At 68.2% G+C, this 55,111-nt stretch carries 56 protein-coding genes, 1 tRNA gene, 2 pseudogenes and 2 riboswitches; of the genes and pseudogenes, 18 read left to right on the top strand and 41 right to left on the bottom strand.

Annotated elements, in window-relative coordinates; translation table 11 throughout:
* Positions 1-71 precede the first annotated feature (71 nt).
* From JHD63_RS03395 to JHD63_RS03375, 5 genes are all read left to right on the top strand, one after another.
* Positions 72-1,391: an ABC transporter substrate-binding protein gene (locus JHD63_RS03395; protein WP_198969247.1), complete on the top strand. Its 1,320-nt coding sequence runs from the start codon at positions 72-74 to the stop codon at positions 1,389-1,391.
* Positions 1,392-1,482: 91 nt separating this feature from the next.
* Positions 1,483-2,322, top strand: a complete 840-nt coding sequence (locus tag JHD63_RS03390) for an ABC transporter ATP-binding protein (RefSeq protein ID WP_198969246.1) — start codon at positions 1,483-1,485, stop codon at positions 2,320-2,322.
* Positions 2,323-2,333: 11 nt separating this feature from the next.
* Positions 2,334-3,587: a phenylacetate--CoA ligase family protein gene (locus JHD63_RS03385; RefSeq protein WP_198969245.1), complete on the top strand. Its 1,254-nt coding sequence runs from the start codon at positions 2,334-2,336 to the stop codon at positions 3,585-3,587.
* A 108-nt stretch (positions 3,588-3,695) separates the two neighbouring features.
* Positions 3,696-4,682, top strand: coding sequence for a tripartite tricarboxylate transporter substrate-binding protein (locus JHD63_RS03380; RefSeq protein ID WP_198969244.1), 987 nt, complete (start codon positions 3,696-3,698; stop codon positions 4,680-4,682).
* A gap of 145 nt (positions 4,683-4,827) precedes the next feature.
* Positions 4,828-5,844 (top strand): Bug family tripartite tricarboxylate transporter substrate binding protein, encoded by a 1,017-nt coding sequence (locus tag JHD63_RS03375; RefSeq protein WP_198969243.1) that lies wholly within the window; start codon positions 4,828-4,830, stop codon positions 5,842-5,844.
* Positions 5,845-5,975: 131 nt separating this feature from the next.
* Here the strand turns inward: JHD63_RS03375 and JHD63_RS03370 are convergent, their stop codons facing one another.
* Positions 5,976-6,299: a DUF1840 domain-containing protein gene (locus tag JHD63_RS03370; RefSeq protein ID WP_198969242.1), complete on the bottom strand. Its 324-nt coding sequence runs from the start codon at positions 6,297-6,299 to the stop codon at positions 5,976-5,978.
* Complete coding sequence (locus JHD63_RS03365; protein ID WP_198969241.1) at positions 6,230-7,573, bottom strand: SAM-dependent methyltransferase; 1,344 nt, start codon at positions 7,571-7,573, stop codon at positions 6,230-6,232. The genes JHD63_RS03370 and JHD63_RS03365 overlap by 70 nt, the downstream gene beginning before the upstream one ends.
* Before the next feature lie 144 nt (positions 7,574-7,717).
* Here JHD63_RS03365 and JHD63_RS03360 point away from each other — a divergent pair, with 144 nt between their 5' ends.
* A complete protein-coding gene (locus tag JHD63_RS03360) occupies positions 7,718-8,893 on the top strand; it encodes an aminopeptidase (RefSeq protein WP_370590383.1) in 1,176 nt (391 codons plus the stop codon).
* Positions 8,894-8,895: 2 nt separating this feature from the next.
* On the opposite strand, the gene JHD63_RS03355 is transcribed toward JHD63_RS03360, so the two are convergent.
* Both JHD63_RS03355 and JHD63_RS03350 read right to left on the bottom strand, forming a co-directional pair.
* Complete coding sequence (locus JHD63_RS03355) at positions 8,896-9,156, bottom strand: acyl-CoA-binding protein (protein ID WP_198969239.1); 261 nt, start codon at positions 9,154-9,156, stop codon at positions 8,896-8,898.
* 80 nt (positions 9,157-9,236) lie between these two features.
* Positions 9,237-10,463, bottom strand: coding sequence for a M20 aminoacylase family protein (locus JHD63_RS03350; protein ID WP_198969238.1), 1,227 nt, complete (start codon positions 10,461-10,463; stop codon positions 9,237-9,239).
* Positions 10,464-10,574: 111 nt separating this feature from the next.
* Here JHD63_RS03350 and JHD63_RS03345 point away from each other — a divergent pair, with 111 nt between their 5' ends.
* The gene (locus JHD63_RS03345) at positions 10,575-12,623 is read left to right on the top strand and encodes a molybdopterin-containing oxidoreductase family protein (protein ID WP_198969237.1); all 2,049 of its coding nucleotides are present in this window, start codon (positions 10,575-10,577) and stop codon (positions 12,621-12,623) included.
* Between the two features lie 7 nt (positions 12,624-12,630).
* Here the strand turns inward: JHD63_RS03345 and JHD63_RS03340 are convergent, their stop codons facing one another.
* From JHD63_RS03340 to JHD63_RS03210, 27 genes are all read right to left on the bottom strand, one after another.
* Entirely contained in the window at positions 12,631-13,527 is an 897-nt protein-coding gene (locus JHD63_RS03340) for a DUF2272 domain-containing protein (RefSeq protein ID WP_198969236.1), read from the bottom strand.
* A gap of 208 nt (positions 13,528-13,735) precedes the next feature.
* Positions 13,736-13,812: transfer RNA gene (locus JHD63_RS03335), tRNA-Met, on the bottom strand.
* Positions 13,813-13,835: 23 nt separating this feature from the next.
* The gene (rplQ, locus tag JHD63_RS03330; RefSeq protein WP_198969235.1) at positions 13,836-14,234 is read right to left on the bottom strand and encodes a 50S ribosomal protein L17; all 399 of its coding nucleotides are present in this window, start codon (positions 14,232-14,234) and stop codon (positions 13,836-13,838) included.
* A 116-nt stretch (positions 14,235-14,350) separates the two neighbouring features.
* Complete coding sequence (locus JHD63_RS03325) at positions 14,351-15,343, bottom strand: DNA-directed RNA polymerase subunit alpha (protein ID WP_198969234.1); 993 nt, start codon at positions 15,341-15,343, stop codon at positions 14,351-14,353.
* Positions 15,344-15,479: 136 nt separating this feature from the next.
* Positions 15,480-16,103, bottom strand: a complete 624-nt coding sequence (rpsD, locus tag JHD63_RS03320; RefSeq protein WP_198969233.1) for a 30S ribosomal protein S4 — start codon at positions 16,101-16,103, stop codon at positions 15,480-15,482.
* A gap of 136 nt (positions 16,104-16,239) precedes the next feature.
* Positions 16,240-16,644: a 30S ribosomal protein S11 gene (gene rpsK / locus JHD63_RS03315; protein ID WP_198969232.1), complete on the bottom strand. Its 405-nt coding sequence runs from the start codon at positions 16,642-16,644 to the stop codon at positions 16,240-16,242.
* A gap of 19 nt (positions 16,645-16,663) precedes the next feature.
* Positions 16,664-17,029 carry a 30S ribosomal protein S13 gene (gene rpsM, locus JHD63_RS03310; protein WP_198969231.1) on the bottom strand — a complete coding sequence of 122 codons (366 nt, stop codon included), beginning with the start codon at positions 17,027-17,029 and terminating at the stop codon, positions 16,664-16,666.
* Between the two features lie 19 nt (positions 17,030-17,048).
* Entirely contained in the window at positions 17,049-17,162 is a 114-nt protein-coding gene (gene rpmJ, locus JHD63_RS03305) for a 50S ribosomal protein L36 (protein WP_005793651.1), read from the bottom strand.
* A 33-nt stretch (positions 17,163-17,195) separates the two neighbouring features.
* On the bottom strand, positions 17,196-17,414 hold the full coding sequence (infA, locus tag JHD63_RS03300; RefSeq protein ID WP_198969230.1) for a translation initiation factor IF-1: 219 nt from the start codon (positions 17,412-17,414) through the stop codon (positions 17,196-17,198).
* A 6-nt stretch (positions 17,415-17,420) separates the two neighbouring features.
* The gene (gene secY, locus JHD63_RS03295; protein ID WP_198969229.1) at positions 17,421-18,734 is read right to left on the bottom strand and encodes a preprotein translocase subunit SecY; all 1,314 of its coding nucleotides are present in this window, start codon (positions 18,732-18,734) and stop codon (positions 17,421-17,423) included.
* Positions 18,735-18,773: 39 nt separating this feature from the next.
* Positions 18,774-19,205, bottom strand: a complete 432-nt coding sequence (rplO, locus tag JHD63_RS03290) for a 50S ribosomal protein L15 (protein ID WP_198969228.1) — start codon at positions 19,203-19,205, stop codon at positions 18,774-18,776.
* Positions 19,206-19,217: 12 nt separating this feature from the next.
* Positions 19,218-19,400, bottom strand: a complete 183-nt coding sequence (rpmD, locus tag JHD63_RS03285; RefSeq protein WP_198969227.1) for a 50S ribosomal protein L30 — start codon at positions 19,398-19,400, stop codon at positions 19,218-19,220.
* A 13-nt stretch (positions 19,401-19,413) separates the two neighbouring features.
* Positions 19,414-19,935, bottom strand: a complete 522-nt coding sequence (rpsE, locus tag JHD63_RS03280; protein WP_198969226.1) for a 30S ribosomal protein S5 — start codon at positions 19,933-19,935, stop codon at positions 19,414-19,416.
* A 19-nt stretch (positions 19,936-19,954) separates the two neighbouring features.
* A complete protein-coding gene (gene rplR, locus JHD63_RS03275) occupies positions 19,955-20,323 on the bottom strand; it encodes a 50S ribosomal protein L18 (protein WP_198969225.1) in 369 nt (122 codons plus the stop codon).
* Between the two features lie 11 nt (positions 20,324-20,334).
* Positions 20,335-20,868, bottom strand: a complete 534-nt coding sequence (gene rplF / locus JHD63_RS03270; RefSeq protein WP_198969224.1) for a 50S ribosomal protein L6 — start codon at positions 20,866-20,868, stop codon at positions 20,335-20,337.
* Between the two features lie 24 nt (positions 20,869-20,892).
* Positions 20,893-21,288 carry a 30S ribosomal protein S8 gene (rpsH, locus tag JHD63_RS03265; RefSeq protein ID WP_198969223.1) on the bottom strand — a complete coding sequence of 132 codons (396 nt, stop codon included), beginning with the start codon at positions 21,286-21,288 and terminating at the stop codon, positions 20,893-20,895.
* A gap of 20 nt (positions 21,289-21,308) precedes the next feature.
* Entirely contained in the window at positions 21,309-21,614 is a 306-nt protein-coding gene (gene rpsN, locus JHD63_RS03260) for a 30S ribosomal protein S14 (RefSeq protein ID WP_198969222.1), read from the bottom strand.
* 8 nt (positions 21,615-21,622) lie between these two features.
* On the bottom strand, positions 21,623-22,162 hold the full coding sequence (gene rplE / locus JHD63_RS03255; RefSeq protein ID WP_198969221.1) for a 50S ribosomal protein L5: 540 nt from the start codon (positions 22,160-22,162) through the stop codon (positions 21,623-21,625).
* A gap of 11 nt (positions 22,163-22,173) precedes the next feature.
* The gene (gene rplX, locus JHD63_RS03250; protein WP_198969220.1) at positions 22,174-22,494 is read right to left on the bottom strand and encodes a 50S ribosomal protein L24; all 321 of its coding nucleotides are present in this window, start codon (positions 22,492-22,494) and stop codon (positions 22,174-22,176) included.
* 9 nt (positions 22,495-22,503) lie between these two features.
* Positions 22,504-22,872, bottom strand: a complete 369-nt coding sequence (gene rplN, locus JHD63_RS03245) for a 50S ribosomal protein L14 (protein ID WP_007861702.1) — start codon at positions 22,870-22,872, stop codon at positions 22,504-22,506.
* Between the two features lie 174 nt (positions 22,873-23,046).
* Positions 23,047-24,645: a glycerol-3-phosphate dehydrogenase/oxidase gene (locus tag JHD63_RS03240; protein WP_198969219.1), complete on the bottom strand. Its 1,599-nt coding sequence runs from the start codon at positions 24,643-24,645 to the stop codon at positions 23,047-23,049.
* 126 nt (positions 24,646-24,771) lie between these two features.
* The gene (locus JHD63_RS03235) at positions 24,772-26,505 is read right to left on the bottom strand and encodes an ABC transporter substrate-binding protein (protein WP_198969218.1); all 1,734 of its coding nucleotides are present in this window, start codon (positions 26,503-26,505) and stop codon (positions 24,772-24,774) included.
* A 78-nt stretch (positions 26,506-26,583) separates the two neighbouring features.
* Positions 26,584-26,892: a DUF2160 domain-containing protein gene (locus JHD63_RS03230; RefSeq protein ID WP_198969217.1), complete on the bottom strand. Its 309-nt coding sequence runs from the start codon at positions 26,890-26,892 to the stop codon at positions 26,584-26,586.
* Positions 26,893-27,033: 141 nt separating this feature from the next.
* Complete coding sequence (locus JHD63_RS03225) at positions 27,034-27,849, bottom strand: carbohydrate ABC transporter permease (RefSeq protein ID WP_198969216.1); 816 nt, start codon at positions 27,847-27,849, stop codon at positions 27,034-27,036.
* Positions 27,842-28,738: a carbohydrate ABC transporter permease gene (locus JHD63_RS03220; protein WP_198969215.1), complete on the bottom strand. Its 897-nt coding sequence runs from the start codon at positions 28,736-28,738 to the stop codon at positions 27,842-27,844. Before JHD63_RS03220 ends, JHD63_RS03225 begins: the two co-directional genes overlap by 8 nt.
* A complete protein-coding gene (locus JHD63_RS03215) occupies positions 28,735-29,805 on the bottom strand; it encodes an ABC transporter ATP-binding protein (protein ID WP_198969214.1) in 1,071 nt (356 codons plus the stop codon). The genes JHD63_RS03220 and JHD63_RS03215 overlap by 4 nt, the downstream gene beginning before the upstream one ends.
* Before the next feature lies 1 nt (position 29,806).
* Positions 29,807-30,880 carry an ABC transporter ATP-binding protein gene (locus JHD63_RS03210; RefSeq protein WP_198969260.1) on the bottom strand — a complete coding sequence of 358 codons (1,074 nt, stop codon included), beginning with the start codon at positions 30,878-30,880 and terminating at the stop codon, positions 29,807-29,809.
* 242 nt (positions 30,881-31,122) lie between these two features.
* Here JHD63_RS03210 and JHD63_RS03205 point away from each other — a divergent pair, with 242 nt between their 5' ends.
* From JHD63_RS03205 to proC, 3 genes are all read left to right on the top strand, one after another.
* The gene (locus JHD63_RS03205; RefSeq protein ID WP_198969259.1) at positions 31,123-31,890 is read left to right on the top strand and encodes a DeoR/GlpR family DNA-binding transcription regulator; all 768 of its coding nucleotides are present in this window, start codon (positions 31,123-31,125) and stop codon (positions 31,888-31,890) included.
* Positions 31,891-31,952: 62 nt separating this feature from the next.
* Positions 31,953-33,446: a glycerol kinase GlpK gene (gene glpK / locus JHD63_RS03200; protein WP_198969213.1), complete on the top strand. Its 1,494-nt coding sequence runs from the start codon at positions 31,953-31,955 to the stop codon at positions 33,444-33,446.
* Between the two features lie 145 nt (positions 33,447-33,591).
* The gene (gene proC, locus JHD63_RS03195; RefSeq protein WP_198969212.1) at positions 33,592-34,440 is read left to right on the top strand and encodes a pyrroline-5-carboxylate reductase; all 849 of its coding nucleotides are present in this window, start codon (positions 33,592-33,594) and stop codon (positions 34,438-34,440) included.
* Positions 34,441-34,601: 161 nt separating this feature from the next.
* Here the strand turns inward: proC and JHD63_RS03190 are convergent, their stop codons facing one another.
* The 4 genes and pseudogenes from JHD63_RS03190 to JHD63_RS03175 all read right to left on the bottom strand — a co-directional run.
* Positions 34,602-35,549, bottom strand: coding sequence for a 4-hydroxybenzoate octaprenyltransferase (locus tag JHD63_RS03190; protein WP_198969211.1), 948 nt, complete (start codon positions 35,547-35,549; stop codon positions 34,602-34,604).
* Positions 35,550-35,663: 114 nt separating this feature from the next.
* The gene (locus tag JHD63_RS03185; protein WP_198969210.1) at positions 35,664-36,284 is read right to left on the bottom strand and encodes a Dps family protein; all 621 of its coding nucleotides are present in this window, start codon (positions 36,282-36,284) and stop codon (positions 35,664-35,666) included.
* A gap of 122 nt (positions 36,285-36,406) precedes the next feature.
* Positions 36,407-37,021, bottom strand: a complete 615-nt coding sequence (locus JHD63_RS03180) for a hypothetical protein (RefSeq protein ID WP_198969209.1) — start codon at positions 37,019-37,021, stop codon at positions 36,407-36,409.
* Positions 37,022-37,049: 28 nt separating this feature from the next.
* Positions 37,050-37,213, bottom strand: a pseudogene (locus JHD63_RS03175) (IS481 family transposase); the annotation flags it as partial.
* 44 nt (positions 37,214-37,257) lie between these two features.
* Here JHD63_RS03175 and JHD63_RS03170 point away from each other — a divergent pair.
* On the top strand, positions 37,258-37,545 hold the full coding sequence (locus JHD63_RS03170; protein ID WP_198969208.1) for a hypothetical protein: 288 nt from the start codon (positions 37,258-37,260) through the stop codon (positions 37,543-37,545).
* Positions 37,546-37,602: 57 nt separating this feature from the next.
* Positions 37,603-38,181, top strand: coding sequence for a transposase (locus JHD63_RS25260; protein WP_445327096.1), 579 nt, complete (start codon positions 37,603-37,605; stop codon positions 38,179-38,181).
* A gap of 60 nt (positions 38,182-38,241) precedes the next feature.
* Here the strand turns inward: JHD63_RS25260 and JHD63_RS03160 are convergent, their stop codons facing one another.
* Complete coding sequence (locus JHD63_RS03160; protein WP_198969207.1) at positions 38,242-39,198, bottom strand: hydrogen peroxide-inducible genes activator; 957 nt, start codon at positions 39,196-39,198, stop codon at positions 38,242-38,244.
* 128 nt (positions 39,199-39,326) lie between these two features.
* On the bottom strand, positions 39,327-41,582 hold the full coding sequence (gene recG, locus JHD63_RS03155; protein ID WP_198969206.1) for an ATP-dependent DNA helicase RecG: 2,256 nt from the start codon (positions 41,580-41,582) through the stop codon (positions 39,327-39,329).
* A 55-nt stretch (positions 41,583-41,637) separates the two neighbouring features.
* On the opposite strand from recG, the gene queA reads away from it, so the two are divergent.
* From queA to tgt, 3 genes are all read left to right on the top strand, one after another.
* Positions 41,638-42,720 (top strand): tRNA preQ1(34) S-adenosylmethionine ribosyltransferase-isomerase QueA, encoded by a 1,083-nt coding sequence (queA, locus tag JHD63_RS03150; protein ID WP_198969205.1) that lies wholly within the window; start codon positions 41,638-41,640, stop codon positions 42,718-42,720.
* A gap of 88 nt (positions 42,721-42,808) precedes the next feature.
* A complete protein-coding gene (locus JHD63_RS03145) occupies positions 42,809-44,125 on the top strand; it encodes a methyltransferase domain-containing protein (protein ID WP_198969204.1) in 1,317 nt (438 codons plus the stop codon).
* 7 nt (positions 44,126-44,132) lie between these two features.
* On the top strand, positions 44,133-45,305 hold the full coding sequence (tgt, locus tag JHD63_RS03140; protein ID WP_198969203.1) for a tRNA guanosine(34) transglycosylase Tgt: 1,173 nt from the start codon (positions 44,133-44,135) through the stop codon (positions 45,303-45,305).
* Positions 45,306-45,519: 214 nt separating this feature from the next.
* Here the strand turns inward: tgt and JHD63_RS03135 are convergent, their stop codons facing one another.
* Together JHD63_RS03135 and JHD63_RS03130 are read right to left on the bottom strand one after the other, a co-directional pair.
* Positions 45,520-46,965, bottom strand: coding sequence for an NAD-dependent succinate-semialdehyde dehydrogenase (locus JHD63_RS03135; protein WP_198969202.1), 1,446 nt, complete (start codon positions 46,963-46,965; stop codon positions 45,520-45,522).
* Positions 46,966-47,108: 143 nt separating this feature from the next.
* Positions 47,109-48,203 (bottom strand): annotated as a pseudogene (locus JHD63_RS03130) (serine endopeptidase).
* A 230-nt stretch (positions 48,204-48,433) separates the two neighbouring features.
* Between JHD63_RS03130 and JHD63_RS03125 the strand changes: the two are divergent.
* Positions 48,434-49,393: a Bug family tripartite tricarboxylate transporter substrate binding protein gene (locus JHD63_RS03125; RefSeq protein ID WP_198969201.1), complete on the top strand. Its 960-nt coding sequence runs from the start codon at positions 48,434-48,436 to the stop codon at positions 49,391-49,393.
* On the opposite strand, the gene JHD63_RS03120 is transcribed toward JHD63_RS03125, so the two are convergent.
* Positions 49,394-51,343 carry an MFS transporter gene (locus tag JHD63_RS03120; protein ID WP_198969200.1) on the bottom strand — a complete coding sequence of 650 codons (1,950 nt, stop codon included), beginning with the start codon at positions 51,341-51,343 and terminating at the stop codon, positions 49,394-49,396.
* A 219-nt stretch (positions 51,344-51,562) separates the two neighbouring features.
* Between JHD63_RS03120 and JHD63_RS03115 the strand changes: the two genes are divergently transcribed.
* Both JHD63_RS03115 and JHD63_RS03110 read left to right on the top strand, forming a co-directional pair.
* On the top strand, positions 51,563-51,946 hold the full coding sequence (locus JHD63_RS03115) for a DUF4148 domain-containing protein (protein ID WP_198969199.1): 384 nt from the start codon (positions 51,563-51,565) through the stop codon (positions 51,944-51,946).
* 40 nt (positions 51,947-51,986) lie between these two features.
* A riboswitch (glycine riboswitch) is annotated at positions 51,987-52,091 on the top strand.
* Positions 52,092-52,097: 6 nt separating this feature from the next.
* A riboswitch (glycine riboswitch) is annotated at positions 52,098-52,227 on the top strand.
* Positions 52,228-52,312: 85 nt separating this feature from the next.
* On the top strand, positions 52,313-53,617 hold the full coding sequence (locus JHD63_RS03110; RefSeq protein WP_198969198.1) for a D-amino acid dehydrogenase: 1,305 nt from the start codon (positions 52,313-52,315) through the stop codon (positions 53,615-53,617).
* Between the two features lie 10 nt (positions 53,618-53,627).
* On the opposite strand, the gene JHD63_RS03105 is transcribed toward JHD63_RS03110, so the two are convergent.
* Entirely contained in the window at positions 53,628-54,905 is a 1,278-nt protein-coding gene (locus JHD63_RS03105; RefSeq protein ID WP_198969197.1) for an FIST signal transduction protein, read from the bottom strand.
* Positions 54,906-55,111: the final 206 nt, after the last annotated feature.

The raw sequence follows: 55,111 nt of genomic DNA, 5'->3' as shown, positions 1-55,111 counted from the left end.
TGAACAACCGCCCCTCTCTACCGTCGTTTCACCTCAACCACGCACTATGTGCCCATCAACAGGAGACAAGCATGCAACTCAAGAAGATCGCGCTCGCTGCGGCCGTCGCTGCCGCCGGACTCTCGGCGCTCGCCACCTCCACGCTGGCGCAGGCCCAGGCGGCCGAGCAGTTCATTCCGCTGCTGGTGTACCGCACCGGCCAGTTCGCGCCGCTGGGCATTCCGTGGGCCGACGGCAAGCAGGACTACCTGAAGCTGATCAACGCGCGCGACGGCGGGGTCAACGGCGTGAAGCTGGCCTACGAGGAGTGCGAGACCGCCTATGACGCGGCCAAGGGCGTGGAGTGCTACGAGCGCCTGAAGACCAAGGGCACCGGCGCCTCGGGCTTCGACCCGCAGTCCACCGGCATCACCTTCGCCGTGACCGACAAGGCCTATGCCGACAAGGTGTCGATCGAGACGCCGGGCTATGGCCTGTCGCAGTCGGTGGACGGCACGGTGTTCCAGTGGAACTTCCCGCTGCTGGGCACCTACTGGACCGCCGCCGACGTGATGCTGCAGGACATCGCCAAGAAGGAGAAGGGCAGCCTGAAGGGCAAGAAGATCGCGCTGGTCTACCACGACAGCCCTTACGGCAAGGAGCCGATCCCGCTGCTGCAGCGGCGCGCGGCGGCCGAGGGCTTCGAGGTGAGCCTGTTCCCGGTGACGCCGCCCGGCGTGGAGCAGAAGAGCACCTGGCTGCAGATCCGCCAGCAGAAGCCCGACTACGTGCTTTTCTGGTCGGCCGGCGTGATGACGCCCGCCGGCATCCGCGAGGCGCAGGCCAGCGGCTACCCGCGCGAGAAGATCTACGGCATCTGGTGGGCCGGCTCCGACCACGACGTGAAGGACATCGGCGCCGGCGCCAAGGGCTACAACGCGATCACCATCCACAACAGCGCCGCCAAGGACAAGGTCCACGACGAGCTGAAGAAGTACGTCTACGACAAGGGCCAGGGCACTGGCGCGCCCAGCAGCATCGGCTCGATCGCGCACACGCGCGGCATGATGATCTCCATGCTCCAGGTCGAGGCGATCCGCGCCGCGCAGGAGAAGTACGGCAAGGGCAAGGCGCTCGCGTCCGAGCAGGTGCGCTGGGGCTACGAACACCTCGACCTGACCGCCGACAAGCTCAAGGCCCTGGGCTTTGGCGAGCTGATGCGGCCGGTGAAGACCTCCTGCCAGAACCACATGGGCGACGACTGGGCGCGCATCGTGCAGTGGGACGGCGGCAAGTGGGAGATCAAGTCCGACTGGTACCAGTCGGACAAGACCCACATCACCCCGCTGGTGCAGGAGTACGCGGCCAAGTACGCCAAGGACAAGAACGTGACCGTGCGCAGCTGCATGTAAAAATCGAGCCAAAAGTGCCTGAAGCCCAGGAATCACCTGGGCTTCTAGCTATTTATTCGATAGCAAATCCAGTCTTCGACCGAAAGCGCCCATGAACGCTCCGCTCCCCGCCGCCACGGCCGCCGCCGCGCCGCCCCCGCTGCTCGACGTCAACGGCATCGAGGTCATCTACCACCATGTGATCCTGGTGCTCAAGGGCGTCTCCCTGGCCGTGCCCGAAGGCGCCATCGTCGCGCTGCTCGGCGGCAACGGCGCGGGCAAGACCACCACGCTGCGCGCCATCTCCAACCTGCTGGCCGGCGAACGCGGCGAGGTCACCAAGGGCAGCATCCAGCTGCGCGGCGAGCGCATCGAAAAGCTCTCGCCCGCCGCGCTGGTGGAGCGCGGCGTGGTGCAGGTGATGGAAGGCCGACACTGCTTCGCCCACCTCAGCATCGAGGAAAACCTGCTGACCGGCGCCTACACCCGCCACGACAAGGGCGAGGTGGCGGCCAACCTGGAGAAGGTCTACGCCTACTTTCCGCGGCTCAAGACGCGGCGCGGCAGCCAGGCCGCCTACACCTCGGGCGGCGAGCAGCAGATGTGCGCCATCGGCCGCGCGCTCATGGCCAACCCGCGCATGGTGCTGCTCGACGAGCCCTCCATGGGCCTGGCGCCGCAGATCGTCGAGGAAGTATTCGGCATCGTGAAGGACCTCAACGACAAGGAAAAGGTCACCTTCCTGCTGGCCGAGCAGAACACCGCCATGGCGCTGCGCTATGCCGACTACGGCTACATCCTGGAAAGCGGCCGCGTGGTGATGGACGGCAGCGCCGCCACGCTCGCCGGCAACGAGGACGTCAAGGAGTTCTACCTGGGCATGGGCGGCGCCGCGCGCAAGAACTTTCGCGACGTCAAGAGCTACAAGCGCCGCAAGCGCTGGCTGGCCTGAGGGAGCCGCCCATGACCGAGCACTACGACGCGCTGGAAACGCGCGACCCAGAGGCGCGCGAGGCCGCCCTGTTCGCCGCGCTGCCGGCGCAGATCGCCTACGCCCAGGCCCGGGCGCCGGCCTTCGCGCGCATCCTGCACGGCATCGACGCCGCCGCGGTGCGCAGCCGCGCCGCGCTGGCGCGGCTGCCGGTGACGCGCAAGCACGAACTGCTGGAGCAGCAGCAGGCCGCGCGCGCGCAGGGCGGCGACGCCATGGGCGGCTTCGGCGCATTCGGCTACGGGCCCGGCATGCCGCGCATCTTCGCCAGCCCCGGCACGCTCTACGAGCCCGACGCGCAGCGCGGCGACCACTGGCGCATGGCGCGCGCCTTCTTCGCCGCGGGCTTTCGCAGCGGCGACCTGCTGCACAACAGCTTCAGCTACCACTTCGTGCCCGCCGGCGCCATGATGGAGAGCGGCGCGCAGGCGCTGGGCTGCACCGTCTTCCCCGGCGGCACCGGCCAGACCGAGCAGCAAGTGCAGGCGCTGGCCGAACTGCGCGCCAGCGGCTACGTCGGCACCCCGAGCTTCCTGCGCATCCTGCTGGAGAAGGCCGCCGAGCGCGGCACCGCGCTGCCGCAGCTGCGCCGCGCGCTGGTCTCGGGCGAGGCGTTTCCGCCCTCGCTGCGCGACTGGGTGCGCGCGCGCGGCGTGGAGGCCTACCAGTGCTACGCCACCGCCGACCTCGGCCTGATCGCCTACGAGACCGCCGCGCGCGAAGGCCTGGTGCTGGACGAGGGCGTGATCGTCGAGATCGTCACTCCCGGCACCGGCGACCCGGTGGCCGAGGGCGAGGTCGGCGAACTGGTCGTCACCAGCTTCAACCCGGCCTACCCGCTGGTGCGCTTCGGCACCGGCGACCTCTCGGCCGTGCTGCCGGGCCGCTGCCCCACGGGCCGCAGCAACACCCGCATCCGCGGCTGGATGGGCCGCGCCGACCAGACCACCAAGGTGCGCGGCATGTTCGTGCACCCGGCCCAGGTGGCCGAGATCGGCCGCCGCTTCCCCGACCTGGGCCGGCTGCGCCTCGTGGTCTCCGGCGCAATGGCCGACGACCGCCTGCTGCTGCTGGCCGAATGCGCCGCCCCGGACACCGGCCTGGCGCAGCACCTGGGCCAGGCGATCCGCGAAGTCACCAAGCTGCGCGGCGAGGTCGAACTGCGCCCGCCGGGCAGCCTGCCGAACGACGGCAAGCTCATCGAGGACGCGCGCAGCTACCAGTGAGCGGGCCCGGGGCCGGGCGTTTTAAGTGTTTGCCCTCTGGCCGGCTTCCCCCCGGTGTGCGAGGATCGCGCGATTTCATCCTGTTACTTTTCTGAGGATTCTTCTTCCATGCGTAAACTGCTCTCCCTCTCCGTGCTGGCGGCCGCCGCGCTCGGCGCATTCGGTGTGCAGGCCGAGGAATTCCCCGCCGGCAAGCCGATCACCATCGTGGTGCCGTTCACCGCCGGCGGCCCGACCGACCGCGTGGCGCGCGACCTGGGCGAGGCACTGCGCAAGCCGCTGGGCGGAGTGAGCGTGATCATCGACAACGCCGCCGGCGCCGGCAGCTCCATCGGCACCGCCAAGGTCGCCCGCGCCAACCCGGACGGCTACACCCTGCTGCTCAACCACATCGGCATGGCCACCATGCCCGGCCTGTACCGCAAGCTGCCGTTCAAGGTCGAGAGCGACTTCGAATACCTGGGCATCATCAACGACGTGCCCATGACGCTGGTCGGCAAGCCCACGCTGCCGGCCAACAACTACAAGGAGCTCACCGGCTGGATCGCGGCCAACAAGGGCAAGATCAACCTGGCCAATGCCGGCGTCGGCTCGGCCTCGCACCTGTGCGGCCTGCTGTTCCAGAGCGCCCTCAAGACGGAAATGACGCCCGTGCCCTACAAGGGCGCGGCGCCGGCCATCGCCGACCTGATGGGCAACCAGGTCGACCTGCTGTGCGACCAGACCACCAACACCACGCAGCAGATCGAGGCCAAGAAGGTCAAGGCCTATGCCGTGACCACGCCCCAGCGCCTGACCACGCCGGCCCTGAAGGACCTGCCGACGATGCAGGAAGTGGGCGTGCCCAACTTCCAGGTCACGATCTGGCACGGCCTGTACGCCCCCAAGGGCACGCCGCCGGCCGTGCTGAAGAAGCTCAACGACGCGCTGAAGGTCGCCCTGAAGGACCCTGAATTCATCAAGAAGGAAGAGGCCCTGGGCGCCGTGATCGCGCACGACAAGCGCATCGAGCCGGCCGGCCACAAGGAGTTCGTGCTGGCCGAGATCGCCAAGTGGACCCCGATCATCAAGGAAGCCGGCGCCTACGCCGACTGATCGGCACGCGCGGCCCAGGCCGCAGGTTTCGTTCGGCCGCCTCCGGGCGGCTTTTTTGCGCCGGTGCCATGGCTGCGGGTTTTCACGTGCTGCCAAGGCCATGGGCCGCTGCCAAGCTCGCGCCATCTGCACCAAGGAGAACCGCATGCATTTCCCCCGGAGACGCGCCCTGCGCACCCTGCTGTCCGCCGCCACGCTGGCCGTGGGCGCGCTGTGCTCGGCCACGGCGCTGGCACAGGCCGCCTGGCCGGGCAAGCCGGTGCGCATCGTCGTGCCCTTTGCGCCGGGCGGCACCACCGACATCCTCGCGCGCGCCGTGGCGCCCGAGCTGTCCAGGGCCTTCGGCCAGCAGTTCATCGTGGACAACCGGCCGGGCGCGGGCGGCAACATCGGCGCCGAGGCGGTGGCCAAGGCCGCGCCGGACGGCTACACGCTGCTGATGGGCACGGTGGGCACGCACGGCATCAACCGCGCGCTCTACGGCAAGCTGCCCTACGACCCGATCAAGGACTTCGCCCCGGTCACGCTGGTGGCCGCCGTGCCCAACGTGATGGAAATGAACGCCGAGAAGGCCAGGGCCATGGGCATCCACAACGTCCAGGACTTCATCCGCGTGGCCAAGGAGCGGCCGGGCAGGCTCAACATGGCCTCCAGCGGCAACGGCACCTCGATCCACCTGGCCGGCGAGCTGTTCAAGTCGATGACCGGCATCTACATGGTCCACTTCCCGTACCGCGGCTCGGGCCCGGCGCTGCTGGACCTGGTGGGCGGCAACATGGACGTGATGTTCGACAACCTGCCCTCCTCCATGCAGCAGATCAAGGCCGGCAAGCTGGTGGCGCTGGCAGTGACCAGCGCGCAGCGCTCGCCCGCCCTGCCCGACGTGCCCACGGTGGAAGAGGCCGGCGGCCCGGCGCTCAAGGGCTTCGAGGCCAGTTCGTGGTTCGGGCTGCTGGCGCCGGCGGGCACCGCGCCGGAGATCGTCAACCGCCTCCAGCAGGAGCTGGCCAAGGCGCTGAAGTCGCCGGCCCTGAAGGAGAAAATGCAAGCTCAGGGCGCCATTCCCGGTGGCAATACGCCGCAGGAATTCGCCGCGCTGATCGACAGCGAACACCGCAAGTGGGCCAAGGTGGTGAAGACCTCGGGCGCTACGGTGGATTGAGGATAGCCACAAAAAATATAGCATGAAGCCCTGGTTGAAAAAGGACTTCAGACACTTCGAGCACTGAAGCACTGATGCTTCCAGGGCTACATGCTACTTCTTACATAGCACCGACCGGACTGCCGGGCGCTTCACACGCCCCAGACCACGTCCTTCTTCTCGGCGGCGCTGCGCCGGAGCATGTCGATGAAGGGCGCCACGCGCTGGCGCAGGGTGACGCTGTTCTCGCCGTGCGCATGGTGGCCTGCGCCGTCGGCGTTCTCGTCGGCGAGCTGGTGCGGCTGTTCTTCGTCATGCCGCACCGCGGCTTCCAGCGCGGCGATGGCCGCGGGGATCTGCGCGACGGTGACGATGCCCTGCGGCAACGCTTCCTTGCCGATGATCTTCAGCACCTGCTGGGCGCTGGCTTCGAGGAGGATGACTTCTGCGGTGGCTTGGGATTTGAATTTGAACATGGTGTGCTTTTTTCTCCGTAAATGTAATCGCGCCGGAACGGATAGTCCGATTGGGCCGCGCGGATGGCGCCGCCTTCCAATTGGTGGTTGGGCCGGGTCGCCAGGATCTGGTGCAGCGAGATCCAGCCCTGCTCGAAGGACATGGCGCAGCCCGACAGGTAGAGCCGGTAGGCGCGCAGCACCTTCTCGGCGCGCGTGGCGTCGCCGGTGGCGGCCAGAATCTCGCGCGCGGTGTCGAGCCGGGACTCCAGCGCGTCCGACCAGGCCCAGAGCGTGCGCGCGTAGTGCGGCCGCAGGTTCTCGGTATCGACCATCTCCAGCCCGACCTCGGCCAGGTCGTGCATGACCTGGCTCACGTGCAGCAGTTCGCCGCCGGGGAAGATGTACTTCTCGATGAAGTCGCCCATGCCGGCGCCGAGCTGCGCGTTGGTGAGCCCGCCGGCGGTGATGCCGTGGTTCATGATCAGCCCGCCCGGGCGCAGCAGTTTCTGCACGGTGCGGAAGTAGCGCACCATGTTGACCCGGCCCACGTGCTCGAACATGCCGACCGAGGCGATCTTGTCGAACGGCTGCCCGGTGTCCATGTCGCGGTAGTCGCGCAGTTCCATCCGCACCCGGCCGGACAGGCCGCGCTCCTCGATCAGGCGGTTGACGTAGGCATGCTGGTTGCGCGAGAGCGTGATGCCGGTGGCGTCCACGCCGTAGTGCTCGGCGGCCCAGAGCAGCAGGCCGCCCCAGCCCGCGCCGATGTCCAGGAAGCGCTCGCCCGCGCGCAGGTCGAGCTTGCGGCAGATCAGGTCGAGCTTGGCCTCCTGCGCCTGGGCCAGGGTCATGCCCTCGTCGCGGTAGTAGGCGCAGGAGTACACGCGGCGCGGGTCCAGCCAGAGGGCGTAGAAGTCGTCGGAAATGTCGTAGTGGAACTGGATCTGCGCGGCGTCGCGCTCGCGCGTGTGCTGGGTCAGCGACTTGGCCCGGCGCAGCATGTGGGTCCACCAGGAGGTGTTGCTGGCGGTCGGGTTGCCGGGCAGCAGGCCGGCCACGGCGGCCATCAGGTCGGACATGCGGCCCTGCACGTCGACCCGGCCTTCGACGATGGCCTCGCCCACCGCCCCGATCTGACGGTTGGCGAGCTGGGCCAGGGCGATGGCGTCATGGAAGCTCAGCAGCACCGAGGCCGGGTCCGGGCCGACGCGCTGGCCCGACGGAAGCCGCAATGCCACGGGCACGGGCAATTGACGGAGTTCGCGTTCGATCTTGCCGGTGAGGGAATCCATGGGTTGGGAGTTTTCTGCCACTGATGCCGGGCGTCAACCATGCGGGTGTCGGACAAGAGCGCAATCGCTGGCACCGCCGATGACCGCACGCCCTGGGAACTCTACACTTCCAGCCGAAACTTCGCTGACGCCGCTCTGCTGACCGTGCCCCCTTCCCCGCCTCCCCGCCGCGCCCGGCGAGCGCAGCTTGCGCGCGGCCTGAGCGCCCTGCTGCTGGGCGCGGCGCTGTCGGGCTGCGCCGACACGCGCAGCACCGCCGGCTACTACTGGCAGTCGGTCAGCGGCCACCTGCGCCTGATGCAGGCGGCCCGGCCGGTCGACCAATGGCTGGCCGACGCCAGCACGCCCGCCGCGCTCAAGCAGCGGCTGCGGCTGGCCCAGCGCATCCGCGGCTACGCCTCGCGCGAACTGGGGCTGCCCGACAACGCCAGCTACCGGCGCTACGCCGACCTGCACCGCAGTGCCGCGCTGTGGAACGTGGTGGCCGCGCCGCCGCTGTCGCTGACGCTGCACACCTGGTGCTTCCCGGTGGCCGGCTGCATCGGCTACCGCGGCTACTACGACGAAGCGCAGGCGCGGGCCGAGGCCGCGCGCATGCGGGCCGAGGACTTCGAGACCACCGTGTACGGCGTGCCGGCCTATTCCACCCTGGGCTGGACCAACTGGCTGGGCGGCGACCCGCTGCTCAACACCTTCATCGGCTACCCCGAGGGCGAGCTGGCGCGCATCATCTTTCACGAGCTGGCGCACCAGGTGGCCTACGCCAAGGACGACACCACCTTCAACGAGTCCTTCGCCACCGCGGTGGAACGCATGGGCCAGCAGCGCTGGCTCGCCAGCGAGGCCTCGGACGCGGCGCGCGCCGAATACGCCCGCTTTGCCGGCGCGCGCAGCGCCTTCCGCGCCCTGGTGCAGCAGACGCGCGCGCGCCTGACCGCCATTTATGCACAGAATACGCCTGAAGCCCAGGACATATCTGGGCTTCTAGCTATGAAAAAAGAAGCAATGGACGACTTCCGGGCGCGCTATGCGCGCCTGCGCGCGGGCTGGGGCGGTGACCCGCGCCAGTACGCGGGCTACGACGACTGGGTGGCGCGCGCCAACAATGCCGCCTTCGGCGCGCAAGCCGCCTACGACGCGCTGGTGCCGGCCTTCGAGGCGCTGTTCGCCCGCCTCGCCCGCCAGCCGGGCGACCCGTGGCCGCGCTTCTACGCCGAGGTGCGGCGCCTGGCGGCCCTGCCCCCACCCGAGCGCCGCGCGGCGCTGGAGACCGAGCTGCCGCAGCAGCAGGCCACGGCGCCGGCGGCTCCGAGCGACTAAGGCTAGGCGGCCTTCAGCGCCTCCACCAGGTCGATGTACTGCTGCCGCGCCGCGTCCGGTGCGGTGCCCTTGAGCTTGCTCCAGGCGTCCCACTTGGCGCGCTCGACGATCTCGCTGAAGGCGGGCTTCTTCCCGGTGTTGTCGCCCTCGGTGGCCTGCTTGTAGAGCGCGTAGAGCTTGAGCAGGGTCGGGTTGTCAGGGCGCGCCGGCAGGGTCTTGGACTGGGCGACGGCGGTTTCGAAGGCGGCGGTGAGGTCGGTCATGGTGGCAATCCTTTTTTGCTATTGAAAGTAGAGCTAATGGCCCAGGCGGAATCTGGGATTGGAGCATTTTCCGCTGTGGATCAAGGGGCCGCGTGGCGCCGTGGCGCGGCGAACCACTCGTGCACCAGCCGCACCCACAGATTGGCGCCCGGCGTTATCAGCGCGTCGTTGAAGTCGTAGCTCGGGTTGTGCAGCATGCAGGGCCCCATGCCGTGGCCGGCGTCGCGGTGGGCGCCGTCGCCGCTGGCCAGGAAGGCGTAGGCGCCGGGGCGCGCCTGCAGCATGAAGGAGAAGTCCTCCGCGGCCATGACCGGCTCCTGCTCCAGCACGTTCTCCGCGCCCAGCACCTCGCAGGCCACGCGGCGCAGGAACTCGGCCTCGTGGGCGTGGTTGATGGTGGGCGGGTAGTTGCGCTCGAAGACGAAGTCGCAGCGGGCGTCGAAGGCGGCGCAGGTGTGCTCGGCCACCTGGCGCATGCGGCGCTCGAACAGGTCCAGCAGCTTGAGCGAGAAGGTGCGCACCGTGCCTTCGAGCACGCACTGGTCGGGCACGATGTTGGTGGCGTCGCCGGCATGGATCATGGTGACCGAGATCACGCCCGCGTCCAGCGGCTTCTTGTTGCGGCTGACGATGCTCTGGAAGGCCTGCACCATCTGGCAGGCGATCGGCACCGGGTCGATGCCCAGGTGCGGCAGGGCCGCATGCGCGCCCTTGCCGTGGATGGTGATCCTGAATTCGCTGGACGAGGCCATCACCGGCCCGGCGCTGACGGCGAGCTGGCCGGCGCGCAGGCCCGGCCAGTTGTGCAGGCCGAACACGGCCTCGGCCGGGAACTGCTCGAACAGGCCCTCCTCCACCATCACCCGGCCGCCGCCGCCGCCCTCCTCGGCCGGCTGGAAGATCAGGTAGACGGTGCCGTCGAAGTCGCGGTGCCGCGCCAGGTGCTGCGCCGCGGCCAGCAGGATGGCGGTGTGGCCGTCGTGGCCGCAGGCATGCATGCGGCCGGGGTGGCGGCTGGCGTGGGCGAAGGTGTTGGACTCCTGCAGCGGCAGCGCATCCATGTCGGCGCGCAGGCCGAGCGTGCGGCCGCTGCTGTCGCGCGCTCCGCGCAGCACGCCGACCACGCCGGTGCGGCCCAGGCCGCGGTGCACGGGGATGCCCCATTCGGTGAGCTTCTGCGCGACCAGATCGGCGGTGCGCACCTCCTCGAAACCGAGTTCGGGATGGGCATGGATGTCGCGTCGGATGCCGACGATGGCGGCGATCTCGGGCGAGTCGGCGGCGATGGGTTCAACGAGGCTTGGCATGTGGAGCTCCTGCGGCGCGCCCGCGCGGAGGCTGCGCGCCGGTGGTGCGGCACAGTCTAACCCCGCAGCTCGGTGGACAATGCGGCACAGCCCCTACAGGAAAGCCAGGCCATGTCCCAGCCAGCCCCCTCCACCCCCCCGGTGCGCGGCGCCTGCCCGCACGATTGTCCCGACACCTGCGCCCTGCTGACCACGGTGCAGGACGGCGTGGCCGTGCGCGTGCAGGGCAACCCGGCGCACCCCATGACCGCCGGCGTGCTGTGCGCCAAGGTGGCCAAGTACCCCGAGCGCACCTACCACCCGGAGCGCCTGCTGCAGCCGATGCGCCGCGCCGGCCCCAAGGGCGCCGGCCTCTTCGAGCCGGTCGGATGGGACGAGGCGCTGGACGACATCGCGGCGCGGCTGTCGGCCATCGCCGCGCGCGACCCGCAGGCCATCCTGCCCTACAGCTACGCCGGCACCATGGGGCTGGTGCAGGCAGAGAGCATGGACCGGCGCTTCTTCCACCGACTGGGCGCCTCGCTGCTGGACCGCACCATCTGCTCCTCGGCCGGCGGCGAAGGCCTGGTGCAGACGCTCGGCGGCAAGCTCGGCATGCGGGTGCAGCACTTCGCCGAGGCGCGGTTGATCCTGATCTGGGGCAGCAACTCCATCGGCAGCAACCTGCATTTCTGGCGCCTGGCGCTGGAGGCCAAGCGCAATGGCGCGCGACTGGTCTGCATCGACCCGCGCCGCACCGAGACCGCCGACAAATGCCACGAGCACGTGGCGCTGCTGCCCGGCACCGACGCGGCGCTGGCCTTTGCGCTGATGCACGAATGCATCGTGCACGACTGGCTGGACCACGACTACCTGGAGCGCTACACGCTCGGCTGGCCCGCGCTGCGCGAGCGCGCCCTGCAATGGCCGCCGGCGCGCGCCGCCGCCGTCTGCGGCGTGCCCGAGGCGCAGATCCGCGAACTGGCGCGCGCCTACGGCACCACCCGCCCGGCCGCGATCCGCCTGAACTACGGCATGCAGCGGGTGCGCGGCGGCGGCAACGCCACGCGCGCCATCGCCAGCCTGCCGGCGCTGGTCGGCGCCTGGCGGAACCGGGCCGGCGGCATGCTGCTGAGCAGCTCCGGCGCCTTCCCGGTGCAGCGCGCCGTGCTGCAGCGGCCCGATCTGCTGGCCGGGCGCCGGCCGCGCACCCTCAACATGTCGACCATCGGCGACGAACTGCTGCGCGAAGCCTCCCCCGGCTTCGGCCCGCGCGTCGAGGCGCTGGTGGTCTACAACAGCAACCCGGTGGCAGTGGCGCCGGAATCGGCCAAGGTGGCCGCCGGCTTCGCGCGCGAGGACCTGTTCACCGTGGTGCTGGAGCAGTTCCAGACCGATACCGCCGACTACGCCGACTACCTGCTGCCCGCCACCACCCAGCTCGAACACTGGGACATACAGATCGCCTACGGCCACACCGACGTGCTGCTGAACCGCCCGGCCATCGCGCCGCTGGGCCAGGCACGGCCCAACACCGCCGTGTTCCGCGCGCTGGCCCAGCGCATGGGCTTCGACGAGGACTGCTTTCGCGACGACGACGAGGCGCTGTGCCGGCAGGCGTATGGCCCGCAGGTCGATTTCGAGCGCCTGCTGCAGGACGGCTTCGCGCCGCTGGACCTGCCCGAGGCGCCGTTCGCCCAGGGCGGCTTCCCCACGCCATCGGGCCGCTGCGAATTCTTCAGCGAGCGCCTGGCCGCGCAGGGCCAGGACGGCCTGCCCGACCACCTGCCCAATTACGAGGTGGCCGAAGCCGGTTCGCCCTACCCGCTGGCCATGATCTCGCCGCCGGCCCGCAATTTCCTCAATTCGACCTTCGTCAACGTAAAGAGCCTGCGCGACATGGAGCGCGAACCGCTGCTGGAGATCAACGCCGCCGACGCCGCCGCGCGCGGCATCGCCACCGGGGCCGTGGTGCGCGTCTTCAACGCGCGCGGCGAATACCGCTGCAAGGCCGAGGTCAGCGCGCGCGCCCGGGCCGGCGTGGTGCACGGCCTGGGCATCTGGTGGCGCAAGTCGGGCCTGGATGGCACCAACGTCAACGAGCTGACCAGCCAGCGCCTGACCGACCTGGGCCGGGCGCCAACCTTCTACGACTGCCTGGTCGAGGTGGCGCCGGTGTGACGGCCTCCTAGTTGCGCCATTGCAGCAGCACGGCCCACGGCTGGCGGTTGAAGTTGCCGGCCGGCGCGCAGGCGCTGCCGCCGGTGCAGGATGCGGCGTCGTCCTCGGGCAGGCGGGTGAAGTAGCGCTGGCTCACGGCGGACACAGGGGCGGGGTCCAGCGCCATCTGCCGCAGCGTGACCGACTGCAGCACGTTGCCCCCGATGCTCTCCAGCAGACCGTGTTCGCGGTCGACCGCCACCACCAGATCGCAATGCATCGGCAGGCCCGGCAGCGGCGGCAGACGCCGCGCCGCCAGAGCGCTGCGCAGCGACTCGAAGCCGTCGAGGCCGGCGCTCGCGCCGCGCGTGTGGCAGATCAGGTCGCCAGCACGGGGCGTGGTCGTCGCGATGTCGCAGGCGCGGTAGGCGCCGGCCACGGCACCGGCAGCCGACGGCTCGGCGGCTGCGGTGCGGAAGGCCTGCTCCACGTAGACGTGGTGGGCGTCGGAGAACGCGAATTCCTGCTCGTCCAGGCCGGCGGTCTTCTCCAGGTAGCTGATGAAGGCGGCCGACCAGGGGTTGTCGACCAGGGCCACGCGCAGCACGGAGTTCGCCAACGCCGCGCGCTGCGGCTCGTCGAGCGCGCCGGAGTCCTCCTGCGCCTGCAGCGCTTCCAGCAAGGGAGCGACAGGGGTGAAGCGGCCGTTCTCGCCGCGCACCTCGCGCGGCTTGCCGGGATCGAGAGACTGCCAGAAACCCAGTACGCGACGCCAGGTGGGCGTTGACTCACCCGGCGGCCGATCGGTCTCGGCCTCGTAGAAACCGGCCTGCACCAGATGCCCCTGGGGATCGATGGTCTGCCCACCGAACAGCCGGTGCTGCAGCCGGGCCTCGGCCACCAAGGTCGCGACGCGCGGATCCATGGGCGGCCATTGCGACGCCTGCGCGCATGGCGGCGGTGTCCGCGGAACCGGCGCCCGCGCCACCGGCGCGCATGCCGACAGCGACAGGACCAGGCACCACGACAGCGCACGTAGCGAGGAAGAAAGCTGCATGCGGAAAGGCCAAAAAAAAGCCCACCGGAGAGTGGGCTTTTTGAACAGTGGCTCCCAAAAGGAATCACTGATTGTGTGGTTGCGCGAGCAAGATTTGAACTTGCGACCTTTGGGTTATGAGCCCAACGAGCTACCAGGCTGCTCCATCGCGCGACAAGAAGTAGATTATAGCCTGTTTATTCGGCCGCTGCGGTTTCGGCGGAAGTTTCTTCTGCGGCAGAACGCTCGACCAGTTCGACCAGCGCCATGGGAGCATTGTCGCCCACGCGGAAACCCATCTTGAGGATACGGGTGTAGCCGCCCGGACGCGCCTTGAACAGCGGGCCGAGCACGGTGAACAGCTTGGTGACGCTGTCGCGGTCACGCAGGCGGTTGAAGGCCAGGCGGCGGTTGGCCAGCGTGTCTTCCTTGGCGAGCGTGATCATCGGCTCGATGACGCGGCGCAGTTCCTTGGCCTTGGGGACCGTGGTCTTGATGGCTTCGTGCTCGATGAGCGAATTCATCATGTTCTGCAGCATCGCAAGGCGGTGCGAGCTGGTGCGGTTGAGTTTACGGAGACCGTGTCCGTGGCGCATGGTGCTTTCCTTTCGTTATAAAAACAGGCAGCCGTATCAGGTACTGCCCGTGGCACTCGATCCAGAGGGGACCGAAATTCTCGAGAACGCCCTCGCAAGCGGGGGCGCAAATTCTATCAGCGCTTGTCGAGCCCTGCCGGCGGCCAGCTTTCGAGCTTCATGCCGAGCGTGAGGCCGCGGGATGCCAGCACTTCCTTGATTTCGTTGAGCGACTTGCGGCCCAGGTTCGGGGTCTTGAGCAGCTCGTTCTCGGTGCGCTGGATCAGGTCGCCGATGTAATAGATGTTCTCGGCCTTCAGGCAGTTGGCCGAACGCACCGTCAATTCCAGCTCATCCACGGGACGCAGCAGGATCGGGTCGAACGGCGTGTTGCCACCGCGCGGTGCAGGAGCGTCGAACGCGGCGAGTTCGCCGCCTTCGAGCTGGGCAAACACCGCCAGTTGCTCCACCAGGATCTTGGCCGATGCGCGCACGGCGTCCTCAGCCGAGATGGCACCGTTGGTTTCGATCTCGACCACCAGCTTGTCCAGGTCGGTACGCTGCTCGACACGGGCGCTTTCGACCGTGTAGCTCACGCGCTTGACCGGCGAGAACGACGCATCCAGCACGATGCGGCCAATCGACTTGGTCGCTTCGTCGGCGTAGCGGCGCATCGTGCCCGGCACATAGCCGCGGCCCTTCTCCACCTTGATCTGCATGTCGAGCTTGCCGCCTTGCGACAGGTGCGCGATGACATGATCGGGATTGATGATCTCGACGTCGTGCGGCGTCTGGATGTCGCCGGCGGTGACCACGCCTTCGCCATCCTTGCGCAGCGACAGCGTCACTTCATCGCGGTTGTGGAGCTTGAACACCACGCCCTTCAAGTTCAAGAGGATGTTGACGACATCTTCCTGCACGCCGTCGATCGACGAGTACTCGTGCAGAACGCCTGCAATCGTGACCTCGGTCGCTGCGTAACCCACCATGGACGACAGCAGCACGCGACGGATCGCGTTGCCCAGCGTGTGGCCGTAGCCGCGCTCGAAGGGCTCCAGAGCCACCTTGGCGCGATTGGGACCAAGTTGCTCGACGTTGATGGCTTTGGGTTTCAGCAGATTGGTTTGCATGCGGACTTCCTCTCAATACCCCCAGCTCGTTACACCGGTAAGGCTGTGAAGCCCTGGCAGGCGGTGCCCCGCGCGCCAAGGAGTGAAACAAGAGGCGCCCCGAAGGCGCCTCGCGCTGGAGCAGCGCAGAAATGAATTAGCGCGAATACAGTTCGACGATCAACGATTCGTTGATGTCGGCACCGAACTCGTCACGGTCGGGCACCTTCTTGAAGACGCCTTCGGCCTTGTCGATCTGGACTTCCACCCAGGCCGGCAGACCGACTTGCTGGGCCAGCTGCAGGGCCTCGACGACGCGGTTCTGCTTCTTGGACTTCTCGCGCACGGCCACCACGTCGCCGGTCTTGACCATGTAGGACGCGATGTTGACCGATTGGCCGTTCACCGTGATCGCCTTGTGCGACACCAGTTGGCGTGCTTCCGCGCGGGTGGAGCCGAAGCCCATGCGGTAGACCACGTTGTCCAGGCGCGACTCGAGCAGGAACAGCAGGTTGGCGCCGGTGTTGCCCTTACGGCGATCGGCCTGCTCGAAGTAGCGGCGGAACTGCTTCTCGAGCACGCCGTACATGCGCTTGACCTTCTGCTTCTCGCGCAACTGCAGGCCGTAGTCGGACGTGCGCTGACCGGAAGTGCGGCCATGCTGGCCGGGCTTGGAGTCGAACTTGGCCTTGTCCGCGATGGAGCGGCGTGCGCTCTTGAGGAACAGGTCGGTGCCTTCACGGCGGGAAAGTTTGGCCTTGGGGCCGAGATAGCGTGCCACTTGAGCGTCCTTTGTGTCATCTTCCGCATGCAGGATGCGGGAGCTAGCCGTCAGTTGCGGCTAGCGGTGGGCTTATGGAAAAAAGCGGAAAAAAGCCTGCGATTGTAGCCGCAGGCTCATCATCGAGCGCGAACGCTCAGATACGGCGGCGTTTCTGGGGACGGCAACCGTTGTGCGGCACCGGCGTCACGTCGGAGATCGAGGTGATGCGGATGCCCAGCGCGCCGAGGGCCCGCACCGAGGATTCGCGACCTGGGCCCGGGCCCTTGATCTCGACGTCCAGGTTCTTGATGCCTTGTTCGATCGCGGCACGGCCGGCGACTTCCGAAGCGACCTGAGCGGCGAACGGAGTCGACTTGCGCGAACCCTTGAAGCCCTGGCCACCCGACGAAGCCCACGACAGGGCATTGCCCTGGCGGTCGGTGATCGTGATGATGGTGTTGTTGAACGAAGCGTGCACGTGTGCAACGCCGTCCGAAACGTTCTTCCGGACCTTCTTGCGAACGCGCTGCGCGGCGTTATTGGCAGGAGACTTGGCCATGTTTCTCTTTCAGTCCCGGTTATTTCTTCAGAGCCGCCGCGCCCTTGCGCGGACCCTTGCGGGTGCGGGCATTGGTACGGGTACGCTGACCGCGCATCGGCAGGCCGCGACGGTGACGGAAACCGCGGTAGCAGCCGATGTCCATCAGGCGCTTGATGTTCATCGTCGTTTCACGACGCAGGTCGCCTTCGATCGTGAAGAGCGCGATCTGGTCACGGATCTTCTCGAGATCGGCGTCGGTCAGATCCTTGATCTTCTTCGAGTAAGCGATGCCGCTCGCTTCGCAGATCTTGCGGGCGCGGGTGCGACCGATACCGAAAATGGCGGTCAGGCCAATCTCAGCGTGCTTGTGCGGCGGGATGTTGATGCCAGCAATACGTGCCATGTTCGTCCTCTAAAACTCTTCAACCCTGACGCTGCTTGTGGCGCAGGTCGGTGCAGATCACGCGTACCACACCCTTGCGGCGGATGATCTTGCAGTTGCGGCAGATTTTCTTGACCGAAGCCGAAACTCTCATTGCATTCTCCTAAAACTCATGGTTCGTTCCGGCTTACTTGGCGCGGAACACAATACGGGCCCGCGACAAGTCGTAGGGCGTCAACTCCACCGTCACCTTGTCGCCGGGCAGGATGCGTATGTAGTGCATGCGCATCTTTCCCGAGATGTGACCCAACACGATGTGGCCATTTTCCAGCTTCACGCGAAAAGTTGCGTTTGGCAGATTTTCGACCACTTCCCCTTGCATCTGAATGACATCGTCTTTCGCCATGCAAAATCAACCGCCAGTCTTGAAATTTGCCTTCTTCAGTAGCGATTCATATTGCTGGGACATCAGATAGTTCTGAACCTGGGCCATGAAGTCCATGGTCACCACGACGATGATCAGCAGTGAGGTGCCGCCGAAATAGAACGGCACGTTGTACTTCAGGATCAGGAACTCGGGCAGCAGACAGACAAAGGTGATGTACACCGCACCGGCCAGCGTCAGCCGGACCAGGATCTTGTCGATATAGCGTGCGGTCTGGTCTCCAGGGCGGATGCCCGGGATGAACGCACCGCTCTTCTTCAGGTTGTCCGCGGTCTCCCGGCTGTTGAACACCAGGGCCGTGTAGAAGAAGCAGAAGAAAACAATCGCCGTCGCATAGAGCAGCACGTAGATCGGCTGACCAGGCGTCAGGGCACCGGAGATGTCCTTGAGCCAGCGCATGGAGTCACCCGTGCTGAACCAGTTCGCCACGGTGGCGGGCAGAAGGATGATCGACGATGCGAAGATCGGCGGAATCACGCCAGCCATGTTCAGCTTGAGCGGCAGATGCGAAGATTGGCCACCGTACACCTTGTTGCCTACTTGGCGCCGCGCGTAGTTCACCAGGATCTTGCGCTGGCCCCGCTCCACGAACACCACGAAGTAGGTGACCAGCGCCACGACCAGCACGATGAAGATCGCCACGATCGCGCTCATCGCACCGGTGCGCACCAGTTCCAGCAGCCCGCCTACGGCATTGGGCAGGCCCGCCGCGATACCTGCAAAGATCAGGATCGAGATGCCATTGCCCAGGCCACGCTCGGTGATCTGCTCACCCAGCCACATCAGGAACATCGTGCCCGCCGTCAGGCTGAAGACCGCGGTCAGGCGGAAGCCGAAGCCCGGGTTCAGCACCAGACCGGCAGAGCTTTCCAGCGCCACGGCGATGCTGAAGGACTGGAACAGCGCGAGGCCCAGAGTACCGTAGCGGGTGTACTGCGTGATCTTGCGCCGGCCGGCCTCGCCCTCCTTCTTCAACTGCTCGAAGCTGGGCAGTACATAGCCCAGCAGCTGCATGATGATGGAGGCCGAGATATACGGCATGATGCCGAGGGCGAACACGGTGAAGCGCGACAGCGCACCGCCGGAGAACATGTTGAACAGGTTCAGGATGCCGCCCTGCTGGCCCTGGAACAACTGCTGGAGTTGCGCCGGGTCGATGCCGGGAACCGGAATGTGCGCGCCGACACGGTAGACGACCAGCGCAAGCAGCAGAAACACCAGCCGACGACGCAGGTCGCCGAACTTGCCGGTCTTTGCGAGAGTTGCTGCGCTAGTAGCCACTGCGGATGTCTTTCAACGGTTGCTAAAGGGAAGGAAGGCTCAGGCCAGGCTACCGCCGGCTGCCTCGATGGCAGCCTTGGCACCTGCGGTAGCGCCGACGCCGGTCAGCTTCACCGCCTTGGTCAGTTCGCCGGTCTTGATGATCTTCACCACCTTGACCAGTTGACCCACCAGGCCGGCTTGCTTGAGGGCGAGCATGTCCACCTCGGCCAGGCCGAGCTGTTCGAGAGCCGTCAGCGTCACTTCGGCGTTGAACTTCAGCGTCTGCGACTTGAAGCCCCGCTTGGGCAGGCGGCGCTGCAGCGGCATTTGACCGCCTTCGAAGCCGACCTTGTGGTAGCCGCCCGCACGGGACTTCTGACCCTTGTGACCACGACCAGCGGTCTTGCCGAGGCCGGAGCCTATGCCGCGGCCGACGCGACGCTTCGCGTGCTTGGCGCCTTCGGCCGGCTTGATGCCATTGAGTTCCATGTCTTGCCTCTGTTAGAGCACTTTGACCAGATAGCTGATCTTGTTGATCATGCCGCGCACTGCGGGCGTGTCCTGCAGCTCGCTCACGCTGTTGAGCTTGCGCAGGCCCAGGCCACGGACGGTGGCGCGGTGCGATTCCTTGGTGCCGATGGGGCTGCGCACCAGCTGCACCTTGACGGTTTGTTGCGTCGTCATCTCGATACTCCGGTCAGGCGGCGAAGATGTCTTCGACCGACTTGCCGCGCTTGGCCGCCACTTCCGAGGCAGTCGTTGCCTTGGTAAGAGCGTCGAAGGTCGCGCGGACCATGTTGTAAGGGTTGGAAGAGCCATGGCTCTTCGCAACGACGTCGGTCACGCCCAGCACCTCGAACACGGCGCGCATCGGGCCGCCGGCGATGATGCCGGTACCCTTGGGGGCCGGCGCCAGGAACACGTTGGCAGCACCGTGGTGTCCCGTCACCTGATGGTGCAGGGTGCCGTTCTTGAGCGCGACCTTCTTCAGGTTGCGGCGAGCTTCTTCCATCGCCTTCTGCACGGCAGCGGGCACTTCCTTGGACTTGCCCTTGCCGAAGCCGACGCGGCCATCGCCGTCGCCGACCACGGTCAGTGCAGCGAAACCGAGGATACGGCCGCCCTTGACGACCTTGGTCACGCGGTTGACCGCGATCATCTTCTCGCGCAAACCGTCGTCTTGGCCTTCGGTTTGCACCTTGGGTTGAAATTTAGCCATGATGTATTCCGTCCTGCGCTTAGAACTGCAGACCCGCTTCGCGGGCGGCATCGGCAAGCGCTTTCACGCGGCCGTGGTAGGCGAAACCGGCGCGGTCGAAAGCGACCTTCTCGACACCGGCAGCCTTCGCCTTTTCAGCGATGCGCTTGCCAATGACGGTGGCAGCAGCGGCGTTGCCGCCCTTGCCCGCACCGCCGAGCGACTTGCGCACATCGGCCTCGGCCGTGGACGCGCTTGCCAGCACCTTGGTGCCGTCGCCGGAGATCACGCTGGCGTAGATGTGCAGATTGGTACGGTTCACCGTCAGGCGAGCCACACCCTGCGTCGCGATGCGGATGCGGGTCTGGCGCGAACGACGAAGACGCTGCTCTTTTTTGGTCAAAGACATGGTGCAGCTCCTTACTTCTTCTTGGTTTCCTTGATCGTGACCTTTTCATCCGCATAGCGGATGCCCTTGCCCTTGTAGGGCTCGGGCGGGCGGATCGCGCGGATTTCCGCTGCGATCTGGCCGACGCGCTGGCGGTCGGCGCCCTTGATCACGACTTCGGTCGGGGTCGGCGTGGCAACGGTGATGCCGGCAGGCATGTCCACGTTGACCGGGTGCGAGTAGCCGACCTGAAGGTTCAGCTTGGCGCCCTGGGCCTGGGCCTTGTAGCCCACACCGATCAGCGACAGCTTCTTCTCGAAGCCCTTGCTCACGCCCACCACCATGTTGTTCACGAGCTGGCGCAGCGTGCCGCTCATGGCATTGGCTTCGCGCGACTCGTTGGCCGGGACGAAGCTGAGCTTGCCGTCCTGGTTCGAGACCTTGACCAGTGCATGGGACGCGAGCGACAGCGAGCCGCCCGTACCCTTGACGTGGATCTGGTCATCCTTGATCGACACATCCACGCCTTGCGGGATGGCGACTGGCATTTTTCCTACGCGGGACATTTCAGTTTCTCCTCAATGCCTGCTTTAAGCCACGTAGCAAAGCACTTCGCCGCCGACACCGGTAGCGCGCGCCTTGCGATCGGTCATCACGCCTTGCGGAGTGGTGACGATGGCGACGCCCAGGCCGTTCTGGACCTGGGGAATGGAATCACGGCCCTTGTACACGCGCAGGCCGGGGCGGCTCACGCGCTCGATGCGCTCGATCACAGGGCGACCGGCGTAGTACTTGAGGGCGATCTCGATCTCGGACTTGTTGCCCTCGGTCTTGACCTGGAAGCCGTCGATGTAACCCTCATCCTTGAGCACTTGCGCGATGGCGATCTTCACCTTGGAAGACGGCACGGAAACGGTGGCCTTGGCCACCATTTGCGCATTGCGGATACGGGTCAGCAGGTCGGCGATGGGATCACTCATGCTCATGTCGAATCTCTCCTGCCTGCTTACCAGCTGGCCTTGGTGACACCGGGGATGTCGCCGGCGAAAGCCAGTTCACGGATCTTGGCGCGTGCCAAGCCGAATTGACGGAAGGTGCCACGCGGGCGGCCGGTCAGTTCGCAACGGTTGCGCTGACGGGTCGGATTGGCGTTGCGCGGGAGCTTCTGCAGGCCCAGGCGGGCTGCGTGACGCTCTTCGTCGCTGCGCTTGGCATCGCCGGCGATGGCCTTCAGTTCGGCGTACTTGGTCGCGTACTTGGCTGCCAGTTTTTCGCGCTTGAGTTCGCGCTGGATCAAAGCTACTTTAGCCACACGACACCTCAGTTCTTGAACGGGAAACGGAAGCCGGCGAGAAGCGCCTTGGCTTCTTCGTCGGTCTTGGCCGTCGTGGTGATGCTGATGTTGAGACCGCGCAGGGCATCGACCTTGTCGTACTCGATCTCGGGGAAGATGATCTGTTCCTTGACGCCGACGTTGTAGTTGCCGCGGCCGTCGAAGGCACGACCGGAGATACCACGGAAGTCACGCACACGCGGCAGGGCCACGGTGACGAAACGGTCCAGGAATTCATACATCTGCACGCCGCGCAGGGTGACCATGCAGCCGATGGCCTGGCCTTCGCGGATCTTGAAACCGGCGATGGCCTTCTTGGCCTTCGTCACGACCGGCTTCTGGCCGGCGATCTTGGTCAGATCGGCCACGGCGTTGTCCATGACCTTCTTGTCGGACACCGCCTCGGACACGCCCATGTTGAGTGTGATCTTGGTGAGACGGGGAACCTGCATCGGGGATGTGTAGCCGAACTTCTCGGTGAGTTCGGGAACGACCTTCTCGCGGTAGTGTTGTTGGAGACGTGCCATTTGTATACCCCTCAGGCGGCCTTGATTTCTTCGCCGCTGGACTTGAAGACGCGCACGCGCTTGCCGTCAGCCTGCAGCTTGATGCCGACGCGGTCAGCCTTGCCGGTGGCGGCATTGAAGATCGCCACGTTGGACTGGTGGATGGGCATGGCCTTCTCGACGATGCCGCCGGTGGTGCCCTTCATGGGGTTCGGCTTGGTGTGCTTCTTCACCAGGTTGATGCCGTCGACGATCACGTGCGAATCATCCTTGCGCAGCGACACCGTGCCGCGCTTGCCCTTGTCGCGCCCCGTGAGCACGATGACTTGGTCGCCCTTGCGAATCTTGTTCATGGCGTGTCCTTAGAGAACTTCGGGAGCCAGGGACACGATCTTCATGAACTTCTCGGTGCGCAGTTCGCGCGTCACCGGTCCGAAGATGCGGGTGCCAATGGGCTCCAGCTTTGCATTGAGCAGCACGGCGGCATTGCCGTCGAACTTGACGAGGGAGCCGTCGCCGCGACGGATGCCCTTGGCGGTACGCACCACCACTGCACTGTAGACCTCGCCCTTCTTGACGCGGCCGCGCGGAGCAGCTTCCTTGATGCTCACCTTGATGATGTCGCCCACGCTCGCGTAGCGACGCTTGGAGCCGCCGAGCACCTTGATGCACAGCACGGACTTCGCGCCGGTGTTGTCGGCGACTTCCAACCGGGATTCTGTCTGGATCATTTCAATATTCCCAACTTGTACAGGAAGCCCGGCACCACGAAGGCACGCCGAAAATCCGGTCAGTCTTGGGCCCGTCGTCCACGCCGAAAAACCATTTTCGCGGCGCTTGAGCTGGGCAGATACTTCACCCTTTTAGAGCGAAGCCAGCGATTCTTGCAAAAAGATCAGGGTCTGTCAAGCAGACGGTTGCGGATGGGCGTACTGTTGCGCCAATGCCTCGAAGGCGGCCACGCCCGGATCGCCGATGCCCTCCTCCTGCAGCAGCGCCCCCACGCGCGGCGCCAGGCCTTGGGCCAGCGCCGCGTCGAGGAACAGCAGCCGCGAGCGCCGCGCCAGCACGTCCTCCACGGTGCGCGCGTACTCGTGCCGCACGGCAAATCGCACCATCGCCTCGCTCAGGCCGGGCGCCAGCTCGGTCTCGCCTCCAGGCAGGGCCGCCACTGCGGCCGCCTCGGCGCCATAGCTGTGCAGGCCGGGAGCATCGCTGATCCGTTGGCGGACCTGCGCCGCCGCAGGGGCTCCCACCAAGGGCAGATGCACCGTGGCACCTGCCGGCCGCGCCGCCAGCAGCCGGGCGTCGAAGCAGCGCTGCAGCACGTCTTCGGCCATGGCACGGTAGGTGGTCCACTTGCCGCCGGTGACCGTCACCAGGCCGCTGGGGCTGACCAGCACGGTGTGCTCGCGGCTGATGGCCTTGGTGTTCTCGCCGTCGTCGCCCTGCGGCTTGACCAGCGGACGCAGCCCGACCCAGCAACTGCGCACGTCGCCCCGGGTCGGGGCTCGCCGCAGGTAGCGCGCCGACTCGCCGAGGATGAAGGCGATCTCTTCTTCGAACGGACGCGGCTCGAGCGCCAGGTCCTCGCGGGGGGTGTCGGTGGTGCCGAGGATGACCTTGCCGAGCCAGGGCACGGCGAACAGCACACGGCCATCGGTGGTCTTGGGTACCAGCAGTGCGTGGTCACCCGGCAGAAAGCTCCGGTCCACGACCAGGTGCACGCCCTGGCTGGGCGCCACCAGGGGCCTGACCGGGCGGCCGGTGTCGGCGCCGTCCTGCTGGCGCAGGGTATCGACCCAGACGCCGGTGGCGTTCACCACGCAGCCGGCGCGCACGGTGAAAACGCGCCCGGTTTCCCGGTCCTCGCAGGCCACGCCGACCACCTTGCCGCCTTCATGGACCAGCGACTTGACGGCGCAATAGTTGACCACCAGCGCGCCGCGCGCGGCGGCGGTGCGCGCCAGCGCCAGCGCCAGACGGGCGTCGTCGAACTGGCCGTCCCAGTATTGCACGCCGCCCTTGAGGCCGGCGGGCTGGGCGCCCGGCACCCGCGTCAAGGTGGCGTCGCGGCCCAGGAATTCGGTTGCGCCGAGACCGCTCCTGCCGGCCAGCGCGTCATAGAGCTTGAGGCCAATGCCGTAGAACGGCGCCTCCCACAGCCTGTAGGAAGGCATCACGAATGGCAGCGGCTGCGCCAGATGGGGCGCGTTGGCCAGCAGGGTGGCGCGCTCGTGCAGCGCCTCGCGCACCAGGGCCACGTTGCCCTGGGCCAGGTAGCGCACACCGCCATGGACCAGCTTGGTGGCACGCGAGGACGTGCCCTTGGCGAAATCATGCGACTCCAGCAGCACGACGGAGAAGCCGCGCGCAGCCGCGTCCAGCGCCACCCCCAGGCCGGTGGCGCCGCCGCCGACCACGGCCAGGTCATAGCGCCGGTCCTCGGCGAGTTGCGCCAGCAAGGGCGCGCGCGGGGTGGGGAGAGGTGAAGCGTCGGTCATCTTGGGCTTGTCGCATCCTGGCGCCGCGGCTCGGGCGGGCCCCCTGGGCTCGCCGCGCGCGGTCAGGCGCCATTGTTCCGGCCGCGGCGCCGTCCACGGGAGGGACGGCGCCGCGAGCAAGTGGTATTACCGGACCTTGCCATCCTTCCAGGCCTGGAGCAGCTTGTCATAGGCGACCGTCTCGCCCTTGGGCTTCTCGTTGGCCAGCTTCTTCCAGGGGGCATGCTGGTCGCTGAGCCACTTGGCCGGGTCGCTCTTGGGGTTGAGCTTGGGGGCGCAGTGGGCCATGCCGGCACGCTCCAGACGGGCCATGACCTGGTCCATTTCGTCGGCCAGGTTGTCCATGGCGGCCTGCGGCGTCTTCTCGCCGGTCACGGCGGTGGCCACATTCTTCCACCAGAGCTGCGCGAGCTTGGGGTAGTCGGGCACGTTGTTGCCGGTGGGCGTCCAGGCCACGCGCGCCGGGCTGCGGTAGAACTCAACCAGGCCGCCGAGCTTGGGCGCCATGTCGGTCATGGCCTTGGAGCGGATGTCGCTTTCGCGGATCGGCGTCAGGCCGACGACGGTCTTCTTGAGGCTGGTGGTCTTGGCCGTGACGAACTGGGCGTAGAGCCAGGCGGCGGCCGTGCGGTTCGGATCATGGTCCTTGAAGAAGGTCCAGGAGCCCACGTCCTGGTAGCCGTTCTGCATGCCGTCCTTCCAGTAGGGGCCGTTGGGGCCGGGCGCCATGCGCCACTTGGGCGTGCCGTCGGCATTGACCACCGGCAGGCCGGCCTTGGTCATGTCGGCCGTGAATCCGGTGTACCAGAAGATCTGCTGGGCGATATGACCCTGGGCCGGCACCGGGCCGGACTCGCCGAAGGTCATGCCCATGGCTTCCTTGGGCGCGTACTTCTTCATCCAGTCGATGTACTTGGTGAGCGCATAGACGGCGGCGGGCGAATTGGTGGCGCCCCCGCGCGCGACGCTGGCGCCGACCGGCGTGCACTTGTCGTCGGCCACGCGGATGCCCCATTCGTCCACCGGCATGCCGTTGGGAATGCCCTTGTCGGCGGCGCCGGCCATGGACAGCCAGGCGTCGGTGAAGCGCCAGCCCAGCGACGGGTCCTTCTTGCCGTAGTCCATGTGGCCGTAGATCGGCTTGCCGTCGATCTGTTTCACGTCGTTGGTGAAGAATTCGGCGATGTCCTCGTAGGCGCTCCAGTTTTGCGGCACGCCCAGGTCGTAGCCGTACTTGGCCTTGAACTTGTCCTTCAAGTCCTGGCGCGCGAACAGGTCGGCGCGGAACCAGTACAGGTTTGCGAACTGCTGGTCCGGCAACTGATACATCTTGCCGTCGGGCGCGGTGGTGAAGCTGGTGCCGATGAAGTCCTTCAGATCCAGGCCCGGGTTGGTCCATTCCTTGCCCGCGCCGGCCATGTAGTCGGTCAGGGACATGATCTTGCCGTAGCGGTAGTGGGTGCCGATCAGGTCCGAGTCGCTGATCCAGCCGTCGTAGATCGACTTGCCCGACTGCATCGAGGTCTGCAGCTTCTCGACCACGTCGCCTTCCTGGATCAGGTCGTGCTTGACCTTGATGCCGGTGATTTCCTCGAAGGCCTTGGCCAGCGTCTTGGATTCGTACTCGTGCGTGGTCAGGGTTTCGGAGACGACCGATATTTCCTTCACGCCCTTGCCCTGCAGTTTCCTGGCCGCCTCGATGAACCACTTCATCTCGGCCATCTGCTGGTCCTTGCTGAGGGTCGACGGCTGGAACTCGCTGTCGATCCACTTCTTCGCTTCGGGCTCACCGGCCCAGGCCGCCTGGCCCGCCACGATCGCCGCCGCGGCAAACGCCAGGGCTGTGTAACGCATCTTCATCACGAATCTCCTTGTTGGTGGACGTCCCCTCACGACTTTGCGCAGCCGAAGGCCCCGGGGAGCGGGGGGCCAAGAAAACTAGCCTTTGCGCATCACGACGACCAGCAGCAGCATCGATGCCACGAAGCTGATCCAGATCGACGGCGGCTCTGCCATTCCGAGCCACCCCTCGATGTTCGGGGCCAGCCCGACGAAGGCGAGGTTGAGATAGGCAGCGGCCAGCAGGCCGATGAAGAGGCGGTCGCCGCGCGTGGTGGCGATCGGCAGGAAGCCGCGGCGCAGCGTGGTGGGCGACTTGATCTCCCAGACCGTCATGCCCGCCAGCATCAGCACGATGCAGGTAAAAAACACCGCCACCGGAGTGGTCCAGGCCATCCAATCAAACATCTGTCTTCTCCCAGGGTACGGGCCGCAGCCGCGGTGTGTGCGCGCAAGAGGCATATGCGCGGGCCACCCCGGAACCGGCTTTGCCGGGCCGCTGGTGGCGCCCCCTTGAGGGGAAGGCGCCGAAAGCGCTTCGGGGGTGTTTCATACGCGCCCCATGGCAAAGCCCTTGGCGATGTAGTGGCGCACGAACCAGATCACGATGGCGCCTGGCACGATGGTCAGCACGCCGGCGGCGGCCAGCGTGGCCCAGTCCATGCCCGAGGCGCTCACGGTGCGCGTCATGGTCGCGACGATCGGCTTGGCATTGACGCTGGTCAGCGTGCGCGCCAGCAGCAGCTCGACCCAGCTGAACATGAAGCAGAAGAAGGCCGCCACGCCCACGCCGGCCTTGATCAGCGGCAGGAAGATCGTGAGAAAGAAGCGCGGGAAGGAGTAGCCGTCGATGTAGGCCGTCTCGTCGATCTCGCGCGGGATGCCGCTCATGAAGCCTTCCAGGATCCACACCGCCAGCGGCACGTTGAACAGCAGGTGCGCCAGCGCCACGGCGATGTGCGTGTCCATCAGCCCCACGGTGGTGTAGAGCTGGAAGAAGGGCAGCAGGAACACCGCCGGCGGCGTCATGCGGTTGGTCAGCAGCCAGAAGAACACGTGCTTGTCGCCGAAGAAGCTGTAGCGCGAGAACGCATAGGCCGCCGGCAGCGCCACCGACACCGAGATCACGGTGTTGATGGCCACGTAGATCATCGAGTTGATGTAGCCCGAATACCAGGACTCGTCGGTGAAGATGGTCCTGTAGTTGTCCCAGGTGAAATGCTGGGGAAAGAACGAGAAGCTCGCCAGGATCTCGGTATTGGTCTTGAAGCTCATGTTGACCATCCAGTAGATGGGCAGCAGGGCGAACACCAGGTAGGCGATCAGGAACAGGGTGCGCTTGCGAAAGCGGCGCGTGTCATTCATGGCCGGCTCCTTCCTGGCTGGCGGTGCCCACGCGCTGCATCCAGTTGTAGAGGATGAAGCACAGCAGCAGGATGATGAGGAAGTAGATCAGCGAGAACGCCGCCGCAGGCCCCAGGTCGAACTGGCCGACCGCCTTCTGCGTGAGGTACTGGCTCAGGAACGTGGTGGCATTGCCCGGACCGCCGCCAGTGAGCACGAAGGGCTCGGTGTAGATCATGAAGCTGTCCATGAAGCGCAGCAGCACCGCGATCATCAGCACCCCGCGCATCTTGGGCAGTTGGATGTAGCGGAACACCGCGAACTTGCTCGCGCCGTCGATGCGCGCGGCCTGGTAGTACGCGTCCGGAATGGAACGCAGGCCGGCGAAGGCCAGCAGCGCCACCAGCGGCGTCCAGTGCCAGACGTCCATCAGCAGCACCGTGAGCCACGCCTGCGCGGCGTTGCCGGTATAGCTGTAGTCGATTCCCAGCCACACCATGGCACGGCCGAACAGCCCGATGTCCGAGCGCCCGAAGATCTGCCAGATGGTGCCCACGACGTTCCATGGGATCAGCAGCGACAGCGCCACCAGCACCAGCACGGCCGAGGACTTCCAGCCCTGCGCCGGCATGGCCAGCGCCAGGCAGATGCCCAGCGGAATCTCCACCAGCAGCACCGACAGCGAGAACAGCAGTTGCCGCAGCAGCGCCTCGTGCAGCTCGCTGTCGCGCATGACGGAGGCGAACCATTCGGTGCCGACGAACACCCGCCGCTCGGGCGAGATGATGTCCTGCACCGAGTAGTTGACCACCGTCATCAGCGGCAGGATGGCCGAGAAGGCCACGCAGACGATGACCGGCAGGATCAGGAACCAGGCCTTCTGGTTGACAGGTTTGGTGGTGGCACTCACGGCACCAACTCCTCATTCTTGTAGAAGCAGGTATGCGCGCCCAGCACCTGCAGTCCGACCGTGTCGCCCGCCCGCGGCGCGGCGCTGCCCGCCGGCAGGCGCGCCTTGACCGCATGCTCGCCGATGCGCGCGCTCAGCAGCGTGTAGGTGCCGACGTCCTGCACCCGCTCGACGACGGCCGGCATGCCGCCTTCGGCGTCGGGCGCCACCAGCGCCAGGTACTCGGGACGGATGCCCAGCAGCAGCGGGCCTTCCGGCAGGCTGCGCGCCAGCGGCAGGCGGCGCCCGGCCAGGGCCAGGCCTTGCGCGTCGGCCGTGACGGGCAGGAAGTTCATGCCCGGCGAGCCGATGAAGTGCCCGACGAAGCGGTGCGCGGGCCGCTCGAACAGCGCGTCGGCGGTGCCGACCTGCACGGCGCGGCCGCGCGTCATCACCACCACCTCGTCGGCGAAGGTCAGCGCCTCGACCTGGTCGTGGGTGACGTAGATCAGCGTGAGCTTGAGCTCATGGTGGATCTGCTTGAGCTTGCGCCGCAGCTGCCACTTCAGGTGCGGGTCGATCACGGTCAGCGGCTCGTCGAACAGCACGGCCGAGACGTCGGGCCGCACCAGGCCACGGCCGAGCGAGATCTTCTGTTTCTGGTCGGCCGACAGGCCGGCGGCGCGCTGGTCGAGCTGGTGGCTCATCTCCAGCATCTCGGCGATCTGGCCGACGCGCGCCTTGATCTGCGCCTCGGGCACCTTGCGGTTGCGCAGCGGAAAGGCCAGGTTCTGCGCCACCGTCATGGTGTCGTAGATCACCGGAAACTGGAACACCTGGGCGATGTTGCGCTGCTGCGGGCTCAGCCGCGTGACGTCGCGCCCGTCGAACTTCACCGTGCCGTGCGAGGGCACGAGCAAGCCCGACATCAGGTTGAGCATTGTGGTCTTGCCGCAGCCCGAAGGCCCCAGCAGCGCATAGGCGCCGCCGTCGCGGAACGCCATCTTGAGTGGCAGCAGCGCGTAGTCGCTGTCCTGCTGCGGGTTGTCCTGGTAGGCATGCGCCAGGTCGAGGTCGATACGGGCCATGTCAGTGCTCCATGGCGCGGCGCGGAGCTGCCAGCCGGCGACCGGAATCGGAATCGAACAGGTAGACCTGCGCCGGGTCGAGCTGCAGCGTGATCGTCTCGCCCAGCGCGAAATGGTGCACGCCGGTGAACTGCGCCACCAGCTCGCCGGCCGGCGTGGCCACGTGCACGAAGGTGTCGGAGCCGGAGATTTCCGCCAGCTCGACCTTGCCCGCGAGCGCCACGTCGCCCGGGCACGCCGTCAGCCGCAGGGCGCCGGCGCGCAGGCCGATGGTGACCCGGTCCGCCGCCAGCGGCTCGGCGCGCGGCAGCAGCAGGCCGCCCGGGCCCTGCACGCCGGCCGCGGTGACCCGGGCATCGATCAGGTTCATGGGCGGATCGCTGAAGGCGCGCGCCACGCGCAGCGAATCGGGCAGGTGGAACACCTCGGGCGTGGGGCCGTACTGCAGCACCTCGCCAGCGTCCATCACCACCGTATGGCCGCCCAGCAGCAGCGCCTCGGCCGGCTCGGTGGTGGCGTAGATGACGGTGGAGTCGCCCGCTGCGAACAGTTGCGAGAGTTCTTCGCGCAGTTCCTCGCGCAGCTTGTAGTCGAGGTTGACCAGCGGCTCGTCCAGCAGCATCAGCGGCGCGCCCTTGGCCAGCGCGCGCGCCAGCGCCACGCGCTGCTGCTGGCCACCCGACAGGGCCGAGGGCAGGCGGTCCAGGAACATGCCGATGTGCAGCTTGTCGGCCAGGGCGCGCACGCGCGCGTCGATGTCCTTGTCGCCGCGCAGCCTGAGCGGCGAGGCGATGTTGTCGGCCACCGTCAGCGTCGGGTAGTTGATGAACTGCTGGTAGACCATGGCCACGTTGCGCTCGCGCACCGGCATGCCGGTGACGTCCTGGCCATCGACCCGCACACGGCCGCTGCTGGGCGCATCAAGCCCGGCCATGATGCGCATCAGGCTGGTCTTGCCGGCCTGGGTGGCGCCCAGCAGCACCGTGACGGCGCCCGGCACCGGCGCCAGCGTGATGCCGCGCAGCCAGGTTTCGGCGCCGACGGTCTTGCCCACGCCCTCCAGGCTCAGTTGCACGGCCTGCCCCCCCGCCACCGCACGGCATTTGCCATGCGTGCGCTTTCTTTTTCCACCAAGCACTGTGTGTTCGCCCATGCCCATCTGGCCGCGTTCCTCGCAGCCCGGGGCTGCTTGTGATGAAGTGTTGCGATTCTTGTTCGTTTATTTTCGTTTAGACCTAGAGTTTTCCCTTAATTCGCTCGCTTTGGTTCGATTTAGAGTCAAGCACCTTGTCCGACAGCACCATGGCCACTCCCCACGTGAACACCAATCCGCGCCAGATCCGCCTGCTGGACGCCGTGCGCGCACGCGGCTCCATGACGGTGGAGCAACTGGCCGAAATGCTCGGCGTCACCCTGCAGACGGTGCGGCGCGACGTGCAGCGCCTGGCCGAGGCGCAACTGCTGGCGCGCTTCCACGGCGGCGTGCGCATGCCGGGCTCGACCATCGAGAACATCGCCCACCGCCAGCGCGAGGCGCTGAACGCCGAGGGCAAGGCGCGCATCGCGCGCGCGGTGGCGGCGCAGGTGCCCAACGACTGTTCGCTGATCCTCAACATCGGCACCACCACCGAGGCGATCGCCAAGGCGCTGCTGCAGCACCGCGGGCTGCGGGTGATCACCAACAACCTGAACGTGGCCACCATCCTCAGCGCCAACCCGGGCTGCGAGGTGATCGTGGCCGGCGGCGCAGTGCGCGCGCGCGACCTGGGCATCATCGGCGAGGCGGCGGTGGACTTCATCCGCCAGTTCCGCGTGGACATCGCGCTGATCGGCATCTCCGGCATCGAGTCCGACGGCACGCTGCGCGACTTCGACTACCGCGAGGTGAAGGTGGCGCAAACCATCATCCGCCAGGCGCGCGAGGTCTGGCTGGCCGCCGACGGCAGCAAGTTCAATCGCCCGGCCATGGTCGAGCTGGCGACTCTGTCGCAGATCGACCGGCTGTTCACCGACGTGGTGCCGCCAGATCCGTTTCCTGCGCTGCTGGCCGACGCCCAGGTGCGCTGGGATACGGCGCGGGCCTGATCCTCGCCACCGGGCAACTCCCGCCGCCGCGCGCGGCCCTTTTGGGCACACTCCTTCCCACCATGACCTACCTGCTTGCCCTGGACCAGGGCACCTCCAGTTCGCGCAGCATCGTGTTCGACGAGCATGGCCGCATCGTCGCCCAGGCCCAGCGCGAGCTGCCGCAGCACTATCCGCAGCCCGGCTGGGTCGAGCACGAGCCGGCGCAGATCTGGCAGACCCAGCTCGACACCGCGCGCGAGGCGCTGCAGCGGGCCGGCATCGGCGCCGACGCCATCCGCTCCATCGGCATCACCAACCAGCGCGAGACCACCGTGGTCTGGAACCGCCGCAGCGGCCAGCCGATCCACCGCGCCATCGTCTGGCAGGACCGCCGCGCCGAGCCCGAATGCGCGCGCCTGCGCCAGGCCGGCTGGGAGCCGAAGATCCAGGCCCGCACCGGCCTGCGCATAGACGCCTACTTCTCCGGCACCAAGCTCAAGTGGCTGCTCGACCAGGTGCCCGGCGCGCGCGAACAGGCCGCGCGCGGCGAGCTGGCCTTCGGCACCGTCGACAGCTGGCTGATCTGGCAGCTCACCGGCGGCGCGCGGCACGTGACCGACGTGAGCAACGCCTCGCGCACCATGCTGTTCGACGTGCACCGCAACGCCTGGGACGACGAGCTGCTGACCGCGCTGGACATCCCGCGCGCGCTGATGCCCGAGGTGCTGCCCTCCAGCGCGCAGTTTGGCGACCTGCGGGCCGACCTGCTGGGCCGCGCCGTCCCCATCGGCGGCGTGGCGGGCGACCAGCAGGCCGCCACCTTCGGCCAGGCCTGCTTCACGCCCGGCATGGCCAAGAACACCTACGGCACCGGCTGCTTCATGCTGATGCACACCGGCACCGTGTTCCAGACCTCGCAGAACGGCCTGGTCACCACCAGCGCCGCGCAGCCCACGGCGCAGCCCGAATTCGCGCTCGAAGGCAGCGTGTTCGTCGGCGGCGCCGTGGTGCAGTGGCTGCGCGACGGCCTCAAGGCGATCAAGGGCAGCGCCGAGGTCCAGGCCCTGGCCGAGAGCGTGCCCGACGCCGGCGGCGTGATGCTGGTGCCGGCCTTCACCGGCCTGGGCGCGCCCTACTGGCAGCCCGATGCGCGCGGCACCATCACCGGCCTGACGCGCGGCAGCACCGTGGCCCACATCGCCCGCGCCGCGCTGGAGAGCATCGCCTTCCAGAGCGCCGCGCTGCTGCAGGCCATGGCGCGCGACGCCGCCGCCGCCGGCGTGCCCGCGGTGCGCGAGCTGCGCGTGGACGGCGGCGCCTGCGTCAACGACCTGCTGATGCAGTTCCAGGCCGACCTGCTGGGCGTGCCCGTGGTGCGGCCGGCCGTGGTGGAAACCACGGCGCTGGGCGCGGCCTACCTGGCCGGGCTGTCGTGCGGCGTGTTCGGCAGCACCGCCGAGCTGTCCGAGCTGTGGCGCGCCGAGAAGCGCTTCGAGCCCGCCCTGGCGCCGGCCCTGGCGCAGGAGCGCATGCAGCACTGGGAGCACGCGGTCCGCCAGGCCACCTTGGCATGATACAAAAATGATAGCTATAAGCCCAGGAAACACCTGGGCTACAAGCACTTTTCGTTCATATTCCCACGAACGGCGGCCCAAGCCGGCACGCAGCCGCGCGACAATGCGCGCCCTGCCCCCTTCATTGCCAAAGGCCCTCCGCACCATGACGACTGCCGCCGCCCCCAGCACCGCCCTCCAGCACCAGTCCATCGCCTTCATCGGCGGCGGCAACATGGCCAGCGCGCTGATCGGCGGGCTGCGGCGCCAGGGCCTGCCGGCCGCGCGCATCCGCGTGCTCGAACCCTTCGAGGCCACCCGCGCGCAACTGCTCGCGCAGCACGGCGTGGCGGCGCAGGCAACGGCCGACGCGGCCCTGGGCGAATGCGCCCTGCTGGTCTGGGCGGTCAAGCCGCAGGTCTTGCGTGAGGCAGCGCAGGCAGTGGCGCCGTTTGCCGCGCAGGCGCTGCACCTGAGCGTGGCCGCCGGCATCCGCAGCGACAGCATCGCCGGCTGGCTCGGCAGCCAGCGCATCGTGCGCGCCATGCCCAACACGCCGGCGCTGGTCGGCCGGGGCATGACCGGCCTGTTCGCGCGCGGCGCCGTCAGCGCCGCCGACCGCGCGCTGGTGGACGCGGTGATCGCCCCCACCGGCCAGGCCCTGTGGCTGGAGGCGGAGGCGCAGCTCGACGCGGTCACCGCCCTGTCGGGCTCGGGCCCGGCCTACGTCTTCTATTTCATCGAGGCCATGGTCCAGGCCGGCACCGGCATGGGCCTGTCGGCGGCCCAGGCGCAGCAGTTGGCCACCGCCACCTTCGCCGGCGCCGCCACGCTGGCGGCCCAGTCGGACGAACCGCCCGCCGTGCTGCGCGAGCGCGTCACCTCCAAGGGCGGCACCACCCATGCGGCGCTGGCGGCGCTGGAAACCGCGGGGGTGAAAGCCGCCTTCGTCGGCGCCATGGAGGCCGCGCGCGCCCGCGCGGCGGAACTGGGCGACGAGTTCGGCAGGGGTTAGGGCAACGCTGAATAAATCCCCGTGGTGGCGCGCGCCCTGGTGTGGGACGGGATGCAAGGCGCACACCGCAGCCATGGCCGTCGCCATGGCGAGGATTTGCAAGGCCGCAGACCGCCCACGGCAGGGAAGCGCGGCACGCGAGGGGCTTGTTCAGCGTTGCCTTAGCCCTTCTGAAGTGCAAAGCCCGCGGCAATGCCGGCAAACACGGTCAGCCCCAGCCAGTGGTTCACGCGGAAGGCGCGGAAACAGCCCTCGCGCGTGCGGCTGCGTATCAGGCGCCAGTGCCAGACCACCTGCGCCAGCGCAAGCCCCAGGGCCGCATGAAACACCGTGCCGAGCGCGTAGCGGTGCAGCGCCACGGCCCAGATTCCCAGGAACAGCAGGTAGAACAGCACGATGGCCGGCACATCGAAGCGGCCCAGGGTGATGGCCGAGGTGCGGATGCCGATCCTCAGGTCGTCGTCCCGGTCGACCATCGCATACTCGGTGTCATAGGCCAGCACCCAGAACAGGTTGCCGAGCACCAGCCACCAGGCCACCGCCGGCACGCCGCCCTCTATCGCGGCCAGCCACAGGCCGTCGTCGCCGGGAATGGCGGTGAACAGCCATGATTCGCTGCCCTGGACCGCCGTGAAGGCCATCGGTATGCCGGCGCTGAAAGCCACGCCCAGCACCGCCTGCGGCATGGCCACGTGGCGCTTGGCATAGGGGTAGATCAGCGTGATCGCCAGCGCGGCGAAAGACCACACCACCGTCGCCGCATTGGTGGTCAGCACCAGCCCGAAGGCCGCCAGCGCCAGCACCGCGGCCAGCAGCAGCGCTTCGCGCACCGACACCGCTCCGCTGGTCACCGGGCGCAGCGCCGTGCGCTTGACGTGGCGGTCGAACTCCTGGTCGGCCACGTCGTTGACGCAGCAGCCGGCGCTGCGCATCAGGAAGGTGCCGCCCACGAACACGCTCAGCAGGTGCCAGCCCGGGAAACCGCCCTTGGCCACCCACAGCGCCGACAGCGTGGGCCACAGCAGCAGCAGCCAGCCGGCGGGCCGGTCCCAGCGAATCAGGTCGAGGTAGAGGCCGAGGCGGCCGCGCTGCGGCACGAGTGCGGTCATGGGGAGGCGGGCATGCGCCCGGGGGTCGAGGGTGGAAAGACAGGCCAGGATTGTGCCCGCAGCCGCCTTTCGGTCTTCTTAACGTACCCGCTCCACGGCGCCGGCCGGCGCAGCTCACTCTTCCAGCAGCGAGCGCAGCATCCAGGCGGTCTGGTCGTGCACCGTGCAGCGCGCGGTCAGCATGTCGGCGGTCGGGTCGTCGCCGGCCTCCTCGGCGACCGGGATGAATTCGCGCGCGATGCGCGACACCGTCTCATGGCCCTTGACCAGGATGCGCACCATCTCCATCGCCTTGGGCGGTGTCTGCGGCACATCGGCCACGGTGGCGATCTTGCTGAACTCCGCATACGAGCCCGGCGCGTAATGGCCCAGCGCACGGATGCGCTCGGCGATCACGTCGGTCGAATTCCACAATTCGGTGTACTGGGCCATGAACATGGCGTGCAGCGAGTTGAAGTGCGGCCCGGTCACGTTCCAGTGGAAGTTGTGGGTCGTGAGGTAGAGCGTGTAGGTATCGGCCAGCACGCGCGACAGGCCTTCGGCGATGGCCGCGCGGTCCCGCTCGTCGATGCCGATGTTGATCACCGGCGCGCCCTTGCTGCCCGAGGACGGCGCCACCAGCGCCGCGCCCTTGGACGGCACCTTGCCGGCCGCAGCGGCCGGAGCTTCGGTGATCGGGGATTTGTGCTTGTCGTGCTTGTTGCTCTTGTCGCTCTTGGAATCGGTCTTGGCCATGTCAGCTCCGCTGGTTTGATACAAGAAAATGTGCCAAGCACTGTAACCTTGCGGGATGACGCGGCGCAACAGAGTGAATCTATCGCGGAGATTGGGGCCGGCAGGTGCCGGCAATGATCTATCTACATGCACACCGTAGCCGGCCGCACCTGCGCTGGCACCGACCCGCCCGCAGCATCAATGGCCTCGACCGTTGCCAGACAGATACCCTCACTGCGCCGGATGTCCAGATAGACGTCATAGTCCTTCCCCGCCTCTGGCACAAAGGTGCCACCAGGAACAGAGCAAGACTCTGACCGTCCCGACCGCGTGACGCCATTCATGGTGACCATCTGCGGCGTACCAGTGAACCCCATGGTCACGGTGATCGGCTCGCCGGCCTTCACGTGGTATTCCTTGGAGAACTCCCTGGCCAGGATGCCATCGCGACGCCGCGTGGAGCGCTGGCTGGGTGGCATGCCAATGCTCTCGGTCTGGTCCACCTGCACAAGGGCCTTGAAAGACTGCCCCATACCGCCAGACACCCGTTCACCCCCCTGCCTGTTCTGGGGAACGCAAGACTGGTTGCGGTAGAACACAACGCCCGTTCCGTTGTTGCCAAACAACCTTATGCGTGCGGAGGCTGCCGGATCGCTGTCGACCTTTGCAGCTTCCGGCTTGCTATTGCCAGATGCGCAGCCCAAAAGCGCAGAAACGGTCCCGAAAACGACAAGATACTGCAAGACGATTGATTTCATTGATGTACCTCCCAAGCGCTATTGACATGTCACATCCCGGACGATCATAGGCTGCTTGTGGAACAGGTGCGGGTGCGTCTGATGCCATTCCTTCATTGCCTGCAATGGCGTCTTGCTCTTGAGCGCTGACTGCGGCAACTGGTGGTGGTACGGGGCCACATAGCGCAGCAAGGTCTGCTCTGATTTGCGCCGCCCTCGGTCTTGCACTGAGCGGCTTTGCGGGCGGCGAACACGTGATGGCCTTGCTGAGCGCCAGCTTTCTCTTCGTTGCCGGTATCGGCATCAGTGTGCCCAGCCTGATTGCCCAAGTAGCCAGTGTGAGCAATGCCTCGACACGCGGGTTGGCGGTGGCGCTCTACACCTTCGTTCTCTTCATAGGCGCCAGCCTCGGACCTTGGCTGGCGCAGCAGACCGCCAACCTACCGCTGGAAAGCATGTATCTGCTGCTTGCAGGACTGTTGGGATGCTGCGCGATGTACGCCCTGACTGGCCCTGGAACGGAGAAACATGCCCAAGCCAATTAATCTTACTGTGTCATAAATGTGATAATTTGATCTTCCGGACCTCGATTTGGAGGATCGATGAATGCAGCCGAGCGCTTCGATAGCTATCTGGAGCACCTGAGCGAAGGCCTGGGTCACGTGGACCGGCACGCGGGCCTTCGCGGTTACTGCACGGGCCTGATGCTTCCTCTGTCGCGCAAGAGCGTGGAGCCCATGGCCACGCGAGTGGACCCGACACACGCCAGCGCCCGGCACCAAGCACTGCACCACTTCGTCGCCAAAGCCGAGTGGTCCGACACGCAGATGCTGCGTCGCGTGTGCCAGTGGGTGATGCCCAAGATGGACTTCAGTCAGGGCGGCTGGTGGATCATCGACGACACCGGGTTCCATCATCACGCCGCGTTGAGCATCGCGGCCTACGGGTTCCTCATGGCCGAGCGCCTCGTCGCCGACAAGTCTGTCGGTGGTAAAAAAACTTCATCGAACGCCAGGTGCCTGCCGTTCCCGAGGATTACGTCCCCCGAGGCAGTCCTGCGCGCGCAACGCCACGTGGCGACTTCGATCACGACACTGCGTCATCGACTGGGCTACCAACTGATCGCTCGTCTCGGGCAGTGCCCATGCTGCGGAAGGGCAAGCGCAAAGCATCTTTTATGACACAGTAAGATTAGCCCACGATCTTCGAAGTGGGCGGCCATCGCGCAGGCGCGAGCGTCGCTACGACAGCCGCACCACGCCCGGCAGCTCGCAGGCATAGATCGAATTGCGCAACGCCGCGATCGCCTCGTAGCGGGTGAAGCTGCGGCGCCAGGCCAGCACAACGCGGCGCATGGGCGGGGTGCCGGCGAAGGGGATGTAGTGCACGTGCGGCTCGTCGTCGGCCTTGCGGCGGCGGCCCTTGGGTCCGAGTGCGCCCCGGGGCACCGACAGGCGCGGCACCAGGGTCACGCCCATGCCGGCGGCCACCATGTGCTTGATGGTTTCCAGCGAGGAGCCCTCGAAGCTCTTGCGGATGCCTTCGGCGTTGCTGGAGAAGCGCGCGAACTCGGGGCACACCTCCAGCACGTGGTCGCGGAAGCAGTGGCCGGTGCCCAGCAGCAGCATGGTCTCGCTCTTGATCTCCTCGGCCGTGATTTCCTTGCGCGCGGCCAGCGGGTGGGTGCTGGGCACGGCGGCCAGGAAGGGCTCATCGTAGAGCGCGGCCATGGCCAGGCCGGTGTCGGGGAAGGGCTCGGCCATGATGGCGCAGTCGATCTCGCCGGTGCGAAGCATTTCCAGCAGCTTGACGGTGAAGTTCTCCTGCAGCATGAGCGGCATCTGCGGCGTGCGGTGGATGGCCTGGCGCACCAGGTCGGGCAGCAGGTAGGGGCCGATGGTGTAGATCACGCCCAGGGTCAGCGCGCCGGCCAGCGGGTCTTTCCCGCGCTTGGCGATTTCCTTGATGCCGGCGGCCTGTTCGAGCACGCTCTGCGCCTGCCGCACGATCTCCTCGCCGAGCGGGGTGACGGCCACCTCGTTGGCGCTGCGCTCGAACAGCTTGACCTCCAGTTCCTCCTCGAGCTTCTTGATCGCCACGGACAGCGTGGGCTGCGAGACGTAGCAGGCCTCGGCCGCCTTGCCGAAGTGCTTCTCGCGGGCGACGGCGACGATGTACTTGAGTTCTGTCAGGGTCATGGAGCCATTGTCCCGCAGCGCAAGTGAAACACCCCCGGCCGCGCGCTGCGCGTGTTCGCCAACCCCCTTGCAGGGGACAGATGTCCGCGCATGGCCTGCTCCACGGCCTTTTGCGTCTGACCCGACGCTCAGGCTTTCAGGAATTCCGCCCGGCCGCCGAGCCAGCGCTCGACGTGGCGGCGGGCCAGGTCGGGGTCCAGATCGAGCATGCGCGGCGCCAGTTCGCGCGCCCACTGCAGCAGGTCGGCGTCGGCCTGCAGGTCGGCGAAGCGCAGCAGCGCGGCGCCGGACTGGCGCGCGCCGAGGAATTCGCCGGGCCCGCGGATCTCCAGGTCGCGCCGGGCGATCTCGAAGCCGTCGTGGGTCTCGGCCATGGCGCGCAGGCGCTCGCGCGCGGCCTCGCTGACGCGGCCGCCCTCGTGCGGGGCGTAGAGCAGCACGCAGGCCGAGGCCGCCGCGCCGCGGCCCACGCGCCCGCGCAACTGATGTAGTTGCGACAGGCCGAAGCGCTCGGCATGCTCGATGACCATGAGCGAGGCGTTGGGCACGTCCACGCCGACTTCGATCACCGTGGTGCTGACCAGCACGCCCATGCGGCCGGCGCTGAATTCGGCCATCACCGCCTTCTTCTCGGCCGGCGGCATGCGCGAATGCAGCAGGCCCACGGCCACGCCCGGCAGCGCGGCCTGCAGGTCTTGGTGGGTCTGGGTGGCGTTGGTGAGGTCCACCGCCTCGCTCTCCTCGATCAGCGGACACACCCAGTAGACCTGCCGGCCCTGCGCCAGTTGCGCGCCGATGCGCGCCACCACCTCGTCGCGCCGGCTGTCGGCCACCACCCGGGTGACGATGGGGGTGCGCCCGGGCGGCAGTTCGTCGATGGTGGAGACGTCCAGGTCGGCGTAGTAGCTCATGGCCAGCGTGCGCGGAATGGGGGTGGCGGTCATCATCAGCAGGTGCGGCTCGGCGGCGAGGCTATGCCCCCACGCTCCGCCGCTGCGCGGGTCGCTGCCCCCCGAGGGGGCTGCATCGCCTTGGGGCGGCCCGGCGGCGATGCCGCCCTGCAGCTTGCCGCGCAGGGCCAGGCGCTGCGCGACGCCGAAGCGGTGCTGCTCGTCGATGATGGCCAGCGCGAGGTGGCGGAACAGCACCGACCCCTGGATCACGGCGTGCGTGCCGACGACCAGCGCGGCCTCGCCGCTGGCCACCCGCTCCAGCGCGGCGCTACGCTCCTTCTTCTTCTGGCTGCCGGTGAGCCAGGCCACCTGCAGGCCGCGCGCGGCGAGCAGCGGCGCGAGCCAGCCGACCAGCTTCTGGAAATGCTGCTCGGCCAGGATCTCGGTCGGCGCCATCAGCGCGCACTGGTGGCCGGCCTCGATGCAGATGCAGGCCGCCAGCGCCGCGACCACGGTCTTGCCGGCGCCGACGTCGCCTTGCAGCAGGCGGTGCATGGGCACGGCGCCGCCGCCGGGCGCGGGGCGCGCCAGGTCCTGCGCGATCTCCTCGACCACGCGGCGCTGCGCGGCGGTCAGGTCGAACGGCAGCGCGGCCAGCAGTTGCGCCGGCAGCGCATCGGCATCGGACGCGGCCTGCAGCAGCGGCGCGCGCAGGCCGTCGCGCGCGCGCTTGGCTTCGAGCTGCGAGAGCTGCTGGGCCAGCAGTTCCTCGGCCTTGAGCCGCTGCCATGCCGGGTGGCTGCGGTCCTCCAGCGTGGCCAGCGCGGTATCGGGCGCGGGGTAGTGCAAAAACCGTAGCGCGTCGCCCAGGCTCCACCTGGGCTGCGGGCCTTTTTTGCCATAAATCCCGGGGCCGCCGGGATACGGCGGCGCGCCGGGCGGCAGCGTCTCCGACAGGTCGGCGCGCGACAGCCCGGTCTGCACCGCCTTGCGCAGATAGGCCTGCGGCAGTTGCGCGCTCGCCGGGTAGACCGGCGTCAGGCCGGCGGGCAGCGGCGCATCCGCCGGCTTGAAGGCCGGGTGCAGCATCTGCCGGCCGGCGAAGCCGCCGCGCACCTCGCCGCGCACCCGCACCTGCGCGCCCTCGGCCAGGGCCTTGCGATGCGAGGGGTAGAAGGTGAAGAAGCGCAGCTCCAGCGTGTCGCTGCCGTCGTCGATCAGCACCTTCAACTGGCGCCTGGGCTGGAGCACGACTTCGCTGTGCACCACCGTGCCCACCACCTGCGCCGTCTCGCCATGGCGGGTATCGGCAATGCGCTGGATGCGGGTTTCGTCCTCGTAGCGCAGCGGCACGTGCAGCGCCAGGTCGATGTCGCGGCGCAGGCCGAGCTTGAGCAGCGCCTGCCGCGCCGGGCTGGCGGCCGCCTTCTTCGCCGGCGCAGGCCGTGGCGCGGCGGCGGGAGCGGGGGCGGGCGAAGGCAGCGCGGACATGGGAGAATTCTGCCCTCCCCTTCCTTGGTACGGACGCGTCCCGTCCTCAAGCGCCATGACCGACCTCTCCCCCCCCGCACGCGACTTCAGCGTCGCCGATTTCGACTTCGCCCTGCCCGAGGCGCTGATCGCCCAGCATCCCGCCGCGCAGCGCAGCGCCTCGCGCCTGCTCGACGGCACCGGCATGGCGCCCGCCGACCGCGTCTTCCGTGACCTGCCCGGCCTGCTGCGGCCGGGCGACCTGCTGGTCTTCAACGACACCAAGGTGGTCAAGGCGCGGCTGTTCGGCGAGAAGCCGAGCGGCGGCAAGGTCGAGCTGCTGGTCGAGCGCGTGCTCCAGGGCGACCAGGTGGTCTGCCACATGAAGGTCAGCAAGAAGCCGCAGCCCGGCACCAGGCTCGCCATGGCCGGCGGCTTTGGCGCCACCTTGCTCGGCCGCTGGCCACGCGAGGAAGGGCCGCTGTTCCTGTTCCGCTTCGAGGGCGCTGCGGGCGAAACCCCTTACGACCTGATGGAACGCCACGGCCACGTGCCGCTGCCGCCCTACATCACGCATGCCGACTCGGCCGAGGACGCGCGGCGCTACCAGACCGTCTTCGCCCGCGCCCCCGGCGCCGTGGCCGCGCCCACCGCCGCGCTGCACTTCGACGACGCCGTGCTGGCCGCGCTGGACGCACGCGGCGTGCAGCGCGCCAGCCTCACCCTGCACGTGGGCGCCGGCACCTTCCAGCCGGTGAAGGTCGAGCGCATCGCCGAGCACACCATGCACCACGAGCGCTACGAGGTACCGGCCGCCACACAACAGGCCATCGCCGGCGCGCGCGCCCGCGGCGGCCGCGTGGTGGCCGTGGGCACGACCACCGTGCGCACGCTCGAATCCTGGGCCCGCAGCGGCCAGGCCGCGGGCGATACCGACATCTTCATCACGCCGGGCTTCCAGTTCCGCGTGGTCGACGTGCTGCTCACCAACTTCCACCTGCCGCGCTCCACGCTGATGATGCTGGTGAGCGCCTTCGCCGGCTACGAGCACGTGATGGCGCTGTACCGGCATGCGATCGCCCAGGGCTACCGCTTCTTCAGCTATGGGGATGCGATGCTGCTGGAGCGCGCGCCGCCGGCGGGTGTGGTGGCGGGATAATGGCGGGTTTCGCGCCGCGTCCTTCACCTCTTCATTCCCCCGTGCCAACGCCGTCGTGCGCCCCGGGCACACGCTTTCCTGACACCACATGAGCACACTCCCGTCGACACTGGATGAATTCAACCGCCAGCTGCAGGCAGTCGAGCAACTGATCGCCAAGAAGGACCTGCGGCCTGCCGCGGAACAGCTCAACACGCTGGGCCGCGCGGCGCCGCAGCATCCGGCGGTCTACATCCTGGGCATGCGCCTGGGCGAGGCCGCGGGCAACCCCAAGGCGGCGCTGCAGGCCGCGCGCCGCGCGGTGGAGTGCGCGCCGGGCTGGCCCGTGGCCGTGATCGAACTGGCGGCCTGCCTGGCGCGGCAGAACGCGCTGGAAGAATCCCTCGCCGAGGCGCAGAAGGCGATCGACCTCGCGCCGGAGGATCTGGGCATTCTCAGCCGCGCGATCGACATCGCAACGCACGCCCGCAGTCCGGCGACGGCCCTGCCCTGGCTGCGCAAGGCCCATGCCCTGGCGCCGGACGACCTGACCCTGGGGCGCCTGCTCGCGCGCAACCTGGGCCAGGTGGGGCAGATCGAGGAAGCGAAGCAGATTCTGGAGAAGCTTCTGGCGAACGCCCCCGGGAATGTCGAGCTGCTGGCAGAGCGCATGACGATCCGGTACCAGTCAGGCGACGCGGCGGGTGCGCAGCAGGACGCCGACCGGCTGGTGGAACTGGCTCCGGACAACGAGAGTTTCCGTTTCTGGCGGCAGAAGATCGCCGGCGCCGTGCCCGAGACGCAACCGCCGGAGATGGTCAAGGGCCTGTTCGACAGCTACGCGCCGGCCTTCGACCTGCACCTGGTGCGCGGGCTGAAGTACGACACGCCGCGCAAGGTGGCGGAATGGATCCGCGGCCGCTACCCCACGCTCGAACTCAACATCCTCGACCTGGGCTGCGGCACCGGCCTGCTGGGCGTGTTCCTGGGCCGCATCAACGGCTTCCTGATCGGCGTGGACTTGTCGACCAAGATGCTGGAACAGGCCGCGCGCCACAACGTGTACGACCGCTTCCACGCGGTCAACCTGCTCGATGCGCTGCGCGAGACGCCGGACGCGCTCTACCACGTCATCACCGCCTGCGACGTCTTCATCTACGTCGGCGACCTCGGCAGCGCCATTCCGGACGCGTTCCGCGTGCTGCGCCCGGACGGCAACCTGATCTTCACCTGCGAGCAAGCCGACGAAAGCGGCCGGGACCTGGTGCTGCGCGACTCCATGCGCTATGCGCACAAGGTCAGCGCGATCCAGGCGCTGTGCAGGAAGAGCGGGTTCGACGACGTGGCCATCGAATTCGTCGACCTGCGCATGGAGCGCGGCGCGCCGATCCGCGGCTTCCGCGTCATCGCCCACAAGCCTGCCTGAGCCGCCCATGTTGCGCTTCGACCTGCTCGCCAACGACCCCGCCAGCCACGCCCGGCGCGGCACGCTCACGCTCAACCACGGCGTGGTGCAGACGCCGATCTTCATGCCCGTGGGCACCTATGGCACGGTCAAGGGCGTGATGCCGCGCAGCCTGCAGGAGATGGGCGCGCAGATCATCCTGGGCAACACCTTCCACCTGTGGATGCGGCCCGGGCTGGACGTGATGCAGCGCTTTGGCGGCCTGCACGGCTTCGAGAAATGGGACAAACCCATCCTCACCGACTCGGGCGGCTTCCAGGTCTGGTCGCTGGGGGCCATGCGCAAGATCAGCGAGGAAGGCGTGAAGTTCGCCTCGCCGGTCAACGGCGACAAGCTGTTTCTCACGCCCGAGGTCTCGATGCAGATCCAGACCGTGCTCAACAGCGACATCGTCATGCAGTTCGACGAATGCACGCCCTACGACACGAACGGCCACGTCACCACCGAGCGCGAGGCGCGCAGCTCGATGGAGCTGAGCCTGCGCTGGGCCCGGCGCTGCAAGACCGAGTTTGCGCGGCTAGAGAACCCCAACGCCCTGTTCGGCATCGTGCAGGGCGGCATGTTCGAGAACCTGCGCGAAGAGTCGCTGGCGGCGCTGGTCGAGATGGACTTTCCGGGCTATGCGGTGGGCGGCGTGAGCGTGGGCGAGCCCAAGGACGAGATGCTGCGCATCATGGCGCACACGCCGCACCGGCTGCCGGCGCACAAGCCGCGCTACCTGATGGGCGTGGGCACGCCGGAAGACCTGGTGCAGGGCGTGGCCGACGGCGTGGACATGTTCGATTGCGTGATGCCCACGCGCAACGCGCGCAACGGCACCATCTTCACGCGCCATGGCGACCTGAAGCTGCGCAACGCGCGCCACAAGAACGATCCGCAGCCGCTGGACGCCACCTGCACCTGCCACGCCTGCGCCGGCAGCTCCGGCGTATCGTGGCAGGACGGCGGCCGCGAAGGCTTCAGCCGCGCCTACCTGCATCACCTCGACCGCTGCGGCGAGATGCTCGGCCCCATGCTGACGACGGTGCACAACCTGCACTACTACCTGAACCTGATGCGCGAGATCCGCGCGGCGCTGGACGCCGGGCGCTTCTCCGGGTTCCGGGCGCAGTTCAAGGCCGACCGGGCACGCGGCGTCTGACCGGCGGGCAGGTCCGGCAGCGGCCTCATGGCCTGGGCGGAAGAGCCTGCCAAGGCCGCGCCATACCTTGGCGCTGCCGCACATGCTGCGCAGCCCGCGGGCCTCGCAGGATACGGCGCGGGAGTGCTACTAAATATATAGCAAAAAGCCCAGGAAATACCTGGGCTTGAGGCACTTTCGACCTGCAAGTGCGCGCAAGCGGCGCACCCGCCGGCTACACCGCCATGATCGACACGGCCTTGGTGATCAGGTAGGCCTCCATGGCCTCCGGGCCGCCTTCGGAGCCGTAGCCCGAATCCTTCACGCCGCCGAAGGGCATCTCGGGCGTGGGCGCGGCGGGCTGGTTGATCCAGAGCATGCCCACCTCCATCTGCTGCGACAGCAGGTGCGCGTTCTTGATCGACTGCGTGAACGCATAGCCGGCCAGGCCGTAGGGCAGGCGGTTGGATTCGGCGATGGCCTCCTCCAGCGTGTCGAAGCCGCGGATCGCCGCCACCGGGCCGAACGGCTCGTTGTTGAACACGTCGGCGTCGAGCGATACGTCGGTCAGCACGGTGGGCGCGAAGAAGTTGCCTTCGGTGCCCACGCGCTCGCCGCCGGTGGCCACCTTGGCGCCCTTGGCGCGGGCGTCGTCCAGCACCTTGGCCATGGCGGTGATGCGGCGCGCATTGGCCAGCGGGCCCAGGGTCGTGCCCTCGGCCAGGCCGTCGCCGAGCTTGAGGCCCTCGGCATGCTTGACCAGCGCCTCGGCGAATTCCTTGCGGATGCTGTTGTGCACCAGGAAGCGCGTGGGCGAGATGCAGACCTGGCCCGCGTTGCGGAACTTGGCGCCGCCCGAGGCCTTCACCGCCAGCGCCACGTCGGCATCGGCCGCGACGATCACCGGCGCATGGCCGCCCAGCTCCATGGTGGCGCGCTTCATGTGCAGGCCGGCCAGCGAGGCCAGTTGCTTGCCCACCGGCGTGGAGCCGGTGAAGGTGACCTTGCGGATGATCGGATGCGGGATCAGGTAGCCCGAGATCTCGGCCGGATCGCCGAACACCAGGCCCACGGTGCCGGCCGGCACGCCCGCATCGACGAAGGCCTGCAGCAGCGCGGCCGGCGAGGCCGGCGTTTCTTCCGGCGCCTTGACCAGGAACGAGCAGCCGCTGGCCAGCGACGCGCCGAGCTTGCGCACGATCTGGTTGACCGGGAAGTTCCACGGCGTGAAGGCCGCCACCGGGCCCAGCGGCTCCTTGAGCACCATTTGCTGCGCCGACAGGTTGCGCGAGGGCACGATGCGGCCGTAGACGCGGCGGCCTTCGTCGGCGAACCACTCGATGATGTCGGCCGCGGCCAGCACCTCGCCGCGCGCCTCCGCGAAGGGCTTGCCCTGCTCCTGGGTCAGCAGGCGCCCGATGTCGGCGGCGCGCTCGCGCACCAGCGCGGCGGCCTTGCGCATGGTCGTGGCGCGCTCGTTGGCCGGAATGCGGCGCCAGGCCTCGAAGCCGCGCTGCGCCGAGGCCAGCGCGCGGTCCAGGTCCGCGATGCCGGCGTGGGCAACCTTGCCGATGGTCTTGCCGGTGGCGGGGTTGACGACGTCGATCGTCCTGCCGCTGGCGGCATCGCACCAGACACCGTCGATCAGGAGGCGGGTGTCGGTATAGCTGGGGGTGGTCATGTCGGGTCCTTGGAGCTTGGGAGGGGACGGAATGCGCCCTGCCTTGAATGGCCGCAGGCACACCCCGCAGCATTCCGGCCGGTCTTGAGCGCGCGGCGCAGGTCGATCCTAGCGCGCTTTGCCCCGGCCCGAGAACGGCAGGGCTACCCGGCCGGCCCGCGCGGGCCGGTCGTGGCGGCGGACGCGCCCGGCGCGGCCGGCAGCAGCCGCCCCGGGGCGCCGCAGGCGTGGCAGAACTTGGAGAAGGCGCTCTTGCGCACCTGGCAGCGGCCGCAGTGCTCGTGCAGGCAGATGCCGCAGTGCGGGCAGAAGTCGATGTCGGGCGCCTTCAGGTCCACCGTGCGCTCGCAGCCCGGGCACACGCCCTTGGCCAGGCGGCCCAGTGCGGTGTCGTAGCTCAGCTCTTCGCGGCGCACCGTATCGGGCTGCTGCTCGGCCAGCAACTGGCGCTCGCGGTAGCGCTGCAGCGCGACCACGGCCTGGCGCCCGACCAGCACCGTGACGACGATGCCGACCAGGTAGCGCACGTAGCCGCCGTAGCTCGGCAGGTAGGGCACCAGTTCGACGAAGAAGGCGAACAGCGCGAAGAAGATGAAGCCCCAGACGAAGGGCCACCAGGTGCTGCCGCGCTTCCTGGCGAACAGCCAGCCGGCCGCCACCAGCAGCGGCAGCGTGAGCAACAGCCGGTACAGGAACACGCGCAGTTCCACGCGCCGCAGTTCGGCATCGAGCCGCTTCTGCGCCGCCTCCTGCAGAGCGGCCAGCCCTTCCCGCGCGCGGGCCTCGGCCTGGCGCGCGTCGAGCGCCTTCTGCTGCTGGGCCTGCACCTGCTGCTCGGCCAGACGCTACTGCACCCGCAGGCCGTCGAGCGCGCGGGTGCGGGCCAGCAGCTCGGCGTCCTGCTCGGAGCGCTGGGTGACGCTGCGCGTGGCCAGCCAGTTGTCGAAGGTCTCGCGCGCGGCCTGCGAATCAGACTGCGCCACCTTCTGCCGCAGCCGTGCCTGCTCCAGCGCGTCCTGGGCCTGGCGCTGCGCCAGCTGCGCGGCGTCCTGTGCCGCGCGCTGCCTGGCGGTGGCGGCCGGGTCCATGAAGTCCTCCAGCGTGTGCCGCTGCTCCACCCGCGGCAGGTCGCCCACCAGCGTGCCGCCCAGCCCGATCAGGAAGCTGGCAAACACCAGTGCCACCAGCCACAGGCCCCGGTTGAACCACTTCTCGGAAAGCCGCAATGCCTTGCCCATGTGCACCTCTTTTCGTTTACTACGTTTTTGATAGCTATAAGTCCAGGATATACAAGGGCTACAGGCCTTTTTCATCCAAATGTACGGCGAACGATACCCAAGGCCCCACGGCAGCCGTGCCCCGTCTTGCAATGGCATGGCGCCCGCCGGCGGTTTTGCGGCACACTGCCCGGCTCGCAGGCCGCCCGTCGGCCCGCGACAGCCGAAAAACCCGCCCAGGAGACTCTCCCATGATCCGCAAGATGCTGGCGCTCGCAGCCCTCGCCTTCACCGTGGCCGCGCAGGCCCAGACCTACCCCAGCAAGCCGATCCGGCTGATCGTGCCGTTCCCGCCCGGCGGCGGCACCGACATCCTGTCGCGCCTGGTCGCCAACAAGCTCACCGAGGTCAGCAAGTGGACGGTGATCCCGGACAACCGCGGCGGCGCGGGCGGCACCATCGGCATCGCCGAGGCCGCCAAGGCCGCGCCCACCGGCTACGACATGGTGATGGGCCAGAAGGACAACATGGTCGTCGCGCCCTGGCTCTACAAGAACCTGAGCTACGACCCGACCAGGAGCCTGGTGGCCGTGGCCCACGTGGCGTATACGCCGGTGATCATCGTCACGGCCGCCGATTCGCGCTTCAAGACGCTGGCCGACGTGGTGAACGCCGCGCGCGCCGCGCCCGACACCATCACCTACGGCTCGCCCGGCAACGGCACGACCATCCACCTGGCGGGCGAGATCTTCAAGAACACCGCAGGCATCAGGATCCGCCACGTGCCCTACAAGGGCTCCAACCCGGCCATGATGGACGTGCTGGCGGGCAACGTGGACCTGATGGTGTCCTCGGTGCCTTCGGCCATGGGCCAGATCAAGGCCGGCAAGCTGCGCCCGCTGGCGGTCACCTCGGCGCGCCGCAGCACGGCATTGCCCGACGTGCCCACGGTGGCCGAATCCGGCTTCAAGGATTTCGACGTGAGCACCTGGTATGGCCTGTTCATGCCGGCCGGCACGCCCAGGGAGATCGTGAACACCATGAACGCGGAGGTGAACCGCCTGCTGGCCATGCCGGAGGTGCAGTCCGCGATCCACGGCCAGGGCGCGGAGCCGCAGGCGATGACGCCCGAGCAGTTCTCGCAGCTGCTGGGCAACGACTACCAGAAGTGGCGCAGCATCGTGCAGGAATCGGGCGCGACGATCGAGTGATCAGGCCGCGGCCCGGCGCAGCAGCCGCGCCACGTCGGCCTGCAGCGCGGCGGGCTGAACCCGGTCGGGCGGCACGGGCATGCCCACCTCCAGCGCCACGCGGTTGAAAATGCCGCGGCGAAACGGCTTGACCATGGCGGCGCGCCGTCCGCCGCGCAGCTCGATGCGGCTGAAGAACGAGCCCCACAGGTTGCCGAGCGCCATCGGCACCACCGGCACCTGCAGGCCGTCGGCCCGGGCCTGCTCCAGGAGCTTCATGATGCCGCCCTTGAAGGGCTGCAGTTCGCCGTCCTCGGTGATGCCGCCTTCCGGGAAGATCGCCACCAGCTCGCCATCGCGCAGGGCCTGCGCGACGCGCTCGAAGGCGGCGGCGTAGACGGCCGCGTCCTCCTTGCGCGCCGCGATCGGGATCGCCTTGACCAGCCGGAACAACCACCCCAGCACCGGCGTGGCGAAGATGCGGTGGTCCATCACGAACTGGATCGGGCGCGGGCTGGCCGCCATCAGCAGCACCGGGTCGACGAAGCTCACGTGGTTGCACACCAGCACGGCCGGGCCGTGCGCCGGGATCTGCTCCTCGCCACGGATCTGGAAGCGGTACACGAAATGCGTCGCCACCCAGGCGATGAAGCGCAGCAGGTACTCGGGCACCAGCAGGAAGACGTAGGCCGCGACCACGGCGTTGGCCAGGCCGGTGAACAGGAAGATCTGCGGCACGCTGAAGCCCGCCGCCAGCAGGCCGCCGGCGATGATCGCACTGGCGATCATGAACAGCGCATTGAGGATGTTGTTGGCGGCGATGATGCGCGCGCGGTGCGTGGGCTGGCTGCGCAACTGGATCAGCGCGTACATCGGCACGCTGTAGAGCCCCGCGAACAGGCTCAGCAGCGCCAGGTCGGCCATCACGCGCCAGTGGGCGGGGCGGGCGATGAAATCCGCCACGCCCATCTCCGCCGCAGGCGGCAGGGCGCGCGAGGCGAAGTACAGGTCCACGGCGAACACGCTCATGCCGATGGCGCCCACCGGCACCAGGCCGATCTCCACGTGGCGGCGGCTCAGCACCTCGCACAGCAGCGAGCCCACGCCGATGCCGATCGAGAACAGCACCAGCAGCAGCGAGGCCACGTGCGCGTCGCCGTGCAGCACCTCCTTGGCAAAGCTCGGGAACTGGCTCAGGAACACCGCGCCGAAGAACCACATCCAGCTGATGCCCAGCAGCGAGCGGAACACCACCGGGCTGCGCCGCGCGATCCGCAGGTTGCGCCAGGTCTCGCTCAGCGGATTCCAGTTGATGACGAGCTGCGGGTCCGTGGCCGGCACCGGGGGGATGGCCTGTGCCACCGCGCGCCCGGCCAGCGCCAGCGCCACGCAGGCGCCCGCCACCCAGGCCGGCCCGACCTGCGGCACGGCCACCAGCAGGCCGCCCGCCACGTTGCCGAGCAGGATGGCGACGAAGGTGCCCATCTCGACCACGCCGTTGCCGCCGGTCAGCTCGCGCGCATGCAGCACCTGCGGCAGGTAGGCGAACTTCACCGGCCCGAACAGCGTGGAATGCAGGCCCATCAGGAAGGTGCAGGCCAGCAGCACCGGCACCTGGCCCAGCAGGAAACCCGCAGCCGCCAGCAGCATGATGCCGATCTCCAGGTCCTTGACGAACCGGATCATGCGGGTCTTGTCGTACTTGTCGCTCAGTTGCCCCGAGGTGGCGGAGAACAGCAGGAAGGGCAGGATGAACAGCGCCCCGATCACCAGCCCGGCCATGGAGGGCGGCAGCCACGACACGCTGAGCTGGTAGGTGACCAGCACCGTGAAGGCGAACTTGAACAGGTTGTCGTTGGCCGCGCCCGCGAACTGGGTCCAGAAGAAGGGCGCGAAGCGGCGCTGGCGCAGCAGTGCGAACTGGTTCGGATGCACCGGCGTGTCGGCCGGCACGGAAAGCGAATCGGGCATGCACGGGCTCCTGACGATCAAAACATTGTGCAGGAAGGCCTTCCGGGTACGGGCTTTGTTACGGAATCCGCAACGATGCATGGCCCGCAACGCTGTTTATCCGACGCGCGGCGACTCCTACAGTGCATCCATCGCCGCATCGCTTTCGAGCCCTCGGCGAAAACGGACCGCCTCACCCGATACGGCCCGCCCGTTGAACCTTTCTTGAAAGACACTGCCATGAACACCCGTACCCTCCTCGCCGCTTCCCTGATCGCCCTGGCTGCCGGCCAGACCGCCTTCGCCCAGGAGGCCGTGGCCGCCGCGCCGGTGACCCGCGCCAGCGTCGTCGCGGAACTCCAGCGCGCCCGAGCCGCAGGCGAACTCGAAGCCGGCGAAGCCTACGGCATGCCTGCGATCCAGGCGCCCGCTTCGGGCCTGACCCGTGCCCAGGTGGTGGCCGAACTGCAGCGTGCACGCGCGGCCGGCGAACTGCCATTCGACGACGTCTATCCCGTGCAGCCGCCGCAGAGCGCGCCCTCGACGCTGACCCGCGCCGAGGTCAAGGCCCAGGCGCTGGCCGCGATGCGCAACGGCACGCGGTGGCCGGACGAACGCGGCTGATCCGCGCCGGCTTGGCAGCGCCGCCGCCGGCACCGTAGAATCGCGGGCAGCAGGAGAGCGAATGGCGGCCACGCCATTCCACCGAAGGCGCAAACTCCCATGAACGCTCAGGTGGGCCGTCCCGACAACGGTCTGGTACTGCAACATCAGTCACATGCCGTCTGGAGAGACGTCGCGGCGCGCCCCATGTCCCATGGGGGCCGCCCGCCACGCACCGAAGGAGCAAGCCCCGCAACCGTTGCGGGGTGAATCTCTCAGGTACCGAGGACAGGGGGAGCGGCAACGGGATGCGTGCGTCCGGTTGCTTCAATTCCTCCCGCAACCGTGCGCGCACAGCCCTTGCAGAAACCCTGAAAGGATTTCGCCATGCGCGCCATCGTCCTCGGCTCCGGCCTTCTCGGCATCACCTCCGCCCACTACCTGCAGCAGCTCGGCCACGAAGTCACGGTCATCGACCGCCAGCCCACGCCGGCGGCCGAAACCAGCTTCGCCAACGGCGGCCAGATCTCGGTCAGCCACGCCGAGCCCTGGGCCAACCCTTCCGCGCCGCTGAAGGTGCTGCAATGGCTGGCGCGGGAAGACGCGCCGCTGCTGTTCCGCATCCGCGCCGACCTGCGCCAGTGGCTCTGGGGTCTGCAGTTCCTGCGCGAATGCACGCCGGCGCGCACGCGCCACAACATCGAGCAGATCGTCAGCCTGGGCACCTACAGCCGCGAGACCCTGCAGCAGCTGCGCGCCGAACTCGGCCTGGAATATGCCCAGCGCACGCAAGGCATCCTGCATTTCTATACCAGCCAGAAGGAATTCGACGGCGCCGAAGCGCCGGCGCGCCAGATGCGCGAGCTGGGCTGCGACCGCCGCGTGATCTCGGCCGACGAGGCGGTGAGCATGGAGCCCGCGCTGGCCCACATCCGCCCGCAGCTGGCCGGCGCCACCTTCACCGCCGAGGATGAATCCGGCGACGCCAACCAGTTCGCCCGCGCGCTCGCCCGGCGCGCCGCCGAGGCCGGCGTGCAGTTCCGCATGGGCCACACCATCACCGCGCTGCGCGAGGCCGGCGGCCGCATCGACCACGTCGAGGTGACCGATGCCGAAGGCCGCTTCCAACGCATCCAAGGCGATGCCTTCGTGCTGGCCATGGGCTCGTTCAGCCCGCTGCTGGCCGCGCCGCTGGGCATCCGCCTGCCGATCTACCCGGCCAAGGGCTACTCGGTCACCATGCCGGTGCTCGACGCCGCGCGCGCGCACCAGGTCTCGCTCACGGATGACGAATTCAAGCTGGTGTTCTCGCGCCTGACCACGCCCGAGGGCGACCGCCTGCGCATCGCCGGCACGGCCGAACTCAACGGCTACGACCGCAACCTCAACCGGGTGCGCTGCGAGGCCATCGTGCGCCGCGTGGAGCAGTTGTTCCCCGGCGCCGGCGACACGTCGCAGGCCCAGTTCTGGGCCGGCCTGCGGCCCGCCACGCCGAGCAACGTGCCGCTGATCGGCCGCACGAAACTGGGCAACCTGTTCCTCAACACCGGGCACGGCACGCTGGGCTGGACGCACGCCTGCGGCTCGGGCAAGTCGATCGCGCGCATCGTGAGCGGGCTGTCGCCGGAAGTGGACTTCGCCTTCACCGGCATGCAGAGCGCACTGCCGCGCATCGCCGCCGCAGCGGCCTGAAGGCGAACACCTACCCGCGCGCGAACACCGTCAGCACCCCCGTGTATCCATACACGTGGTGCCGCGCGATCTCGCCGCCGGCGAAGAAGCCGACCAGCGGCACGTCCCCCAGCGCATGCCGCACGATCTGCAACTCCGCGTTCGGGCCGCCGAAGTGCGGGCCGCCGCGGCCGGCGCAGCTGACGTAGAGGGCGCCGGCAATGCGCCGCGCCAGGTGCGGGGCGGACTCGGCTTGCGGCGCCGCGAGCGCTGCGGCGGTGGCCAGCGGCATCTCCTCGGGCTCCAGCTCCTCGCGGATCTCGGCACAGATGCGCACCAGGTCGGCGCGCGCCGCCTGGGCATTGCGCTGGCAGAACGCCATGCGCATGCCGGGCGCCACGCGTTCGGCCACCGCCACGCCGTGGCGCGCCGGGTCGAGTCCGATGATGTGGCGCACCCGCGTATCGACGCCGAAGTGGCCGGTGCGGCCGACCAGATCGCTGGCCGCGCCGTCTTCGGCCGACTGCAGGCCGACCAGGGTGTTGCGCACGGCGGCCAGCGCCTGCTGCGAGCGCTCGAGCGACACGCCCAGCTCGCGCAGCAGCACGTCGAGCGCCGGCTCGCCGTCGAGCCCGGTGATGACGTTGTCCTGCGCGCCGGTGATCCGGTGGACGGCGCCGACCGGGCGGCAGCCCTGGGTCACGCGCGATACCAGCGCAATGCCCTCACCGAATGCCACGCCGCTCAGGCCGCCATGGAACACGCCGCTGGCGCCCCCATGGCCGCGGATGTTGCCGTTGCCGCCGACGGCGAACTGCACGCTGCCCTGGCGGCTGGCGGCCAGGCCGCCGAACAGGTAGCCGGTGGCGGTGCGCTCGGCCAGCTCGGCGATCAGCTCGGGCAGGTCGGGCAGTTGCGGATCGGCATGCAGCAGCGCGGTGTGCGCCTGGAAGCTGCCGGTGGCGAGCGTGCCCAGCGGCGCCACGCCCGAGAACACGCGGTAGTGCTCGGGCGGCAGGTCGCACAGCATCACGCACAGCGCCGGCTCGTCGAAGTACTCGGCGTTGTTGGCCGACACGCCGATGCCCACCGTGCCGGCCCAGTCGATCACCTCGGGCAGCTCGGCGCCCAGGGTCTCCAGGATGGCCTCGGCCTCGGCCACGTAGTGGTCGGTGATGTAGACGATGCCCAGCGGGGGCGCCGCCGCGTGGTCGGGCAGCGCCATCCGCGCGCGCAGTTGCGCCAGCACCAGCCCGACGGCCATGCGCCATTGGGGATGCGTGGCGTGGGCGTAGGGAAAGAGTTTCATCGGCTGCGGGCGCGGCGCGCCGGCGGGGCCGGCTGGGCCGCGGCCTTGGCGGCTGTCTCTTATACACATCTAAAAAAGGGGGTTTGGGGGGGGGGGGGGGGGGGGGGGGGGGGGGGGGGGGGGGGGGGGGGGGGGGGGGGGGGGGGGGGGGGGGGGGGGGGGGGGGGGGGGGGGGGGGGGGGGGGGGGGGGGGGGGGGGGGGGGGG

The organism is Xylophilus sp. ASV27, from assembly GCF_016428875.1.
Classification (GTDB): Bacteria; Pseudomonadota; Gammaproteobacteria; order Burkholderiales; family Burkholderiaceae_C; genus Xylophilus.
This window is presented reverse-complemented; position numbering and strand designations above follow the sequence as displayed.

Excerpts from the sequence above, each read along its gene's own strand:
- JHD63_RS03395 (WP_198969247.1), top strand. The coding sequence starts at position 72 with ATGCAACTCAAGAAGATCGCGCTCGCTGCGGCCGTCGCTGCCGCCGGA.
- JHD63_RS03390 (WP_198969246.1), top strand. The coding sequence starts at position 1,483 with ATGAACGCTCCGCTCCCCGCCGCCACGGCCGCCGCCGCGCCGCCCCCG.
- JHD63_RS03385 (WP_198969245.1), top strand. The coding sequence starts at position 2,334 with ATGACCGAGCACTACGACGCGCTGGAAACGCGCGACCCAGAGGCGCGC.
- JHD63_RS03380 (WP_198969244.1), top strand. The coding sequence starts at position 3,696 with ATGCGTAAACTGCTCTCCCTCTCCGTGCTGGCGGCCGCCGCGCTCGGC.
- JHD63_RS03375 (WP_198969243.1), top strand. The coding sequence starts at position 4,828 with ATGCATTTCCCCCGGAGACGCGCCCTGCGCACCCTGCTGTCCGCCGCC.
- JHD63_RS03370 (WP_198969242.1), bottom strand. The coding sequence starts at position 6,299 with ATGTTCAAATTCAAATCCCAAGCCACCGCAGAAGTCATCCTCCTCGAA.
- JHD63_RS03365 (WP_198969241.1), bottom strand. The coding sequence starts at position 7,573 with ATGGATTCCCTCACCGGCAAGATCGAACGCGAACTCCGTCAATTGCCC.
- JHD63_RS03355 (WP_198969239.1), bottom strand. The coding sequence starts at position 9,156 with ATGACCGACCTCACCGCCGCCTTCGAAACCGCCGTCGCCCAGTCCAAG.
- JHD63_RS03350 (WP_198969238.1), bottom strand. The coding sequence starts at position 10,463 with ATGCCAAGCCTCGTTGAACCCATCGCCGCCGACTCGCCCGAGATCGCC.
- JHD63_RS03345 (WP_198969237.1), top strand. The coding sequence starts at position 10,575 with ATGTCCCAGCCAGCCCCCTCCACCCCCCCGGTGCGCGGCGCCTGCCCG.
- JHD63_RS03340 (WP_198969236.1), bottom strand. The coding sequence starts at position 13,527 with ATGGATCCGCGCGTCGCGACCTTGGTGGCCGAGGCCCGGCTGCAGCAC.
- rplQ (WP_198969235.1), bottom strand. The coding sequence starts at position 14,234 with ATGCGCCACGGACACGGTCTCCGTAAACTCAACCGCACCAGCTCGCAC.
- JHD63_RS03325 (WP_198969234.1), bottom strand. The coding sequence starts at position 15,343 with ATGCAAACCAATCTGCTGAAACCCAAAGCCATCAACGTCGAGCAACTT.
- rpsK (WP_198969232.1), bottom strand. The coding sequence starts at position 16,644 with ATGGCCAAGTCTCCTGCCAATAACGCCGCGCAGCGCGTTCGCAAGAAG.
- rpsM (WP_198969231.1), bottom strand. The coding sequence starts at position 17,029 with ATGGCACGTATTGCTGGCATCAACATCCCGCCGCACAAGCACGCTGAG.
- rpmJ (WP_005793651.1), bottom strand. The coding sequence starts at position 17,162 with ATGAGAGTTTCGGCTTCGGTCAAGAAAATCTGCCGCAACTGCAAGATC.
- infA (WP_198969230.1), bottom strand. The coding sequence starts at position 17,414 with ATGGCGAAAGACGATGTCATTCAGATGCAAGGGGAAGTGGTCGAAAAT.
- rplO (WP_198969228.1), bottom strand. The coding sequence starts at position 19,205 with ATGGAACTCAATGGCATCAAGCCGGCCGAAGGCGCCAAGCACGCGAAG.
- rpmD (WP_198969227.1), bottom strand. The coding sequence starts at position 19,400 with ATGACGACGCAACAAACCGTCAAGGTGCAGCTGGTGCGCAGCCCCATC.
- rpsE (WP_198969226.1), bottom strand. The coding sequence starts at position 19,935 with ATGGCTAAATTTCAACCCAAGGTGCAAACCGAAGGCCAAGACGACGGT.
- rplR (WP_198969225.1), bottom strand. The coding sequence starts at position 20,323 with ATGTCTTTGACCAAAAAAGAGCAGCGTCTTCGTCGTTCGCGCCAGACC.
- rplF (WP_198969224.1), bottom strand. The coding sequence starts at position 20,868 with ATGTCCCGCGTAGGAAAAATGCCAGTCGCCATCCCGCAAGGCGTGGAT.
- rpsH (WP_198969223.1), bottom strand. The coding sequence starts at position 21,288 with ATGAGCATGAGTGATCCCATCGCCGACCTGCTGACCCGTATCCGCAAT.
- rplE (WP_198969221.1), bottom strand. The coding sequence starts at position 22,162 with ATGGCACGTCTCCAACAACACTACCGCGAGAAGGTCGTTCCCGAACTC.
- rplX (WP_198969220.1), bottom strand. The coding sequence starts at position 22,494 with ATGAACAAGATTCGCAAGGGCGACCAAGTCATCGTGCTCACGGGGCGC.
- rplN (WP_007861702.1), bottom strand. The coding sequence starts at position 22,872 with ATGATCCAGACAGAATCCCGGTTGGAAGTCGCCGACAACACCGGCGCG.
- JHD63_RS03240 (WP_198969219.1), bottom strand. The coding sequence starts at position 24,645 with ATGACCGACGCTTCACCTCTCCCCACCCCGCGCGCGCCCTTGCTGGCG.
- JHD63_RS03235 (WP_198969218.1), bottom strand. The coding sequence starts at position 26,505 with ATGAAGATGCGTTACACAGCCCTGGCGTTTGCCGCGGCGGCGATCGTG.
- JHD63_RS03230 (WP_198969217.1), bottom strand. The coding sequence starts at position 26,892 with ATGTTTGATTGGATGGCCTGGACCACTCCGGTGGCGGTGTTTTTTACC.
- JHD63_RS03225 (WP_198969216.1), bottom strand. The coding sequence starts at position 27,849 with ATGAATGACACGCGCCGCTTTCGCAAGCGCACCCTGTTCCTGATCGCC.
- JHD63_RS03215 (WP_198969214.1), bottom strand. The coding sequence starts at position 29,805 with ATGGCCCGTATCGACCTCGACCTGGCGCATGCCTACCAGGACAACCCG.
- glpK (WP_198969213.1), top strand. The coding sequence starts at position 31,953 with ATGACCTACCTGCTTGCCCTGGACCAGGGCACCTCCAGTTCGCGCAGC.
- proC (WP_198969212.1), top strand. The coding sequence starts at position 33,592 with ATGACGACTGCCGCCGCCCCCAGCACCGCCCTCCAGCACCAGTCCATC.
- JHD63_RS03190 (WP_198969211.1), bottom strand. The coding sequence starts at position 35,549 with ATGACCGCACTCGTGCCGCAGCGCGGCCGCCTCGGCCTCTACCTCGAC.
- JHD63_RS03185 (WP_198969210.1), bottom strand. The coding sequence starts at position 36,284 with ATGGCCAAGACCGATTCCAAGAGCGACAAGAGCAACAAGCACGACAAG.
- JHD63_RS03180 (WP_198969209.1), bottom strand. The coding sequence starts at position 37,021 with ATGAAATCAATCGTCTTGCAGTATCTTGTCGTTTTCGGGACCGTTTCT.
- JHD63_RS03170 (WP_198969208.1), top strand. The coding sequence starts at position 37,258 with ATGGCCTTGCTGAGCGCCAGCTTTCTCTTCGTTGCCGGTATCGGCATC.
- JHD63_RS25260 (WP_445327096.1), top strand. The coding sequence starts at position 37,603 with ATGAATGCAGCCGAGCGCTTCGATAGCTATCTGGAGCACCTGAGCGAA.
- JHD63_RS03160 (WP_198969207.1), bottom strand. The coding sequence starts at position 39,198 with ATGACCCTGACAGAACTCAAGTACATCGTCGCCGTCGCCCGCGAGAAG.
- recG (WP_198969206.1), bottom strand. The coding sequence starts at position 41,582 with ATGTCCGCGCTGCCTTCGCCCGCCCCCGCTCCCGCCGCCGCGCCACGG.
- queA (WP_198969205.1), top strand. The coding sequence starts at position 41,638 with ATGACCGACCTCTCCCCCCCCGCACGCGACTTCAGCGTCGCCGATTTC.
- JHD63_RS03145 (WP_198969204.1), top strand. The coding sequence starts at position 42,809 with ATGAGCACACTCCCGTCGACACTGGATGAATTCAACCGCCAGCTGCAG.
- tgt (WP_198969203.1), top strand. The coding sequence starts at position 44,133 with ATGTTGCGCTTCGACCTGCTCGCCAACGACCCCGCCAGCCACGCCCGG.
- JHD63_RS03135 (WP_198969202.1), bottom strand. The coding sequence starts at position 46,965 with ATGACCACCCCCAGCTATACCGACACCCGCCTCCTGATCGACGGTGTC.
- JHD63_RS03125 (WP_198969201.1), top strand. The coding sequence starts at position 48,434 with ATGATCCGCAAGATGCTGGCGCTCGCAGCCCTCGCCTTCACCGTGGCC.
- JHD63_RS03120 (WP_198969200.1), bottom strand. The coding sequence starts at position 51,343 with ATGCCCGATTCGCTTTCCGTGCCGGCCGACACGCCGGTGCATCCGAAC.
- JHD63_RS03115 (WP_198969199.1), top strand. The coding sequence starts at position 51,563 with ATGAACACCCGTACCCTCCTCGCCGCTTCCCTGATCGCCCTGGCTGCC.
- JHD63_RS03110 (WP_198969198.1), top strand. The coding sequence starts at position 52,313 with ATGCGCGCCATCGTCCTCGGCTCCGGCCTTCTCGGCATCACCTCCGCC.
- JHD63_RS03105 (WP_198969197.1), bottom strand. The coding sequence starts at position 54,905 with ATGAAACTCTTTCCCTACGCCCACGCCACGCATCCCCAATGGCGCATG.